Origin of the sequence: Alicyclobacillus contaminans DSM 17975, assembly GCF_000429525.1 — a bacterium.
Lineage (GTDB): Bacteria > Bacillota > Bacilli > Alicyclobacillales > Alicyclobacillaceae > Alicyclobacillus_A > Alicyclobacillus_A contaminans.
Map to the genome: position 1 here is coordinate 1 of NZ_AUCA01000021.1, position 57671 is coordinate 57671.

The following is a 57671-nucleotide window of genomic DNA, read 5'->3' on the forward strand; positions in this document are numbered from 1 at the left end:
CGTACAGACAGGGACGTGTGCGCATCCTTGTCGGCTTCCTGGACATGCACCGGGATAAAACGGGGTTGTGGCTCCGACGCCGACCGCTCCTGCGCTTCTGCCTTAAACTTGCCCACCCAATACCACAGCTGGTGCTCCTTGATCTGGTGGGCAGCACACCACGCCGCGCCAGTTTGTCCACTGGCACGGAAATCCGCCACGCGGGCACGCCAAAGCTCACGAAGCTCTGCCAACTCGGCCTTCGTCACGATGATCCCTCCATGATTGGATTCTGGGGGGATCATCTCGCAGAAGAGGGCCTGGCGCTAGGTGTGCGCTATTTGACGCTCACGTGTCTTGCAGTTACATGAAACAGCACGACTCATCAACTCCTGTCATCTGTTTATTCCCATTTTACCTTTTTTACAATTCACATACTGCTGCAATCATCTCCAGTTACGAATGCCTGAAACACGCTGATTCAACGTCGGCGGGTGGGTCAAATCCGGATCGGCGGAATGGGTCGAAACAAATCCGGCGTTGACACTCACCTCCGACAAAAGCATGATTTGACAAGCGCATTGCAGCTCGCGGTCCCCTTGAGGGGCTCCGCCCGAGGCGGAAAAACCGCCAACTCAAGAGGCCTCACACAAAGGTGAAAAACGCCGGTACCGGACCGAAGGGAGGATAGAGCGGCACGGCCCTACGCAGCCGGGGTAGATCTGGTGGTAGCCTTCGTCAGGCGGAGCAAATCCGAACGTGAGCGGAGTGTTCGTGTCAATACATCACTAAACTGTGGGCTTTAATGACTTGTACAATCTGCTCGAATGTGTACTTGTGGTTCACCATATCCACCACAAAATCTTCGGCCTGTTTTTGAGCCATCGTAAATTTGTATCCGTTGTAAGAGAGAAATTGCAGTAGTGCCAGAAAAGCTGTTCGTTTGTTGGCATTGTAGAAGATATGATTTAGTGCCAGTGACTCAAACAGTGCTGCGGCTTTCTCGAAAATCGTTGGGTACGCATCTTTACCAAACGCAGATTGTTGTGGTCGAAACGCCGCCGAATTGAGTAACTCCGGAGATCTCACACCAGACTGTTCACTCGGCGAAAACTCCTGTATCACGTACAGGTTGATGGCAATGATCTCTTCTTCGGTGAGATAGCGTATCATCTATCTTTCAAGCCTTCAATCGTTTTCCGATATCGCTGAACATTCGCCTCTAAAACCTCAAAAAAGCGCGGGTCAAGACCTTGCGGAACTTTTGGTAGCTTACGAAGCACAATTTCACCTTCATTCTCATGTACAATGATTTCCACATCATCACCGAGGTTTAAGTCAACTTTTTTTAGTGCCTCTTTCGTAAACGTCACACCCAGACTGTTCCCGATCTTCGTAATTTTCCTGTGTAAACGATCCACTTTCATCGCCCCTATCGCCACACGTCTCTCCTCCTATCTTTACGTTACTCAGTAACCGTTATACGTGTTATAACAAACATAACAGTTTAACAGTGATTCTGTAAATATTATTTTGCCCCTTCTGGACAGGCAGAGCCGATGCCAAAGCGCAACGAAATGAAACAAAGTCCACAACAACATTCGTAATCATTTGCATCAGGAACTCGGACGATTGTCCAGGCTAGTCGAATCACGGAATTAACGCATAGCATGATGATGCTGATATTGTTGGAAAGAAAAGCCCGGCTGTTTTCCAATAAAGAGGACAAGCAAAAAGACATCATTCAGGTGTTCGTTGAAAAAGTAACGGCCACTGACAACATCGATGACATTCGCATCAACATTGTAGTGACCGTTAGGTTTTTAACTGGTGTCGAGGACGGGACTTGAACCCGTACGGGAAACCCACACGCCCCTCAAACGTGCGCGTCTGCCAATTCCGCCACCCCGACATGATGGCTGACTGCCCGGCAGAGGACTTTCTATCGAGCAGTCAACGAATATGATTATACGAAGATCGACCCCATCTGTCAACCGCATAACCCCTGGTTATTTCGACCGATCCTTCCACTGCGCGTCCGCCCCGTAAATACGCTTGTACAAGTCATAGTTGTAGAACACCCTGTCTACGAAATGCCGCGTCTCTCCCACGGGAATCCGGCTGATGGAGACCAACTGCCCATCCCAGGTTCCCGACGCCAACCATTGTTTGACGCGTTTGGGCCCCGCATTGTACGCAGCCACAGCGGCAACCTGATTGCCGTGAAACTGTTCCGTCAAGTAGTGAATGTACCAAGAGCCCAAGCGGATGTTCAACTCAGGCTGCGCCAAATCCTGATTCTGACTGCCGCGTCCATATCCCAAATCGGTGCCGGACTGCTGCATTTGAACCGCAATCCACTGCGCCGTATCCGGCATCAGCTGCATCAGGCCAATGGCTCCAGCGTGAGAAACATCCTCCGACTTGTATTTGCTCTCCACATGAATAACGCTCGCGACCAGCAGCGGATCCACCGAAGCCGTGTGCGCCGCGCTCTGGATGATGGACTGATAGCTGATGGGGTACATCCAGCGCCAAAACGTGTTGGACGTGATGAGACAGATGACGCCGAGCAGCAGGATGAACGAAATCAGGGTGCGCCGATTGAAGACCAAAATCGTTAGACTTCGCCCGCCGTGCTGTTGCGGAGAGTCCGCCATATGTGCGCCACCTGCTCTCTCGTTTCTTCTAGAGTTCCCCGGTTATCCACCACATAATCCGCCAGTTTCCGTTTCTCATCAATGGGCATCTGCGCTCGTATGCGTGCTCGGGCTTCCTCCTCCGTGAGACCGTCCCGCTGCATCAGACGGGCCAACTGGAGGTTTTCGTCCACATACACCAAGATCGTTGTATCGACCAGCCGGCGGGTTTCTCCTTCGAACAGCAACGGAACGTCCCAGACCACAGGCATGTTCGGGTGTTCCCGCAGATACGCCTCCGTCTCCCGGCGCATGCCCTCGCGGACCCTCGGATGCGTGATGGCGCTCAACCGCTGCAACGCAGCTTCGTTGTGAAAAACCAGCGCTCCGAGGGCGCGGCGATTGAGCGTACCGTCCGGCAGAAGCATGTCCTTGCCGAACGTCTCCACAATCTCACGCAGGCCTTCCGTTCCCGGCTCCACCACGCGGCGCGCCCACACATCCGCGTCTACCACGTAGGCGCCGAGCCCGCGCAGCATGTTGGTGACTGTGCTCTTTCCACTGGCAATGCCGCCGGTCAATCCCACAATCACGGCACGGACACCTCACCTTTCCCCGCGCGCTCCCGGACCGCCTCGTGTCGACGGGACTTCGGCTGACACAGCGGACACACGTGGGTCCCACGTCCGGCGATGCGCAGTTTCACGATTTCCGATCCGCACGTCTGACAGGGCTGCCCCTGCCGCCCGTACACGTTCAACCGAATCTGAAATCCGCCATGCCTTCCGTATCCGTCCACGTACGTGCGAATGGAGCTTCCCCCTGCTTCTATCGCTTCCGTCAACACCTCACGAATGGCTTTGACCAATGTCTGTGCCTCCGCTCGCGTCAGCTGATGGGCAGGCCTTGCCGGGTGAATCCCCGCGCGAAACAGAGCCTCGTCGACGTAAATGTTGCCTAGACCGGCGAGCACAGCCTGGTCCAGCAGCACCGCCTTGATGGACGCTGTCCGCCGGTGCACGCGCCGATACAGTCCATCGTGATCCAGATCTTCGGAAAACGGTTCCGGTCCAAGGGCCAGCAGACCCTTGGGAAGCGGTTGACCGGGTTCTATCAAGTCCATCGTTCCAAACTGCCGGACGTCCCGATAGCGAAGTTCCGTATGGTCATCGAAGTGAAAGATCACGTGCGTGTGCGGCGCGACCGGTTCATCCGCCGCAACCCAGAGATACTGGCCTTCCATGCGCAAATGGGATACCAGTGTGTACGGCGGTACGGAAAACAACAGATATTTTCCCCGGCGCGACACCGATTGAATGGTGCATCCAGCCAATTCCGCCGCGAACCGGACGGTGTCGTCTGGCGTTCGGATAATCCGCGGCAGCCGAACATCCACCGATGCTATGGTTCGACCCACCACCATCGATTCCAGATTGCGGCGAACGTTCTCCACTTCCGGCAATTCAGGCACAACTCATCCTCCTGTAACGAATCCACGGGCGGACCTGAACCGGCGCATTACCATCGTCCACATCCGTCCACGGGCTCATATTCACTTGGCATCATACCAGGTGCCTCCCGCATGAATGTCCACCTGCAGCGGCACGCTCAGCGCCATTGCATTCTCCATGTTGTCGCGCACCAAATCGGCCAGGGACTCCCGCTCCGCTTCCGGGCACTCAAAAATCAACTCATCGTGCACCTGAAGGAGCATGCGAGCCTGGAGGTCGGAACGCCGCAGCGCTTGATCAATATGCACCATGGCCAATTTGATGATGTCGGCGGCAGAACCCTGAATCGGCGTGTTCATGGCCGTTCGTTCCGCGAAACTCCTCAGGTTGAAATTTCGGCTGTGGATATCCGGTAAGTACCGGCGCCGATTCAACAGCGTGGTGACGTATCCCTGTCTACGCGCGGTTTCCACCACTTCTTCCATGTATCGGGCCACGCCCGGAAACTTGGCGAAATAGTCGCTGATGAACTTCGCGGCCTCCGCTCGTGAGATGCCGAGATTCTGCGATAGGCCGTAGTCGCTGATGCCGTACACAATGCCAAAGTTGACCGCCTTGGCCTGACGGCGCATCAGCGGGGTCACTTCATCCAAAGGCACGCCGAACACCGTGGCGGCTGTGCTCGTATGAATGTCCTGGTTGTTGCGAAACGCGTCAATCAGCGCTTCATCCCCGGATAGATGAGCGAGAATGCGCAGTTCAATCTGCGAATAGTCCGCCGACAAGATCACCCAGTCGTCATAGGAAGGTTCGAACACGCGCCGCAGTTTCCGACCTTCCTCCATACGGATGGGGATGTTCTGCAGGTTGGGCTCCGTGCTCGACAACCTGCCGGTGGCGGTGAGCGCCTGATGGAAACGGGTGTGCACGCGCTCCGTGTCGGGACGAACCACTTTCAGCAGCCCTTCTACGTAGGTGGACTGCAGCTTGCCCAATTGCCGATACTCGAGAATCTTTTCCACAATCTCGTGGTAAGGAGCCAGTTTCTCAAGGACATCCGCGCTGGTCGAATAGCCCGTCTTCGTCTTTTTCAGCGCGGGCAGCGCCAACTTGTCAAACAGGATCTCGCCCAGCTGCTTTGGGGAGTTGATGTTGAATTCTGTCCCGGCCAGCGCGTAGATCTCTTGTGTCAATTGTTGGAGCTGCGCGGACAACTCCTGCCCATACGCTTTCAACTTGTCCGTGTTCACGCGAAATCCGAGCAATTCCATGCGCGCGAGGCAGTACTCAAGCGGAATTTCCACGCGATAACACAGGTCATCCTGCTCCTGCGCCGACAACGCGTTGCCGAGATGCGCTTTCAACTCCGGCAGACAAGTCGCGAATCGCGCCAGGGATTCGGCGTAGTCCGGATCGCCAATCCGTGGGATGGACATGTGCCGCTGCAATTCACGCTGCACAATGTCGGCCAACGAAGACTCGCCATCACTTGGATTGAGCAGGTAGCCCGCCACCATGACGTCGAACCACGTACCATCCTCCGGCAGTGTGATGCCGTGCCCGTCGAGAAGGACAATCAACTGCTTCAGGTCGAAAACGACCTTCTCCAAATCGGACGACCAGAGGTCGCGCAGGTGCGTGACTGTCAGTTCATCGCCCAGCACCACCACCGCAGCTTGCCCCTTGCAGCCAAGGGCAAATCCCAACAGGTTGGCAGTATGGTAATCCTCACTGTCGCAGATGGGCAAAACACCGATGGGATCTGCGGCCCGGCGAAGAAAGTCGGTCAAGGCGCCGGCGGTATTGATGCGCTGCACCGGCGTCCGTTCCTCCGGCGACGGCGGAGCGGCCTCTCCCCCTTCGTCCTGCGGCAAACGCTCCAGGAGAGACTTGAATCCCAATTTTTGAAACACCTTGCGAACCGGCTCAACGGGCAGTCCACGATACGTCAAGTCGTCGAGCGTCCAAACGATGGGCGCATTGCGTTCAATGGTCGCCAATCGTTTCGAGACGAGCGCCAAATCCCGATGCTCGGACAGCCGCTCACGCAGCTTGGCCCCCGAGACTTCGTCCACGTGTTGCAGGACTTCTTCGACCGTGGGATAGGCCTGCAGCAGCTTCACCGCCGTTTTTTCGCCAACACCGGGCACTCCGGGAATATTGTCCGATGTATCTCCCATCAGGCCCTTCAAATCGATGATTTGAGCGGGAGACAGCCCATACCGCTCGCGCACCGCCGCTTCGGTGTAGTAGTCCACCTCGGTAATCCCCTTGCGGGTCAGCGCCGCGTGCACGTGATCCGACACGAGTTGCAGGAGGTCTTTGTCCCCGGACACAATCAGGGTGGGGATGCCCGCTTCATCCGCGACCCTGGACAAGGTGCCGATGATGTCATCCGCCTCGAAATTCGCCAGTTCCAATGCAGGAATTCCGAACGCAGCCAGCACCTCTTTCACCAGCGGAAACTGCTCCGACAACTCTGGTGGCGTCTTCTGCCGCGTTCCCTTGTATTCTTCGAACACCTCGTGGCGAAACGTCCGTTTCCCCGCGTCAAAAGCGACGGCCACGTGGGTGGGTTTCTCGTCTTGCAACATGCGCAGCAGCATCTGCGTAAAGCCGAAAACGGCGTTGGTGTAATGCCCTTCCGCATTGGAGAGCGGAGGCAGTGCAAAGAACGCCCGATATGTGATGCTGTTGCCATCAATGAGCATCAACTTGACAGTCGACTGGTCTTGATTGGACATAGGGCACCCCATTCTGGGTGAAATTCAGCGGCACGCCGTGTGTCCGCCATACTGTCCCCATTGTAACACACCTGTGTCGTCGCCTTCCGTGACGGCTCAGACACAAAAAAGACGCTGCCTCCAGAGGAAGCAGCGCCCTATGATAAACCTTGGATTCAGTGATTCGATTTCACGACGTTGATCACATTGCGCACCGATTCCGCCGACTTGTCGAGCGCAGCCTTTTCCTCCGGCAGGAGATCGATTTCCACAATGCGTTCGATGCCGTTGCCCCCGAGGATGGTCGGAACGCCGAGGAACAAATCCTTGTAGCCAAACTCGCCTTCCAGCAGCGCAATGGCCGGCAGCAGGCGGCGCTTATCCTTCAAAATGGCTTCCGCCATCTGGGCCAGCGAAGCGCCCGGTGCATAGTACGCACTGCCGTTGCCGAGCAGGTTCACAATCTCGCCGCCGCCTTTGCGCGTCCGCTCCACGATGGCGTCGATGCGGTCTTTCGGCAGCAGCTTCTCAAGCGGAATACCGCCGACATAGGAGTACCGGATGAGCGGAACCATATCGTCGCCGTGAACGCCGAGCACGAAACCGGACACATCCTCCACGGAGACGCTCAGTTCTTCCGCGACAAAGGTGCGGAACCGCGCGGTATCGAGCACGCCGGCCTGCCCAATCACGCGGTTCTTCGGGAATCCGGACGCCTTGTACGCAACGTAGGTCATGGCGTCGACCGGATTGCTGAGGACAATCAGCACGGCGCTCGGCGAAAACTTGACCACCTGTTCCGTGACGGACTTCACAATCCCCGCGTTGGTATTCACCAGGTCATCGCGGCTCATCCCCGGCTTACGAGCCACGCCGGCAGTGATGATGACCAGATCCGAATTGGCGGTGTCCTCGTAACTGGACGTTCCAATTATATGGACGTCCGATCCGACCACCGGCATGGCCTCGAGCATATCCAGGGCCTTGCCCTTGGTCGGGTTCTCCAGCTGCGGGATGTCGAGCAGCACCACATCGCCCAGTTCCTTCAACGCCAGCATCAGTGCGGTGGTGGCACCGGTGAAGCCGGCGCCAATCACAGAAATCTTCTTCCGTTTAATCATTGTCTGTCCCTCCCCTTTCGCTGTTCAATCCATGGCGCGCGACCTGCCGGCGCGCCGCCTGGTCAGCGGCGGTACGGCAGGGGCGGTGTCCTTACCGCGACTCAGAAATTCTCAATGATGGCTGTACCAAACTCGGACGTCTTGATTTCCGTCGCACCGTCCATCAGACGAGCGAAGTCGTAGGTCACCGTCTTGTTGGCAATCGTCTTCTCCAACGCGCGCGTGATGAGGTCAGCCGCTTCCTGCCAGCCCATGTATTCAAACATCATGACGCCAGAGAGGATGACAGATCCAGGATTTACTTTGTCCAACCCGGCATATTTCGGCGCCGTCCCGTGCGTCGCTTCGAACACCGCATGGCCAGTCACATAGTTGATGTTGGCCCCAGGCGCAATCCCGATGCCTCCAACCTGCGCGGCGAGCGCATCAGATATGTAGTCCCCGTTCAGGTTCAGCGTCGCAATCACGTCATATTCTGCCGGGCGGGTCAAAATCTGCTGCAGGAACGCGTCGGCAATGACGTCTTTCACAATCAACTTGCCGTTCTGCTCCGCGTCCTTCTGGGCGGCGTCCGCAGCTGCCTGGCCCTGTTCGGCCTTAATCCTGTCGTACTGAGCCCAGGTGAACACTTTGTCCGCGTACTCGCGCTCTGCCACCTCGTAGCCCCAATTTTTGAACGCGCCCTCGGTGAACTTCATGATGTTCCCCTTGTGCACCAGCGTCACACTCTTGCGTCCGTGGCGAAGCGCGTACTCAATGGCAGCCCGAACGAGGCGTTCCGATCCCTCGCGCGACACGGGTTTGATGCCAATGCCAGAGGTCTCCGGGAACCGAATCTTCTTGACGCCCATTTCCCGCTGCAAGAACTCAATCACCTTGCGCACTTCCGGCGTGCCTTCCTGCCACTCGACTCCGGCGTAAATATCTTCCGAGTTCTCGCGGAAAATGACCATATCCACAAGTTCCGGATGCTTGACCGGAGACGGGACACCTTGGAAGTAGCGCACTGGACGCTGACATACGTAGAGGTCCAGTTCCTGGCGCAGTGCGACATTCAAGGAGCGAATTCCACCGCCCACCGGCGTGGTCAGCGGACCTTTGATACTGACGATGTACTCGGACAGCGCGGTGAGCGTGTCTTCCGGCAACCACTCACCAAATTGGTTGAATGCCTTTTCACCGGCGAACACTTCATACCAGGCGATTTTCCGGCGGCCGCCGTAGGCCTTTTCCACGGCCGCATCAAACACCCGCTGCGATGCCGCCCAAATATCCGGCCCCGTGCCATCTCCCTCAATGAAGGGGATAATCGGATTGTCCGGAACGTTCAACTTCCCATCGCGCAGCGTAATCGGTTCTCCGGCTGTCGGAGGCTGATACCGCTTGAACTGTACCATCCTGTCATCCTCCTCTGTCCCATCTGTCGACGCCTTGTCAAAACTTCAAAACACCACAAAAAATCATACCACACTTGCCCACATGGTGCGAGATTCAGCGCAGGAAACCCAACCGTTCCTTCACCTTCTGCAGCGTGACCTCCGCTTTGGCCGCCGCCTTTTCGGCGCCTTCCCGAAGAATGTTGCGCAGTTCGCTGCTTCCGACCAATTCGCGGTAACGCACCTGGATGGGTTCCAGCGCGGCAACCACCGCCTCCGCCAGGTCTTTCTTGAACGGCCCATAGCCCTGACCCTCGTAGCGCGCTTCCAGTTCTGCGATGGGCACACCGGCGCACAGGGAATATATCGTCAACAGATTGCTGATGGCCGCCTTGTTTTCTTTGTCGAACCGCACCTCACGCCCCGAGTCCGTGACGGCCCGGGAAATTTTCTTGCGAATCACGTCGGGATTATCCAGCATCGAGATGAACGCGCCCTGGCTCGCGTCGCTTTTGCTCATCTTCTTCGTGGGATCCTCCAGGCTCATGATGCGCCCGCCCACCTCCGGAATGTATACTTCCGGAATGACGAACGTTTCCCCGTATCGCTGGTTGAACCGTTCCGCAATATCCCGGGTCAACTCCAGATGCTGCTTCTGATCTTCTCCGACGGGCACGAGGTCCGCCTGGTACAACAGGATGTCCGCGGCCATCAGCGCCGGATAGGTGAACAGCCCGGCGGTGACCACATCCCGCTGCGAGGCCTTGTCCTTGAACTGCGTCATGCGGCCCAGTTCGCCGTAGTGCACCACGCACTGCAGAATCCACCCCAGTTCCGCATGCGCGGGTACATGCGACTGAACGAACAGGGTGGAGCGCGTCGGATCGATGCCTGCCGCTAGGTAGAGCGCGGCCAGGTTCAGGGTGTTCTGCCGAAGTTCCGCCGGATCTTGCGGCACGGTGATGGCGTGCAGATCCACCACGCAAAACACGCAGTCCGCCTCATCCTGCAAGGCGACGAAATGTTTCATCGCGCCGAGATAGTTGCCGAGCGTCAGGGTTCCACTCGGCTGAATTCCAGAGAGTACACGTTTTGCCATTGTCCATGACCTCCTCGTTCATGCCCAACCATGTGCAATAAAAAAACGCCTCATCCCGTAACTGGGACGGACGTTGTCCGCGGTGCCACCCAGCTTCGCATCCGTCGGTGGATGCGCGCCTCTCCGCCGTTCGGTGAGAACCGAACGCAAGCCCGATAACGGAGGCAACCCGAGTCCCCCTACACACGCGGACAGCGCTTGCTGTCGCACGGTTCAAGGCACCGGCTCAGAGGTCCATTCCGCACGGTGACCATGCCGGATTCCACCCGCCCGGCTCTCTGGGATGGCAGTGCCATGCGTACTTTTCCTCATCGCTGCCTTTGCCTGTCAACGGATGCCATCGCGACATCCCTTCAAGGGTTCAGTATAGCCCTTGGATGGCGTCTGCGCAATGCGGTACAGCTCAGTGAACGGATCTCTCACCAGGCCCCGCTGCCAGCGACCACCGCCAGCAGCCCCGAGGCGCACCTCGGGGCTGCTGGTGCCGAAGGTACTGCGATTCAGCGCAGCACGCGAGCCAGCTGCAGCATGGTTTTGATGGCCACCAGCACCGCCGCTGCGTAGTACCAGATGAGTACCAGGAAATGGGACGGGTCGAGCGTTGACAACAGCGACAACAGGATGAGCGGAAACACGTCGTACAATACCGGCTGCGTGAACGCGTTGGACAGCTGGGTGAGATCGGCAGAACCGCGCAGCGACGTGTACACCTGCACCAGGATGTTGAGGCCAATCAACGCCAGAACGACGAGCATGGTGATGTGCATGGCCATGTTTCCAGCAATGATGCCCATGAGAAAACCTCCTTGTGCTTGTCTCTATCTGCAGGATGAGTACACTGCAGACTATGACAAGTCACAGCAGGGCGTCGCGGCACTTGTCCAAGAACTCGACGGCTCGGCGGTACGCCTCCACTGCCCCATTGCCGGTTTCAGTGGTCTGGAACTGACTCAAGAAACGTGAACAGGTTCGACGGTCCGAAGATATCCACGCACGCTCGCCAGTACTCCGGATGGCGGCCGTGCAGCAGCAGCGTCATGTACCCGCCGTAGCTGCCGCCGACGAGGAACAAGTTTGGAACGATCCGCCTTCCCCTGCCGAATCAGCCACTCCACGCCTTCCATGATGTCGAGGCGCGGTCCGTGCCCCCAGTCACGCTCCACCTGCTTGACGAACGTGGCGCCATAGCCGGTGCTGCCGCGGAAGTTTGGCGCGAAGAGGTTGTAACCGCGGCTCAACAGGTATTGGAAAAACGGTCGAAACGCCCGTCGCTCCGCAGCCTGTGGTCCTCCGTGCGGCCACACGACGGTGTACCCGTGGGCGACGTCCGGCGGGTAACTGGCCCCGCCCGCGCCCTCGTACAACCGGATCTCCGTGTCGGTGGTGATGTCGTAGACGTATCCGTTCAGGAACTGGTGGTTCTCCTTGTCGGACGCGTAATACACCCGGTTTCCGTCCTCCGACAACCCGGCGTAGAAGTGGCACCGCCCTGGCGCCTTGCACAGGTCCGCCGGGGCGCCGCCGTCGGGAGGAAGCAGATACAGCTGGACGTTTTCGTCGCCATCGTGATCAAAGCCGACCAGGATGTAGCGTCCGGCCGGATCGAACGCGAGACACGCCGGCGGTTGGTTCTAGTAGCTGAGCGGATACGGATACGTGTTGGGCAAGTCCATGCCCCACACGTTGTACTTCCCGTTCAGGTTCGTTGAAAATGCCAGGCGACGCTCGTCTTGACTGACCGCGAAGGTGGTGATGGCGTACGTTCGGAAAAATTCTTCAATGTCCGGCCTCTGAAATGGTCGCAAGGGGAACCCTCCCAGTCGTAAAAAAAGTGGTTGTCGACCAGTCCCGACAACCACTTCATTCCACAATGCGCTTTACAATACCTGCGCGCGGCCGCGGTAGACCAGACCGCGCTGCGGATCGACCGTAATCAACGCTCCGTCCGCAATGGCTCGGCTCGCTCCCTCGGCCCCGACAATCACCGGTTTGCCCATGGTTACGCCGACAACCGCGGCGTGCGAGGTGAGGCCCCCTTCCTCGGTGATGACAGCGGCAGCGCGTTCCATGGCGGGCACCAGATCTTTGTCGGTCGCGTACGTGACGAGGATGTCGCCCGGCTGCACGCGCTGCAGGAGGTCAGCGTTCTGATTGGACACGACGGCCTTGCCGCTGACCGCCTGCTGACCGATGCCGGTGCCCTGGACCAGCACCTCTCCGATGGTGTGAACCTTGATGAGATTGGTGGTACCGCGTTGGCCCACCGGCACCCCGGCAATAATCAACACCATTTCCCCGTGTTTCGCGTAGCCGGCGTCCAAGGCGCCCTGCACGGCCACTTCCAATACCTCGTCCGTGGTCGCCGATTCCGGTACAACGACCGGATACACGCCCCACACGACCGCCAATCGGCGCGCGACTTCCGGTTTGGGTGTGGCCGCCACGATGAACGTGTGCGGACGATGCTTGGACACCATGCGCGCGGTATGGCCGGACGTGGTGGCGGTGACAATGGTTCCGACGCCCAGCTCGGCGGCCATGCTCTGAACCGCGTGGCCGATGACGTCGGTCACGGTCCGCTCCACATGCGTGACGTGGCGGTTGGACACCTCGTGGTTGGACAGAGCGCGCTCGGCGCGCACCGCAATCTGTGCCATGGTCTGGACCGACTCGAGCGGATACCGTCCCGCCGCCGTTTCGCCGCTGAGCATGATGGCGTCGGTGCCGTCAAAAATGGCGTTGGCGACGTCGCTTGCTTCAGCCCGGGTCGGCCGGGGATTCCGCTGCATGGAGTCGAGCATCTGCGTGGCCGTGATGACCGGTTTGCCCGCCCGGTTGCACAGGCTGATCATCCGCTTCTGCGCCAGGGGGACTTCCTCCGTCGGAATTTCCACTCCCAAATCGCCGCGCGCTACCATGATGCCGTCCGCCACCTCGATGATTTCCTCGAGGCGTTCCATGCCTTCCTGCGTTTCAATCTTGGCGATGATGTCCGCTTCATAGTTGTATTCTTCGAGGATCTTCCGAACCTCGAAAATGTCCGCGGCCTTGCGCACGAACGATGCCGCGAACAGGTCGACGCCCTGTTGGATGCCGAACCGAATGTCGGCCTTGTCTTTCTCCGTGACCCCCGGGATGCGCAGAGTAACGCCGGGTACGTTGATGCCCTTTCGGTCCTTGAGGAGACCACCGTTGGTCACTCTGCAGATGATGTCGTGCCCCTCAACCCGTTCCACCACCAGGCCTATCAGGCCATCGTCGATGCGGATGGGCGCGCCCGGATACACGTCTTCAACCAGGCCTTCGTACGAGATGGACACGCGTTCCGCCGTGCCGTACTCCACGGGGTCAATGGTCAGGGTGATTTGGGCGCCTTCCACCAGTTCCACCTGACCGCCCTCAATTTTCCCGGTGCGAATTTTCGGACCCTTGATGTCCAGCATGATGGCCACGTGCTTGCCGACTTCGGCCGCCGCTTCGCGAATGCGGCGAATCCGCGTTTCGTGTTCCTCATAGGTGCCGTGGGAAAAATTCAACCGCGCGACGTCCATGCCGGCCTGAATCAGTGCTCTCAGCATTTCCGGAGACTCACTGGCTGGTCCGATGGTACAAACGATTTTTGTCCTACGCATACATAAATCCCCTTTGAATCATTCGTTTCACCCGGTGGTCACGCCGCCAGGTGTCAAATTGACAATATATCCGCCAGGTCGTAGAGTGACATGTCCGGCTGTCTTGGCGTGGTGAAGACCGTCTCAAAATCCACCGCCACCAGCGCGTCATTCTGCGTAGCGGCCATCTTTCCGCTGAGACCGTCCCGCAGCAGTTGGACCGCGTACGCGCCGAGTCTGCTCGCCAACACCCTGTCCCTCGCCGTCGGCGCACCGCCACGCTGGATGTGGCCGAGAACAGTGACGCGCACGTCAAATCCGGTGTGCTCCTGCAGGTACTTGCCAATCTCCATCCCGTGTCCGGCCCCTTCCGCAACCAGGATGATGGAATGCTTCTTGCCCCGAGCGACACCCCGCTCCAACTTCTGAATCACGTCGTCCAGGCGATAGGGCGCTTCCGGAATCAAAATTGACTCCGCCCCTCCGGCCAGTCCCACATGCAGTGCGATATCGCCCGCGTTCCGCCCCATCACCTCGACCACGTAGGTGCGTTCGTGGGAAGTGGCCGTGTCGCGAATTTTATCAATGGCTTCGATTGCAGTATTCACCGCGGTGTCGAATCCTATCGTCGCGTCGCAACACGGAATGTCGTTGTCGATGGTGCCGGGGATGCCGATGGTGGCAATCCCGCGCTCCGCCAGCACGGCCGCGCCGTGAAACGATCCGTCGCCGCCGATGACCACCAGTCCATCTATCCCGTGCTCACGAAGGACTTCGTAGCCCTTTTGCTGCCCTTCCGGCGTCTTGAACGCCTCGCACCGAGCCGTGTAGAGGATGGTGCCTCCCCGTTGAATGACGTCCGCGACAGACCCCAGCGTCATGGGCTGCAGTTCCCCGTTGAGCAGCCCGCTGAAACCCCTGCGGATTCCGACGACCTCCATGTTGTGATAGATAGCAGTCCGCACGACGGCGCGCACCGCCGCGTTCATCCCCGGTGCGTCTCCACCGCTCGTCATCACTGCAATCTTTTTCACGCCGCTTCCCCCCAGCCAAATCTCTCACGTGGCCCAAGTTTCGCCATCATCAATCCTGTCCCTCAGGGACAAAAAAAGTCCCGCAACTCACAAATGCAGTGCCCACCCGCGGGTGGGCACTCCTACCGTTCTGTGTAGATCCCCATATCCCTGTACTTATGGTACCGCGCCTCCACCAGTTCAGCAATAGGGATCTGCATAAGTTCTGTTAAGCTTTCCAACACTTTCTCCTTGACGGTTTCCACCATCGCCTGCGGATTGTGCTGCGCACCGCCGTACGGTTCCTCCAGCAGTTCGTCGGCAATCCCCAGTTCCACCAGGTCCCTCGCGGTGATGCGCATGCTCTCCGCCGCGCGCGGTCCCTGGGAACTGTCCTTCCACAGGATGGCGGCCGCCGACTCCGGCGCGATGACGGAGTACCAGGCGTATTGCAGGACGTAGATGCGGTCGGTGACACCAATGCCGAGCGCGCCGCCACTGCCGCCTTCGCCAATCACAAACGACAGAGTTGGCACTTTCAAGCCCGCCATCACCCGAAGGTTCATCGCAATGGCCTCGCTGATCCCGCGCTCCTCCGCGGTCATCCCCGGATACGCGCCCTTGGTATCGATGAAGAACACCACGGGCCGCCCAAATTTCTCCGCCTGCTGCATCAAGCGCAGGGCTTTCCGATAGCCCTCGGGATTGGCCATGCCGAAATTGCGGTAGATGTTGTCCTTCGTATCCTTGCCTTTCTGATGCCCGATGATGGTCACCGGTTTGTCGCCAATCAAGCCGATGCCCCCGATGATGGCCGGATCGTCCCGAAAGTTCCGATCTCCGTGAAGCTCGACAAACTCCGTGCAAATGCCCCGAATGAAGTCGAGCGTCGTGGGCCGTCCCGGCTGCCGCGCCAACTGCACCTGCTGCCAGGGCGTTAGTTGAGAGTACACGGACTCCGTCAGTTCGGCCAGCCGATCCTCCAGCTTTTGCAGCTCCCCGGACAAATCCAGGCCGCTGCTGGCCATGAAGCGCCGCAGCTCGTCAATCTTTTGCTTCAGTTCCACAATCGGGCGTTCAAAATCCAGTTCATTGGCCATCGGTCCACCCCCTCGCCGCGTGCACGCGCAGAACTGTGGCCAGTGTGCTTCGCAACTCCTTGCGCGGAACCACCATATCAATCATTCCGTGTTTTAACATAAACTCCGCGGTCTGAAAGTCGTCGGGAAGCTTTTGGCGAATCGTCTGCTCAATCACGCGGCGCCCGGCAAATCCGAACAGAGCCCCCGGCTCAGCGATGATGACGTCGCCGAGACTGGCGAAGCTCGCGCTCACGCCGCCGGTGGTTGGATGGGTGATGACGGAGATGAACAGCACCCCCGCATGGTGCATCTTTTCCAACACCGCACTGGTTTTGGCCATCTGCATCAGGGAAAGGATGCCTTCCTGCATGCGCGCTCCGCCGGACGCCGTGAACAACACCAGCGGCGTCCGGTGTTCGAGCGCCCACTCCATGGCCCGCGCCAGTTTTTCACCGACTGCGGAGCCCATGCTCCCCATGATGAAACGGCTGTCCATGACGCCCACCACAACCGGCATCCCCTCAATTTTTCCGGAGCCGGTGACCGCGCCTTCGCGAAGCCCGGTTTTCTCCTGCGCCAGGCGAATTTTCTCCAGGTAGCCCGGGAACCCCAGCGGGTTCTCCGAGGAGACGGTGGCATCGAACTCCTCGAATGTCCCCTCATCCAAGGTCAGCTCAATCCGCGTGGGCGCGTCCACCGGAAAGTGGTACCCGCAGTTGGGACAGGTGTATATGTTCTTCTGCAGCTCCCGCGCAATCAGAATGGTACCGCAGGCGCTGCACTTGTTCACCAGTCCCTCCGGAATGGTGTCCTTGACGGTCTCCGCCGCTTCCGGCTGCGGACGCTGCGGTTGCTGACCGATGGTTGCGTAATGTCGTTTTTTGTAAAACAAGTCCCTTAACACCTTGTCACCTCATCGTCCACGCGTCAACCTTGACCATGTTGGTCAAAGGACGAGTGGAGCACCTCGTTCAACACTTCCTGGACCTCGTCCAATTCCGCCTCGGGCACCAGGATCTCATGCTGCTGCTTGGCCACATTGGTTTGACGAACTTTGACCAGGAACCCTTCTTCCACCAACCTGTCGCGAATTTGTTCCGCTTGTTTGGCCGACTGGGCGATATAGATCACGGTCCACATGGTCTTCTCTCCCTGTGACACATTGGTCTTCCGTGTCGCTTCTGAAATCATATCACAGTGTCCACATCGCGCCAAACAGATCCGCTAGACGTCGGTTTCGTCCACATCCGCATCCGCCGCGTACGATTTGACACCATGCTGATGGGCCAGTCGCGCGGCGGCTGAGGCCGCCACGCCCGCCACCAAATCGTCGAGAAACACGTGAATTTGCGTCTGGTGATTGTTCAATTTTCCGAGGACGCCGAGTTTGATTTTGTCCAGGTAGCCGAAATTGGTCAGTCCAATCGATCCGTACACGTTGGTGATGGCCAGCGCCAAGATTTCGTCCACGCCGTACAGCGGCTCATCCTGTTCCATGATGGACTGCAGCGGTTCCGGCAGCGCCTTTTGTTCCGCCAACATATCGAGCGCCACACCGGTGTAAATGGCGTGCTGCACCTCCCGCTTGCGCAGTACGTGCTCCACATTCTCCACACAATCTTCAAGGCGCAATTGATCATAGTAGGGGCGCTGCAGTTCGTACACAATCTCCGCGATATCGCGGACGGTCACGCCCCGCGATGCCAACCACTGAATCACTGTCGAAGCCATGCCCATCCGATCCGCCGCCGCTGCGGCGACCGGCCACCTCCCCCGCCAGGTGTCCTCTTGCATACACCGTTTGTCCTTTTCAAACTACGGAACCAAGCTTCGAAATATGCGTGGCCGCGCGGCATCCGGTTGCACCGCCGCACCCGCGAATTCACGACGGCGCGGGTGCGCGCCCCGCCTTCACGTTGCCGAGACCCACCAATTCCTCCAGCGCCGCGATGAGCTCCGGTGTCAGCGTCACGTGCCATCGCGGCTGCAGAATGCGCAATTTGCGAGTGTCTGTATCAAACAACGCCACCGGCATATCCCCGGGATGCTGCTGCAGAATTTCTCGGATCCGGCCGAGACCGGCGCGGCCGAGCGCCGCCGTGTGGCGGATGAACAGCATCTGCGCCGCGGATTCGTGCGGGCTGCCGAAATCCAGCGCCAAACCGACATTTTTCCCGAGATCTGCGGTTTGATAGGCCTCCTCCAGAATGTCCCGAGCCGCATCCGGGCCCGTTCCCTGCGGCAGCAGATCCGCAAACGCCCCCGCCAGAAGCAGGCTCTCCACCGCCTTGCGGTTGCAGGCCCTGCTGTTGACGCGGCGCAGGAAATCGGCGAGCGAGGTGAACGCGCCGTCCGCGCGCGCCGCAATGATGGCTTCCACCGCACCGCGTCCGACGTTGCGAACGCTGAGCAAACCGGATTCAATGACGTCGTCGGCGACTGCGGTGAACGTCGCCTGGCTGGTCTGAACGTTCGGCGGTGTCACCCGAATCCCGTGTTGCTTGGCAATGCGCATGTACTCCCGCGTCTTCACCGCATCTCCCATGGCCAGCGTCAGCAGGGACGCCAGAAAATCCGGTGTGTGATGGGCCCGCAGATACGCCGTCCGATAGGCCAGCACAGCGTACGCGGCCGCGTGGGAACGGTTAAATCCGTAGTCCGCGAAGCGCACAATCAGGTCGTACACGTGGTTGGCCACCTCGTGGTCGTAGCCTTTGCGCAGGCACCCTTCCACAAAGCGGGATCGCTCCGCGTCCAACACATCCCGCTTCTTTTTGCCAACCGCACGCCGCAGCAGATCCGCCTGTCCCAACGAGAAGCCGGCCATGCGCGACGCAATCTGCATGATTTGCTCTTGGTACACAATCACCCCGTACGTGTCGCGCAAAATCGGCTCCAGATCCGCATGCGGATACGTCACCGGAACGCGTCCATGCTTCGCCGCGATGAATGTTGGAATATTCTCCATGGGGCCCGGGCGATACAGGGCATTGACCGCCACCAGGTCGTCCAGGCGGCTGGGCCGCAAGTCTCTCAGCACCCGTCGCATGCCGCCGGATTCCATTTGAAAGCAGCCCTCCGTTTCCCCGCGCGACAGCATTTGAAACGTTTTTGGATCGTCCTCCGGCACGCGCCGCCAGTCAATGCTTCGGCCGGTCCGCCGCCGCACACTGTCCACACAGGCGTCTATCAAGGTCAGTGTGCGCAGGCCGAGAAAATCCATCTTCATCAACCCGAGCGCTTCTACATCGTCCATGGCGTACTGCGTCACCGGCGTCCCTTCCGCCCCCGGCTGGAGCGGCACCAAATCGGTCAGAGGTTCTGGCGCAATCACCACGCCCGCCGCATGCACCGACGTGTGTCGCGGAAACCCCTCAATGCCCCGAGCCGTCTGCCACACCTGGCGCGCCTGCGGTGAAGTTCTCAAGAATTCTGCAATCGTCGGCGCTTCCGCGTACGCCTGTTCGAGCGTCATCCCCGGATGCGACGGAATAGCGCGCGCCAACTGATCCACCACCCTGGCGTCTACCTTCAGCACCCGACCGGCGTCCCGGATGGCGGCACGCGCCGCCAACGTTCCGAAGGTGCCAATCTGCGCCACTTTGTCCGCGCCGTAGCGCTGAACCACATATTGAATCACTTCATTGCGCCGTTCAAACTCAAAATCCGTGTCAATATCCGGCCAGGACACGCGCTCCGGATTCAAAAACCGCTCGAACAGCAGATTGTGCCGAAGCGGATCGACATCGGTGATACGCAGGGCGTAGGCGACCAAACTGCCTGCGGCGGACCCACGGCCGGGTCCTGTGGAAATGCCCTGCTTATGGGCGTGGCGGATAAAGTCGGCGACCACCAGAAAGTAATCGCTGTAGCCGAGCCGCGAGATCACGGACAGCTCGTAGTCGAGTCGCTCGCGGACCTCCGGCGTCAAGCCGCCGTATCGTTTTTCCGCGCCGACTTCCGCGGCCCGCCGCAACACCGCGTCCGCAGACTCGCCCGCCGGCGTGGGATAACGCGGTAGCCGCAATTGCCCAAGCGGCAACTCCACGCGGCACATGTCGGCCACCACCCGCGTGTTCTCGACGGCCTCGGGCAGATGCGTGAACCGCCGCACCATCTCTTCGGGAGCGGCGAAATCATAGCGTTCGCCCTGCAGCAGGCGCGGGTTGGGATGCCCGTCTAGCTGTGCCAACACGCGCTGAATCGGTGCATCATCCGCCGTCAGATAATGGACGTCATTGGTGGCCACCATCGGAATTCCCGTGGATCTGGCGAAGCGAACCAAAGCGGGCAGGCCGCGCCGCTCCTCGGGAATGGCGTGGTCCTGGATGTCGACGTACACGTCGCCGCGAGGCATGGCGTCGAGCCACAGGTTCAGCCAATGTTCCGCGGCGTCCGCGTTGCCCGCAGCGAAGCGGCGGAGAATTTCCGATTCTCCGCCGCCGATGAGCGCAATGACATCCTCGCGATGAGACTGGAGTTCGGAGAATGTCACGAAGGGTTGACGCGTTCGCGATTGCGCCAAACTGACCAAACGGACCAGAGACTGATATCCGCGAAACGTTTTGGCCAGCAGCACCGCTTCATCGGCGCTAGGACTACCCACTCTCCCCTGTTCCAACGCCTCGGCATGCTCGTCCATCGCAACGGTGAGTTGGACGCCGAGAATCGGACGAATGCCGGCCGCCAGCGCCTGACGGTAGAAGGACACACTGCCGTACATGGCGTTGGTGTCCGTCACGGCCACCGCGTCCATCCCCATTTCCCGGCAGGCCTTCAACAATTCGGCCAACCGCACCGCGCCCTCCCGAAGAGAGTATTCGCTGTGCACATGCAAATGGACAAACGACGACACCCGGATCACCTCTCCAGCATCTGAGTCGTCAACAGAGCTTTGGCCATCTGTTCGGCGCCGGAGTACACTTCGACATCCACCTTTGCAAACCGACGGCCAAAGTCGAGCAGACGCGCCCGCACCTCAATGCGCGTGTCCACCGCCATGGGCTTCATGAAGTACAAGGTCACGTTGTCGACGACCATATCCACCTTGCGGTTGCGCTGCACGCAGAGCACCGCGCTGTGTTCAATCAGCGTCGTCAGAGGCCCCATGGCGAGCGTACCGACCGCTCCCGTCATCTGTGCGCTCACATCCCCAACCAGGGACAGGCTCTTGTCCTCATTCCACACTTCCTCGAATCCCGCAATCACCATTCCTTCGACGGTCTCCCCGACCTGAGGCTGGCGGTTCATCAACTGCAACGCCTTGATGACATCCTGGCGGCTGACCACGCCGACCAGCTTCCGATTGGTGACCACCGGCAACAGTTCAATGCCTTCCCACACCATCTTGTGGGCCGCCGAGGCAATCGGCGTCTTCGGGGACACCACGTGCACCTGGCGGGACATGAGCGGCTCAATGTCGTCATTCGGGTGGGCCTCCGCGACATCGCGCGCCGTGAGAATCCCGACCAGCCGCCCATCGTCGTCCACCACGGGCAGCCGCGCGTGACCTGTGCGCTCCACCATCGCCAGGTAATCTCGCACCTTCTTCCCACGCTCAATCACCGCCAACTGTTGGTTGACGAGCATGTCTTCCACAAACAGAATATCTTTCTTAATCAGCCGATCATAAATGGCGCGGTTGATCATCGCCGCGGTGGTGAATGTGTCATACGTGCAGGAGATAATCGGCAGATGTTGATCATTTGCCAACTGCTGGACTTCTTCCGACGCCTCGAACCCGCCGGTGATGAGAACGGCTGCCCCGTGTTCCAGGGACATTTTCTGGACCAACTCTCGGTTTCCGACAATCATCAGGCTGCCCGGTTCAATGTAGCGCGTGGCAGCCTCCAGCTGCATCGCGCCAATGACAAACTTGTGCAGCGTCTTGTGCAGACCATCCCGCCCGCCGAGCACGGTGCCATCCACGATGTTGACCACCTCGGCAAACGTCAGACGCTCGATGTTTTTCTTCTGCTGCCGTTCAATCCGGACCGTCCCGATACGGTCCATGGAACTCACCAGTCCCTGGGACTCCGCTTCCTTGATGGCGCGATAGGCCGTCCCTTCGCTCACATGCAGCGCTTTCGCGACTTGGCGAACGCTGATTTTGGTGCCTATCGGCAGCGACTCTATGTATTTGACGATTTGTTCATGTTTTGTACTCATGAATCGTCCTCCACGACTTGATCCGAAGCCAACAAATTCATTATACACGAGGGGGGGGCATGCCAATGGCCTGCGCCGGCTACCCTGTATTGAAGCGATGCCGCCCAAAGGCCGCCAACGCCTTTGTCGGCCCGTTCCGCGCGGCACAGTGAAAGGAGCGCACACATCGGTGGACACACGTTCCGCTCGCAGCAAACTGTCTGTTGATTACTGGATGGCCCCGACCGGTCATCCACTGTGGACATTTTTCGTCCGCATCGCAATCATTCTGATTGGTTGTTTTGTCGGCGCCGTATCCGTCAACAGTTTTCTGGTGCCCGCACATATTCTCGCCGGCGGCATCACCGGTTTTGCGCAGATGATCACTCACTTTACCCACTGGCCGCTCGGCACACTCTATTTCGCCTTCAATATTCCGCTGTTCATCCTCGGCTGGCGAGACCTCGGCAAGCGGTTCATTCTGCTCACCGGCATCGGCATCCTCGGCTTTTCTCTGTTCACCGACGTCGTGCATATTCATTTCAACCTTCCATCCGATCCGCTCTTGGTCGCGCTCTACGGCGGCGTCCTCGGCGGTGTATCGAGCGGACTCATCCTACGCGTCGGCGGCAGCGCCGGCGGTACGGACATCCTCAGCCTGGCCCTCAATCGCCGAACGGGCAAAAGCGTCGGCTCCGTCTCTTTCGCCATCAACGTGGTCATTGTCCTTCTGTCCATGACAGTGTTCGGCGTCGCCGCAGGTTTGTATACTCTGGTGTCCATGTACGCGACGTCACGCGTGATGAACGCGCTCATGCATTATCAAAACCGCAAAACCGCGATGATTGTGAGCACCAAAGCGGACGCCATCGCCGAAGCCATCGGCCGGCACCTCAACCGGGGCTGCACGTTCATCGAGGGTTCCGGTGGGTATACCCGCTCCCCGCTCGGCGTCCTGATGTGCGCCTTGACCAGCATTGAGGTCGGCGAACTGAAGGCCCTGTGCAGTGCGGTGGATCCGAAGGCATTCGTCATCATTCTCGACACGACGGAAGTGTACGGCCATTTCCGCAACCTGACATCCTAACGGCAAAGTGCGGGGAAGTGAGGGCGCATCGGTATATTTCGAGACTCTTTGGTCCATACCAAAAGCGTAGGAAGTTTGCACATCCGCAGGCGGCCATGGCGTTCATGCAGTACTGTGGATGCGCGAAATAGAACGAGGAGGATTTCCGATGCGCTATATCCCTTCCACTTTAGTGATTGCCATTTTATCGCTCATTCTCGCGTGTTGGCCCGGTGTCCAGTCGTGGGCGGAGACGGGGCCTGTCCAACACTTCTTGACCCACTGGCTGTATCTGTTGGCCGGCGCCATGGTGGGACTGCAGACAGCCCGCTGGGCTCATGGACAATTGGCGCCCCAGACCTTGGATGAAGGGGGTGTCAGTTCATGAAGCGGACTATCGGACAAGCTTCCCTGCTCTGCTATTTGGGCGCCGCACTCCTCATCATGTGCTACTTCCCCGGACTGCAGGAGAGCACGGAGTCCATTCGATTCCTGCATGCGCTCTGGCATGTCGCGCTGTTTGTCGGAGCCGCGTGCCTCGTGTACGGCATCGAAACACTGCGCAGTTACGCGCGGCGTTACCGGCGCCTCATTCAGTAAACGCACGTGCTCCGCATCACCCGCGAGCGAGGGTCCTGTGGTACACCACACGGACCCTCGCTTCACGTTTTCGGCAAAGATGACCGAATGCCGACCCTCAGATCAGCCCCGGCGCCTCCGAAACTATGAAATGGATGTTGGAGATGCAAGGGAGGAGAAGCCAGTGAAGCGACGGATTTGCGCAGCATGGATACCAGCCATGACCGGATTGATCTTGGCCACCGCCTGCGGTCACCCGGCTGCCGCGCCTACGCCAACCCCTTCGCCGGCGACAGCAACGAACGCTCCGTCGCGGTCAGGGTCACAGACGCCTCCACCTGCGCCGACGTCCATGGCACACACCCACGCACAGCATCCATCCACTGCCGCTGCCGACAGCGCACGGAAATCAGCACAGAACAACATGAATCAATTGATGAACGTCATCCAGGCGCTGCACTAGCATTCGATGGATGCATTTGCACGCGGCGTGTGCCGCAGACAGCATCAGCAAGGAGGGTACATCATGAAATCCATCACTCGTACAATCTCCGCACTCGCGTTGGGCGCAAGTCTGACCGTCCCCACAGTGTTCAGCAACGGCGTGGTGTACGCGGATGAGCTGCATGGGAACGCCCACGTGAACATCTCCGGATGCGCGACGGCAAAGGGCGCTTCGAAAGCCGATGTGGAGCAGTTTTTCCAAGCGCTTCACATGAAATTTGCCAAGGGCCACGCACCGGAAAATACTACCTCCCACCATGCGAAAGCCAGTGACACAACGAAAGGCAAACCGGCGCAAGCGCAGCAAAGCGCGGCAGTTCAGGCGGAGTGGACGCAGTTGCAGAAGGCGCTGCAGCAGTTGCATCAGGACCTGACCACTGAACAAGCGGCGAAGCAGGCGCTTGTCAAAGCCGGTCAAGCGTACGTGCAGGTCATGAAACAGGCGCTGTCGAGCGGCAACGCGGCATTGATTCAAAGCGCCAATCAGGAGATTCAGTCCGTTCTTTCGCAATTAAAGCAAGCCCTGAGCGAGCAGCGTGCAGAGGACAGCGCAGTGCAAACCTCCACAACGGAAGGTCAAAAGGGAGACCTCACCCGCGCCATCCAAGCCATCGAAGCAGCGGACGCCCGGGTCAAGCAAAAAACCGCAGCCATTCAGTCCGCCACGACAAAGCTGCAAACATTGACTCAATCGTTGGAGCATCAGTTGTCCAGTACCGGGTCCGACAGCAGCGGGAACACGAGCAGCAACACAGGCGCCACCACGTCCGTGGACAACACCGGCAATGTCACCGTCCAGGTGAGCAACGGCTGATTGCCCGGGCCATGCTGTGGACTCTCTCATCATAAAAAAGTACCGCCTGTGTGACCAGGCGGTGCGCAAACGCGCGAATTGGGGTTAGGTACAGTGTAGGTCGCTGCTACACACTCCCAGTGTAAACGGTCCATGCAGTTTTGGCATGGGCCGTTTGTCCTATCTTTTTTTAAGTTCCGATTAAAAACCCTGCACCCGTGAATTCCAGTATTAGGAGTTTGTGTTCATCGCGCAAACAAATCGGAGGACAGGTAGCGCTCGCCGGTATCCGGCGCAATGGCCAGGACGCGGGCGTCCTTGGGCAGGGACTTGGCAATCTCGACCGCAAAATGGGCAGACGCCGCACCCGACGCCCCCACCAAAATTCCCTCTTCCGCAGCCAGTCGACGGGCCATTCGCTCTGCATCCGCGTCTTCAATCAACAAGATCTTGTCGTAGATGGACCGGTTGAGCACTTTAGGAATAAACCCAGGGCCTGTTCCCGGAATTTTGTGCGGTCCCGGTTTGCCGCCGGACAACACGGGAGAACCGGCCGGTTCCACCACGTAAATTTTCAATCCGGGAATGCGTTCCTTCAACACTTCTCCCGTGCCTGTGACGGTGCCGCCGGTGCCGGCGGTGCAACACAACACATCCAGCTTGCCATCGAACGCGTCGTAGATCTCCACGGCGGTGGTGCCACGGTGCGCATCGGGGTTAGCCGGATTCTCAAACTGCATGGGAATGAATGAATCCGGAATCTCGGCCGCGATTCGGTTCGCTTCGTCAATCGCGCCCTGCATGCGCAGCGCAGCGGGCGTCAAGTGTACTTCGGCACCGTACGCTCGAAGAATTTTCACGCGTTCCTCCGTCGCGTTGTCGGGCATCGTGATGATACACCGGTATCCACGTGCCGCACAGACCATGGCCAGGCCAATCCCCGTGTTTCCGGATGTGGGCTCTATCACGGTGGTTTGTCCTGGGGTGAGCTTGCCCGCCTGTTCTGCCTGGCGAATCATTTCGTACGCCGCCCGGTCTTTCACACTGCCACCTGGATTGAACGACTCCAGTTTCATGTAAACAGCGGCCCCGTCCGGTGATGCTACCCGATTCAGGCGCACAACCGGCGTATTCCCAATCAAATCCAAAACGGAATCAACGACTTTCATACATTCACACTCCGTTTCTGTCACGCCCCATCCTCTGATATCACCGTCAAGCATGGCACACTCCGTCCGCGCCTGCAAGGTTGTCCGGAAACAAGAATTGCATCGAATTTCAGAGTTTCCCGAACATCCCTCTTGAAATTTTCAAAGAAAACACGTACATTATACCATGAAAACAGGTCGGAAAACACAGCATTGACCCGTTTGAGAAGAGGAGGCATTCACATGGCAGAATGGAATCATGACGTGCTGGTTTCCACCGATTGGGTGGCTGCACACAAGGGAGACTCCAACGTCCGGTTGGTCGAAGTAGACGTGGACACCAGCGCATACGAATCCGGGCACATTGAGGGGGCCATCGCATGGAACTGGACCACACAGTTGAATGATCAGATTCGCCGCGACATTCTCAGCAAACAACAGTTGGAACAGCTGCTGAGCCAGTCGGGCATCACGCCTGACACACTCATCATTCTGTACGGAGACAACAACAACTGGTTCGCGGCGTACGCGTACTGGCAGTTGAAGATCTACGGCCACGGTCCGGTGAAACTGATAAACGGCGGTCGCAAGAAGTGGGAAGTCGAGGGGCGCCCGTTTGTGAAGGAAGTTCCGACCGTTCAGCCCACCCAGTACGTCGCGAAGGAAGCGGACCTGTCCATCCGCGCTCGGCAGGCCGACGTCCTGGCGGCCATTGGTGCGGCGGGCACCGCCTTGGTCGACGTCCGCAGCCCGCAGGAGTACTCGGGCGAAGTGATTGCGCCGCCTGGCATGACGGAGACCGCGCAGCGCGGCGGACACATTCCGAGCGCCGTGAACGTGCCCTGGGCGAAAGCCGTGGATGAAGACGGCACCTTCAAGTCTGAGGACGAGTTGCGGCAATTGTACAACCCTCTCGGGGTCACACCGGACAAAGAGGTCATCACGTATTGCCGGATTGGGGAACGTTCCGCTCACACTTGGTTTGTCCTTCAGGAATTGCTGGGGTTCCCAAAGGTGCGCAACTACGACGGCAGCTGGACCGAGTGGGGCAGCATGGTTGGAACGCCCATTGAGCGGTGACCGGCATGGCGACATGGCAACGCGTGACGGATATCCCCATCGCCAAGCAGCTCTACAATGAAGTTGCGGACGGACGTTCCGCCGACAAGGCCCAGTTGTTCTTCACCGCCTCGGTGTTGAACAAATACCGGGAGAGCGGATCATACAAGATCATTCGCACCGACACCTCGGGCCGTTTGAGCCACCCGGGCGTATGGAGCGTGGATTTCGGCATCAGCGGGGAAGATGATACCCTCGTACACATTCCGGTGACCGCCCTGGTGCACAAAATTCCGGAGACGGAGCGGGAACATTGGCTATCACACATGATCACACTTCCGGTCAGTGAAAACTTCCTCAAAGGGTTGATTCGTCCGGGATGCTTGGACGACGGTGACATCCGGGCCTGGTGACCCGGCGGCAGACATCTATCAGCCCATGACACGAAGCGGCGGACCCCAGGGTGGTGTGCATTCCACCGAGCGGAGGTCCGCCGCGCGCTTGACCGCGGGTCCACGTTCACCGATGGGCTTCCAGCCATGCCAACGCAGCGTGAACAAACACCTCGCTGGTCACCTTCAACATCCGCTCGTCCACATCGAACGACGGGTGGTGCCAGCCATGAGGCTTGCCAGTTCCCACCCAGAAGAAACAGCCGGGCAAATGTTGCTGATACACCGCGAAGTCCTCTCCCGCGAGCGTCGGCTCAGCCTCCACCACGTTTTGCGCGCCGACCACCGCTGCGGCACTCTCGGCCATCAACTGCGCCAACCGGGCGTCGTTCACCAAGCAGGGAAGCTGTCGCTCATACTCGATATCCGCCGTGGCCCCGTAGGCCTGGACGGTGTTCAACACAAACTCCTTCAGCCGCTGCTCCACCACGTCCTGTGCGGACGGCTGCAGACAGCGCACCGTTCCCTCAACCACAGCTTCTCCCGGAATGACATTGCGCGCCGTCCCCGCATGGAACATCCCCACCGTCACCACCACCGAGTCGAGAGGAGACACCGCACGACTCACCACGTGCTGCAGCCCCGCGACCAGATTGGCCGCGACGAGGATGGGATCGACCGTGAACTGCGGAACCGCGGCGTGGCCGCCGACCCCTCGCACCACAATGCGAAACTCGTCGACGCTGCCCATCAACGGCCCTGCCTTCACGCCAATTTTTCCAAACTCCAAGAGCGGATTGTTGTGCTCGCCGAGAATGGCGCCGACCTGAAAATCGCGCAGTACGCCGGTGTCGAGGATGGCTTGCGCGCCCACCCCCAGTTCCTCCGCCGGTTGAAAGACAAACAGGATGGTCCCTGCAAAGGATGACGCACTATCCGCGACCTGTTTGGCCAGGCGCGCCGCGCCAAGCACACACGCTGTGTGAAAATCGTGGCCGCAGGCGTGCATGGTGCCCGCAATTTTCGACGCGTAGGGCAGTCCCGTCTGCTCCTCAATGGGCAGGGCGTCAATGTCCGCCCGCACCGCCACGCACGGGCCGCGATGGCGGCCGCGCACCACAGCCAAAACACCTGTGGACAACGGGTAGTCGAGCCGTTCAATGCCATGCGCGTCCAGATACGCCACGATGCGGCGCGTGGTTTCCACCTCTTCCAGCCCGACTTCCGGATACTGGTGCAACGTGCGGCGAACTTCAATTAATTCATCCACCCATGCACTGGGTAACGTGTATTGCGTTGTCACGGATGACTCCTCCTTTCGCAGGTGTGGTTTAGATTGCTGCGCGGTGATATTGGCGGCCCCGGCCGCGTTCTCGTCACACTGGATAGAACAGCGCGAGATGCGCCTCGCACACTTCCGGGCCTGGATTGTGATAGTCGTGCGTGACGTCGCCGGGAAACTGGAGGGTGTCGCCCGCGGCCAGCCGATAGGCCTGAAGGTCCACCGTCACATCCATCTGCCCGCTGAACACGGTGATGTTTTCCACAATCCCGGGTGGATGCGCCTCGGCCAGCCGGTGTGCTCCCGGCAGCAGGCGCAGCCGATACAGCTCCACCCGTCCGTCGGAGGACGTGCACGTACTGTACACCTGGTATCTGCCCTCGTCCTCCAACACGGCCATCTGATCCGCCGCCGTGGTCACGCGCGCAGGCGCAGACAGCGGTCCGAGGAAGGTGGTGAACGGCACGTTGAGACCGGCCGCGATTTTCCACAGCGTGGCGACGGTGGGATTGGACGCCCCGCGTTCAATTTGGGCCAGCATGGGCTTGCTGACATCGGTTCGCTGAGCCAGTGCATCCAGACTCAGGTTCCTGCGCTGCCGCAGTTCTCGAAGGCGCTGACCAATTCGTTGCGAAAGGATCTCCCGTTCCATCTTGTGTCCTGCCAATCGTTTAAGATATTATACATATAAATTTTATAACATACAGAACAGAAAGGAAACTGCGGCGATGAATGCGCAAACCACTTCATCCAGGTCACTGGCCGCCTCCCCACACGGGGTGCGCGATTTCGCACAGGCCTGTGCAGATGCTGTACCGCTGACGGTCAGCGTGTTCGTGTACGGTATGGCGTACGGTGCGTTGGCGCACAGCGCGAACCACCTGAGCGTGTGGCGAACCCTATCGCTGTCCTGCTTCCTGTTCGCCGGCGCGTCCCAGTTCACGGTGCTGTCCCTGCTTCAGCAGAGCGCGCCTCTCTTTGTCATCGTCAGCAGCGTCTTTCTGTTGAACGCGCGACAGATTCTGTACGGCCTCACGCTGGGCCCACACCTGCGCGACCTATCGTGGCGACAACTGGTGCCATTGGCGCACGGGCTCACCGATGAGAGCTACAGTGTGACCATCACAGCGGCGTACCGGCGACCGTTGACTGTCGCCTACTTCGCTGGCGCCGGCGCGTCCGTGTTCGTTCCGTGGCAGGTCAGCACGCTGCTCGGCTACGCGCTCGGAGGATTCATCCATCATCCGGAAACCTTTGGTCTCGATTTCGCCTACATCGGCGCGTTCATCGGCCTGTTGGTCGCGCAGTGGTATTCCCCCCGGCGCTTTGTAGCCGGCCTCCTGTCGCTGCTCGTTGCGGCTGCGGCCAGCCGCTTCGGCGGCACCACGAGCGCGGTCATTTGCGGCGCGGTCACCGCGTTCCTGTGCGGATTCACGGCGCCTGCCGCCGATGCTGGCTCCGTGGCGGCATCGGCATCGCCGACGCCAAAACACCGAAAGGAGGGGTCCTGAGTGTCCACATCGACATTCGTGTGGCTTGTGGTCCTGGTGTCCATCGCCACCTACGCCACGCGCTTCCCGTCTCTCGTCCTCAGCCGCCGCGTCCGCGTCACACCGCGGTTGCAACAGGGGCTGCAGTTTGTTCCTATCGGCGTGTTTGCGGCGATGGTGGCGCCGTCCGTGGCACAGCACGCACTGCCTGGCCACACGGACATCGCGTTCCTCGTCGCCGTCTGCGTCGCCTTTGCCGTCGCGTTCTGGACAAAAAATCCGCTCTGGCCCATGTTGGCGGGCACCGTCACCGCGGCCCTGCTGCGACTGCTCTGAAGCGCAACGGACCAGCGCGCAAAAGGCGGGCCGTCACCGACCCGCCTCCGTCACAACGCCTCTTCCCGCGCGTGCAAATCTCGCAGAAACCGCCGCGTCCGTTCCGACTGGGGCTGCTCAAACAATTGCTTCGGCGGCCCCTGTTCCACAATCTTTCCGTCTTCCATAAAGATCACCCTATCCGCCACGCGTCTCGCAAACGCCATCTCGTGCGTGACGAGCACCATCGTCATGCCATCCTGCGCCAACTGTTGAATCACCTGCAGGACCTCGCCGACCAGCTCCGGATCGAGCGCTGATGTGGGTTCGTCCAACAAGAGGACCTCCGGTTCCATCGCCAGCGCTCGGGCAATGGCGACGCGCTGCTGCTGGCCGCCTGACAGTTTGGACGGATACACGTCCGCTTTGTCTCGCAATCCAATTTTATCCAACAACGCATAGGCTCGCTCGGTGGCTTCCCGCCGCTCGATGCCCTTGACGTGAACGGGCGCCTCAATGATGTTCTGCAGAGCGGTCAGGTGCGGAAACAGATGAAACCGTTGAAACACCATGCCCAAGCGCACGCGCTGCCGAGCCAGCTCCTTCTTGCGGCGGCTGAGTGGCTCCCCAAGCAACTCGATGCTGCCTCCGGTCGCCTGCTCCAATCCATTGAAGCAGCGCAGCAATGTGGATTTGCCCGATCCGCTCGGGCCGATGATGGCAATCACTTCGCCGCGGTGCACCTCGATGTCCACGCCGCGCAGCACCTGCAGGGAGCCGAATGACTTTTCCACCCCCACGCCGCGCAGCACCACTTCCTGCGTCACCTGTGCCATCAGCTGCGCACCTCCAGCCGCCGTTCGATATAGCGAGAAATGAACACAATGACGGACGTCATGAACAAGTAGAACAGCGCCGCGGTGATATACGTCTGCATGGGCTTGAATGTGGCCGACGCAATCATCTGACCCTGGCGCAGAAGTTCCGTCAACGACATCACGGAGACCAGCGACGAGTCTTTCAGCAACGCCACGAACTCGTTCACAAGCGGAGGCAGCAAGCGCCGGTAGGCCTGTGGAAAAATGATGCGCCGCATCGCCAAGCCGTACCGCATCCCCAGCGATTCCGCCGCCTCCATCTGTCCGGGATCTATAGACTGGATACCGGCGCGCACAATTTCCGCAATATAAGCCCCCGAATTGATGCCGAGCGCCAGAATCCCGGAAACAAACGGGCTCAACTGAATCCCCACCTGCGGGAGTCCATCGTAAATGATGAGGATCTGGACGAGCAGCGGCGTGCCACGGATGACCCAGGTGTAGATCCATCCAATCCAAGACAGCACCGGCAGGCGCGAGATGTTCATCAACGCGGCAATGACGCCGAGCACCAACCCGAGGAGCAGGCCGCACACGGTCACCTCAACCGTGACGGCCATCCCCTGCAAGAAGAAAGGAAAGAACTTCTGAACGAATTGAATATAGTTCATGCGCTCGCGTCTCCGCCTTTACTTTTGACCAAACCAGTAGGTGTAAATCTTGTCGTACGTACCGTCGGCCTTCATTTGATTCAACGCGTCCTGCAAGCTCTTTTCCAAAGACTGTTCATCCTTCCGGATGCCGATGCCAACCGGGAGCGAATCCAGCGTCTGGCCGACAATCTTGTAATTGTCCGGTTGCAGATTCACGTAATAACGGGCCACCGCTTCATCAACCACGGCGGCGTCCAGGCGTCCGTTCGCCAGGTCTTGAAATGCGTCCGGGAACGTGTTGTAGCGCTTCACGGTGATGGCCTTGTCCTTGCTCAACAGATCGTCACTGGTCGTGGCAATCTGCACGCCCACCGTCTTCCCTTCGAGATCTTTCAGGGATTGAATGTTCGCAGTGCTGTTCTTTTTCACCACAATCGCCTGTCCCCAGCTGCCGTAGTCCACGAAATCAATCTGCTTGCGCCGTTCCGCAGTGTCATTCATGGAGGAAATGATGATGTCATACTTGTCTGATGTCAGCCCAGCGATAATGCCGTCCCATTGCGTCGGTTTCCAAACAATGTCCTTGTGCAGATATTTGGAGAGAGCGTCGCCGAGGTCCACGTCAAATCCAACCAGCTTGGTCGGGTCGCTCGGGTCCATGTACTCCATTGGCGGATACGTATTGTCCGTGGCGATGACAATTTTGTCCGCGCTCGGTGTTGCGTTCGGATCGACCTTCGCGGTCAATCCGATGGCGCTGGTTTTTTCAGCCGTCTGCGATCCGGTGGAGTTCGTGGCGCCCCCCGCGCCTGCGGTATTCGAGGTCGATGCGCCGCAGCCTGCGAGGGCGGTGGTCGTCAGTACCCCAAGAACCGCCATTGTCATCCATCTCTTTTTCAATTGACCCACTCCGTTTCATATGGTTCAACCATAGTTTGTATGCATCATCATGCATGAATAATCATAGCAGAAAAAACAAAAAGCAGATCAACAGACCTGCTCAAAATGAACTACTATTTTTATCCTGTTTTTCCCGTTCAAAGAGAGGCGGGGATGCGCCCCGCCTCATACCGTCTTTCGAATGTTGTTCACTGGGCGCGGGACAACCAGCGCTCCACATGCTCCGCCGCCGCATCGTCCGGCGTCACCAACAACAGGGTGTCATCTCCCGCCAGGGTGCCAAGCACTTCGCGCGGCCCCATGGCGTCGAGCATCGCGGCAATCGCGTGAGCGTTGCCAGGCAACACCTTCAGGACAATCAGATTTCCAGCGCGTGCCAATGAGACAAACACATCGGACAGCCTGCGAAGGAACGCATCCGGACTCACGGGCACCGAAGCGGCCGGTATGGCGTATTTGTAGCGACCGTTCGAGCCAACCACTTTGATCAATTGCAATTCCTTGATGTCGCGCGAAATCGTGGCCTGGGTGACGTGAAATCCCTCTTCTTCGAGCGCCTGCACCAGCTCTTCCTGGGTTTCAATGTCTCGCTGACTGATGATTTCTTTGATTTTAATGTGCCTTCTGTCTTTCAAACCAATGCCTCCCGTCAGTGAATCGGCCCGGCTTTGGAGATGGGCCAAATGACATAGTCGGCGCGGCCAATGATGCTTGAGGCCGGAACGTACTTGTGAATCCAATATCGGCTGTCCGACGAATCGTTGCGATTGTCTCCCAGCATGAAGTAGTGGCCCGCGGGCACATGGTACGACGACTGGGGTCCGCTCACGGTAGGTTGTGTAATGTACGGCTCATTCAACAGTTTCCCGTTGACGTACACTTTGCCATCTTTGAACGTGATGGTGTCTCCGGGCAGGCCGATGATGCGTTTGACGTAGATTTCGCTCGGATCGTCCGGAAAACGAAACAGGACCACCTCGCCGCGATACGGTTTCGCAAACTCGGTCTCCAGGTGATTCACGAAAATGTAGCACGGATCCGGGATGGTGGGATACATGGACGACGTGGGGACGATGGCGAAACTCACAACCCAGGTCATAATCCCCTTGGCCACCAGGCAGCCGATGGCGATGGGCCAAATCCAGCCCCAGATGCCTTTGACCCACGACTTCTTGCTCGATTCGTTCATCTCGTTCCCTCCACCCAGTTGTTTCCGTTCAGCAGGGTCACGTTACAGTATGACCGAGCCGATGGCCAAATGCTAGTCGCCGGTCGGCGCCAGCCGACGATGCAGCCGCGGCGCAATCCAGGCGCAGGCCGCCCCCAATGCCGCGCCCGCCAAGTCGTCGCACAGGTAGTGAAAACGCAAATACAGCGTGGCAAACACGATGATGGCGGCCAGCGGAATATACACCACAGCCAGCCATCGCCGGTACCGCCAGATGTACACCGCCATCAGCACAGACAACGCGGTGTGCAAACTCGGAAAGCAGTCCCTGGCAATGGTCAGCCTGTCCCAGGTGAAGTGCGGTGCGATGTCGCCCACGGGCACGGAAAACGGATATGTGTAGCCCGGACCAATCACTGGGACGACCACGTAGCACAGATACCCAATATAAAATGCCAGCAGGGACGCAAACACATACTCGGAAACGGCCGCGCGGTGGGCGGTCAACAGCAACACCAGCGTGGCAAACAACAGCCAGAACCAGCTTACGTAAGCACCTGTCATCACATGGGTCAGCCACGGGTGAATCAGTGGTGCCAACCATTCCCCGGCCTGACGCCCACCGAGCAGGGTGGCATCGGCGCGCTGGAGCAGCGCGTCGTCAATCCCCGGATGCAGTACCGGTACGTAAAAATTGACGACGCGGAAGACAATCAACAAAATGCAGTACGCGACAAACACGCGCACCACGAACAGGTACTCGGAAAGCGGACGCCGCCAACCCTGTGGGCGCAGCCACCGCCAGGCCAGCACCGCCCCCGCGCCGACCATCAGCGCCCATGGTACAAAGCGCAGGTATATTCCACTCACCATCCACAGCACATGCCAGTGATACTGCGGTTGACCGACCAACTTGTCCAATGCCCGGCCGTCGCCAAAAAAGACGCCCGTCGCGAGCGCCGAGGCCATCAGACCAAGCCATTCGAAAGGCAACAGGTGCGGCCTGGCAAAGGAGTGCCGTCGCGCCGTTCCTGCGGCGGGCCGTAATGCCCCTGATTTCACTGTTCACCGCTCCTGTCCAGTTTCACTTCGATTCTTGATAGTAACACACCATCCGAAACGTGAACAGTCACCGAACCGCGGCGCGTGCCGAAGCGTGATACAATGATGCTATGGGAAGGAGTGTGAACGTCCGATGGACGCCCGGATTCTGCATATTGATATGAACGCGTTTTACTGCTCATGTCACGCCGCAGCCAATCCAGAGGCGTATCGGGGACGTCCCACGGCCGTCGCGGGCAGTCCGGAAACCCGCCACGGCGTGGTCGTGACCGCCAGCTACGAAGCGCGGCGCATGGGGGTCCGCGCCACCATGACCACGGCGGAGGCGCTTCGACACTGTCCGTCACTGATACTCATCCACCCGGACTTCCACCTGTATCGATCTTACGCGCGGCGCGTGTTTCGCTTGATTCGCGAGTACACGCCGCTCGTGCAGGTGTACAGCATTGACGAGTGCTTCGCCGACGTGACCGGCAGCCGCCAATTCGGTACGCCGAGGGAGATTGCGGAGACCATTCAGAGACGGATTCTGCAAGAATTGGACCTTCCGTGTTCCATCGGGATTGGCTGGAACAAATTCATCGCCAAAATGGCCAGCGACTTAAAAAAGCCGCTGGGAATTACGGAAATCCAACGCGAAGCGCTCGCGGAGGTGATCTGGCCGCTGCCGATTGGTCAAATGTTCGGGGTCGGCCGCAAGACCGCCCAGTTGCTCGAACGGCTGCGAGTTCACACCATCGGCGACCTGGCCCGCGCCGATGCGGAGACCTTGCACCGCCATCTGGGCCGCCGCGGCCTGGAACTGCTTCGGCGGGCGCGGGGGGAGGATGACTCGCCGGTTTCGCCGGAGCCAGAGCCGCTCAAAAGCATTGGCCATTCCATCACGTTGGCGCACGACGTGGTGGACACGGACGAGCTGTGCACCGTCCTGCTCAACCTGGCGGACCAAGTGGGGCGACGCGTGCGCCGCCACCGGCTGGTTGGACGCACCGTCCAACTCACCATCCGCTACGCGAATCGCGAGACCATTACACGCGCCCGCACACTGGAGACGACCACCTGCGTCACCGAGAAGATCTACGAAACCGCTCGGGATCTCCTGCTCCAGCACCGTACGCCGGGCCGGGCCGTGCGGTTGCTCGGTGTCAGCCTCGGGCAGCTGACCTCTGCCGACGAGTCTCGACGTTCTGTGCAGCTTTCCCTGTTCCCCAATCCGGCGGAGTCGGTGGATGCGCAGCGAGACATCAAGTTGCAGCGATTGGATGAAGTGACAGATCATCTGAGAAACAAGTTCGGAGAAGACATCGTGCTGCGGGGAAGGATGTTGGTGAACCACGAGAGCAATCAACTTCGGAACCGACAAATTCGGGGAACTTCCTTGCAAAAGGACAATCTGCGGACGGACTGAGAGGAGGTGTTGGCGATGACTGGTCATGGAGAATTGATGAACGGCGCGCTCGATCCGATTGTCACCATCATCCTCTGCGTGATCTGCGCCATCGGACTGGTCGCTTGGACGGCGCGGCGGTCCCCGTGATGATGGGACGCTGCCCTGCGCACGTTCGGAAGGATATCGCCGTCCCGCACGCAGGGATTCGTTCGATGACTTCCGTCACAGGGCGCGCCGCCGGAGCCCGCGCTCCCGACCCGGTACCGCCGGACGCTGCGCGGGACGCAGTTCGCCCTCGGCCAACTGATGTCCGCGTTCGCGGTCGGCGCCAACCAAAAAGTACAGATTGGACGCAATGGCGAGCGCCGCAAACAGGATCCAGACCATGGAGAACGTACCGGCCACGCCCGGCGCGAGTGCGGGAATTCGGGGAATTCCGTACACCGCGAGCGCCAGCGCCGCGGCCGCGTAAACCAAAGCCCGGCGCCGCGGAGCAGGTACATACCGCATTTTCCGCCTCATGTCCCAATCCCCTTTCCTGATGACAGTTCACTGTATGCACGCCCCGCGTCAGGTATGTCCACCCGATGCATAGCCAGCCAGGCGGCGCGGCATGTTAAATAGCGCAGTGATCAGTCGCACAAGGGGGGACGAACATGGATACGCTCGACAACTTCGAACGGTGGAAAGAATTCCTCGGCAGCCAGGTGGATAAGGCTCAGGCGATGGGCATTTCCAACGAGAGGATTACGGAAGTCGCCGCAAAACTGGGCGATTATTTGGCGAAGAAGGTCGATCCGCGCAACGAACAGGAGCGTCTGCTCAAGCAGTTGTGGGACAGCGCCAACGATGACGAACAACGGACGCTGGCATCCCTGATGGTGAAGATGACGGATAAAGCCCACTGATTGGGAACACAAGCAACAGAGGGCCCACACCCCTGTCAGGGGCCGGTGACGGCCCCTTTTGCGCAGGATGATTCTCACACTTCCAGCGATTCTCCGGGTCTCAGAACGGTTCCACGAATCCCTTTCTCCGACAATGCCGCGACGAACGCGTCCGGATCTTGGCGGATGAGGTCGAACGTATTGTAATGCATGGGCACCACGTGTTTGGCGCGCGTCCACTCCGCCGCGAGCAGCGCATCCTCCGGACCCATGGTGAAGTTGTCGCCAATCGGCAGCAGCGCGAGATCGATGGAATGAAGCTCGCCAATCAACTTCATATCGCCGAACAGCGCCGTATCTCCCGCATGATAGAGCGTCTTGCCATCCATCGTGAGCAGGATGCCCGCCGGATTGCCGGCATTGGCAATGGTCCCGTCCGGCAGGTCGAGTCCAGAGCCGTGGAACGCCAGCGTGAGTTTGACGGTGCCGAACGGAAACGACCATTTGCCCCCCAAGTGCATGGGGTGCACCTGGCAACCGCGACTGCCGAAATACATCGCCAATTCGTTCGGTGCCACCACCGTCGCGCCGTTCGCCTTAGCAATCGCTTCCGCGTCCGCGATGTGATCCCCATGCCCGTGTGTGAGCAATACAGCCTCAACCCGGATGTCTTCGGGCTTCGCCACCGCCAGGGGGTTCCCGCTGAGGAACGGATCCATCACCACGCGATGGCTCCCGCTCTCGACCACAAAACAGGATTGGCCATGGTACGTCACCTTCATCCCATATCCCATCCTTTCTGAATTGGACATCTACCCTTTTCTATTATAGAGAGTTTTCCTAAATCCGAAGCCTCGGGGCCTGAATCCTTTGTCGCAATTCCAGCGGATTCGCTATACTTAGTCCTGACATCCATCCGTGAACGCGCGTGTGTTCGCACATACCGAGCATCGAGGGGGTATCACCATTGAGCCTTGGGGAAACAATTGCCTCACTGCGGAAGGCGCATGGCTGGACGCAGGCTCGACTGGCGGCGTTGACCGGTATATCGTCCAGCGCCATCGCCATGTACGAAACCAACCGGCGTCATCCGGACGCACAGGCATTGGCAAAATTGGCGGAAGTGTTCGGCGTCAGCACGGCTGATCTGCTGACATCCTCCTCTGCCAACCAACCACAGCCAAAGCCTCAGCCGCAGCCCAAAACGTCGGCCACCGCGCCCCCGGCATCTGACCATGCAGGCCCCATCACGGCCACGGCAGGCAGCACCACGTTTCAACTCAGTCGCGAAGAGGCGCGCGTCATCCTGTTCTTACGGATGAATCCGCGCGCCCGGGCCTTTTTTGAATCCTACATGCTATCCGATGACAACAGGCGTGCGCAGTTGGAGCGCACATGGAAGATCATCAACGACTTTCAACCGTAGTCCGGATCACTGCTGCCCCGGCCCCCCGGTTGTGTTGCCGGCGTTTCCACCGGGTGTGACGGGATTGATGGTGTTGCCAGTTCCCGTCCCCTGATTCGTGCCTCCGGCACCTCCGGCACCTCCGGCATCTCCGGTTCCTCCGGAACCCCCTGTGGTGGGTTGACCACCCGTCCCGGTCCCTCCAGTACCGCCGGTGGGACCACCGATCCCAGGCGAAGTTCCGCCGGGGCCGGGAGAATTCACCGTGCCGCCGCCGACTGTGCCCGAAACGTTACCCGTGGTGTTGCCGACGGTATTTCCCGTGTTTCCCAAACCGCCCGCTCCCTCGGTCTGTCCCGGGAGCGTCTGGGTGTCATTCTGCAGGGTCACCGTCTTCGAGACCGACGGCGTCAACACGTTCCCCGAACTGTCCACCGCCTCCACCACGTACGTGTAGGTCATGCCCGGCTGGACCGATCCGTCCGTGAGCGTCAACTGGTTAGTCTCTCCAATCACCGTGTAGTTTGGATCATTCGGTCCCGTGGGCGCCGGCGGCGTGCTTCCCGGCGGGTAGCCGGCGGACCGCTTGACGATAAAGTTCACCTGTCCTTGCATGGTCGACGTCCAGGCCAGCTCGAGGGCGTGAATCGTCGCGTCCCACTGGAGGGTCAGGCCGCTGACCGGCGTCTGCGTTGGCTGGGTGGACGTGGTCGTATCTCCGCCAAAGTTGAAGTGCTGCGGCGTCTCTCCCGCCGTGGCCAGTCGCGCAATGTCTCCGAAAATCTTCGCGCACTGCGCCGATGGCGTTCCGGTCAAGTGATGTTCCGCGTCCGGGTTGTCGTACGCGATGTAGATGGAGCCTACCATATTCGGCGTATAACCGTCGAACCAGGCGTTCTTGATCCACTCCTGGTGCGCACCGTTCAACGTCGCATCGTACTGAATGGTCCCTGTCTTCCCGGCAACATCCCATCCAGGCACCTGAGCGTTGGTCCCGGTGCCGTATTGCACAACGCCTTCCAACATCTGCGTCATGGTGGCCGCAGTCTGAGCGGACACCACGCGCTTGGCGGCCGGTTGATAGCTGTAGATGGTCTCGCCGGCGGCGTTCACCACTTTGTTGATCAGGTGAACCTGTTCCTGCACCCCGCCGTCCGCGTACACCTCGTACGCCGCCGCCATCTCCATCGGGCTCACCGCCACCGTCCCGAGCGCATTGGCCAACCCATTTTGTCTGTCAGCGTCCGTGAACGTCAGCCCGAACCGCTCGGCGTACGAAATGGCGTTGTCCAGCCCCACCTGCTTCAGCAGCCAGACCGCCGCCACGTTCTGCGACGTCGCCAGGGCGTACTTCATGGTCGGGTGCGCCGGCGCACTCGCTCCGTCATCGTTTCTCGGCGTATACGGGTTGCTGCTCGTTCCGAAGTTCTGCGGCGTATTGTCGAGGATGGAATCCGGTCCCCACTTGCCGCTGTCCACCGCAGCGCCGTATTCCAAAATCGGCTTGATGGAGCTGCCCGCCTGTTGCTTCGCATAGATTCGGTCATAGCCGCGATACGTGAAACCCTGTTTGCGGCTGCCCGCCCCGCCGAGAATTCCTCCGGTCGTCGGATCCACAAACAGCGCCGCGCCCTGCACCACGGTGCCGCTGGTGGGGCCGGGGAAGTCACCGTTGTAGTTGGTGCTCCAGAAGACCTGGTCGATGGCCGACTGGACCTTCGGGTCCAAGGTCGTGTAGATCTTCAAGCCACCCTGCAGCAGCTCTTCCGTACTCACGCCGATGTTGCTGTTATCGGCGTAATCAAACAGGAAATTCGTGAACAGCGGATGCGTGTCCCACGGATCTCCCGGCTCCGAGTGATACGTCAACTTCCCAATCGGCTGCTGTTCCGCTTCTTTCGCCGCCGCCTCCGTGATGTACCCGTATTTCGCCATTGCCTCCAGCACCTCGTTGCGGCGCTTGAGCGCGGCCTGCGGATGCTTGATGGGATCATACGCCGACGGTGCCTGCGGCAGCCCCGCCAGCAGCGCGGCTTGAGCCAGCGTCAATTGGTCGGGGTTCTTGGCGATGTCAATGCCGAAGTAGTGATACGCGGCCTGCTTGACCCCGACGCTGTTCTCGCCGAGGAAGACGCGATTGAGGTACATCGCGAGAATCTCTTCCTTGGTGAAGTACCGGTCAATCTGCACGCCGAGCACAATTTGTTGAAACTTGCGGGAGAACGTCTTCTTGTCGGTCAGATAGACAATCTTCGCAAGCTGTTCCTGAATGGTGCTGCCCCCCTGCGCGTAGCTGCCCGACCACAGGTCCACGAACGCCGAGCGCAGCAGCCCTTTGATATCGATGCTCGATCCGTCCCAATAGTTGTGGTCCTCAATTGCCACCACTGCGTTGCGAAGGTTGGCGGGGATTTGGTTGTACGACAGGTCATCCGCCCCCTGCGACGCGATGGTCATATACACGTTGCCGTTGCGGTCGTACACTTCCGTCGGCTGACTGGTCCTCGTCAGCTTCGAGGCGTCAAACGGCGTCAATTCGACCGCGGCCACGAACACCACGACGAATAGCACAATCGCCGCCACAATCAGTAGAAACGAACGAAGAAACAACTTCCGCCAAATGGTCTTGGTCATGTAATGTCACCTCATGTACAGACATCCCACCCGGACCGCCGTCAGGCGGTAACAGCGGCCACTATGGACATAGTACGTGTTCTGCGGACAGAAATGTAGGGGTGTTTTCCGAACGTTTGCTGACGATTTTTCCGTGACATCGTAGCAAATGGCTGGAAAACTTGAGCTTGACGCCGGTTTTTGCTACACTGTCAGGCAGATCCGAATTGACGTGAAAACCTTGGAAAAGGTCGAGTAACAGCCAAACGCGCTGGTCCAGAGAGTGGGGGATGGTGGAAACCCATCCAGCCGAGGCTGCGAAAATCCCCTTGGAGGTGCCTGTACAACCTTCGTCGATGGCGAAGCAGTAATGCAGGTCGGGACTCTCCCGTTACAGAGAGGCGGACGACGGCAAGTCGGAATGCGGCATGCACTTCGTCCGGCAGATGGAGTGCAACCTTTGTTGCGCTAAGTTGGGTGGTACAGCGGGATGACACTCGCCCCTTCGCGGAGGGGCGGGTTTTTCTTTTGAGCGAACGGCGCGCAACGCCTCGCGCTCCCGACAATCCGCAAACATGTCCAGTATCAGGAGGAGAGACAGGATGGCGCTCAAACGCGTGGACGCCAAAGAATCCGCACGAGAACGCGAACAGCGGGTTCTGTCGTTCTGGAAGGAACACAACGTCTTTCAACGGAGCGAGCAACAGCGAGAAGGCAATCCGGAATGGGTGTTTTATGAAGGGCCGCCGACCGCCAACGGCAAGCCCCACCCCGGCCACGTGCTGACACGGGTCATCAAGGATGTGTATCCGCGTTACCGGACCATGAAGGGATATCACGTGCAGCGCAAGGCCGGATGGGACACCCACGGTCTGCCAGTGGAAATCGAGATTGAAAAGAAATTCGGCATCAGCGGGAAGAAGCAGATTCAGGCGTTCGGCGTGGAGCGGTTCATTCAGGAGTGCCGCAACAGCGTGTTCACTTATGAAGAGATGTGGCGCAACATGTCCGAACGGCTCGGCTACTGGGTAGACCTCGACAACCCGTACATGACGCTCTCCGACGATTACATTGAATCGGTGTGGCACCTGTTGAAACAAATCTTTGACAAAGGCTACCTGTACAAAGGACACCGTGTGAGCCCGTACTGCCCGCACTGCGAGACCACACTCTCCAGCCACGAGGTGGCGCAGGGCTACAAGGACGTCAAAGACCTTTCCGTCACGGCGAAATTCCGTGTGCTGAACGGAAATGTGGATGGCCGGACCACGTATATCCTGGCCTGGACCACAACGCCCTGGACGCTGCCGTCCAACGTGGCGCTGGCCGTCCATCCCGACTTGGAATACGTGCTCATCCACAGCACCGCGCACAACGAGAACTACTGGGTGGCCAAAGACCTGCAGCACAAGTTCCTGCAGGAAGGCGACGCCATCCTGGAGACCAAGCGGGGACGGGACCTGGCGGGCATCTCGTACGAACCCGTGTTCCCGTACGTCAACTCGCTGCCCGGCAAGAAACACGTGGTGATTCTGTCCGGCCACGTCACGGCGGAGTCTGGCACGGGCATTGTCCACATGGCTCCCGCGTTCGGTGAGGACGACTACCGCGTATGCCGCGAGAACGACATGGTTTTCTGCAACTTTGTCGACCTCACGGGCCACTTCACCGAGGACGTGACGGAGTTCGCCGGCCGCTTCGTGAAAGACGATGCGACCAACGTGGATATCGTCAAGTACCTGGCAAGCCACGGGACGCTGTACGACAAACACCGCCACGAACACGCGTATCCGCATTGCTGGCGCTGTGACACGCCGTTGCTGTACTACGCGATTGACAGCTGGTTTATTCAGACCACCGCGGTCAAACAACAGATGATTGAGAATTCCCGGGGCGTCCATTGGATTCCGGAACACATCCGGGACGGACGCATGGGCAACTTCCTGGAAAACATGATTGACTGGAACCTGTCGCGCAGCCGCTACTGGGGAACACCGCTGCCCGTCTGGGTGTGTAATCAGTGCGGGCACCAGCACTGCGTCGGATCGAAAGCGGAACTCCAATCGTTGGCCGGCAAGCTTCCGCCGGAACTGCACAAACCGTACATTGATGAACTCACCTGGTCGTGCGCGTGCGGCGGCACCATGCAGCGGGTGCCGGAGGTGATTGATGCGTGGTTTGATTCCGGCAGCATGCCGTTCGCGCAGCTGCACTATCCGTTCGAGAATCAGGACGAGTTCAAGCGGCGCTTCCCGGCGGATTACATCTCTGAAGCCATCGATCAGACGCGCGGTTGGTTCTACAGTCTGCTCGCCGTCTCGACGCTCGTCACGGGTCAGGCGCCGTACAAGAACGTGGTCGTCATGGGACACGTGCTGGACGAGGACGGAAAGAAGATGTCGAAGTCGAAGGGGAACGTGATTGATCCGTTCGAAGCCCTGGACATGCACGGCGCGGACGCGCTGCGTTTCTACTTCCTGTCGAACACGCAGCCGTGGAATTCACAGCGCTTCTACCACAAGGCGGTTGCGGAGAGCAAAGGCAAGTACATCGACCTGCTGCAGAACGTGCACGCGTTTTACGCGCTGTACGCGGATATCGACGGGTTCAATCCGAGTCAGCATCAGGTGCCGGTCGCGGAACGGCCGCTGATGGACCGCTGGATGCTGTCCCGCCTGCATGAGACGATTGCGCGCGTGGACGCCTGCATCGAACAGTACGACGCCACCACCGCTGCGCGGACACTCCAGGATTTGGTCACGGACCTCTCAACCTGGTACGTGCGCCGCAACAGAGATCGATTCTGGGCGAGCGGCATGGACAAGGACAAGACGGCGGCCTTCCTGACGCTGTACGAATGCCTGTCCACCATTGCCCTGCTGACGGCGCCGCTGACGCCGTTCATCGCGGAAGAACTGTACCAGAATATCGTGCGGTCGGCTTTCCCTGAATCGCCCGTGAGCGTACACCTGTGTGACTTCCCGAAAGCCAATCCGGCGTACGTGGACAAGGACCTGTTGGCGGAAATGGCGGATGTGCTGAGCGTGGTCGAGGCGGGGCGGCACCTGCGAAACGAAGCGAAGATCAAGACGCGCCAGCCTTTGTCCAAACTGTACGTTCCAGTGGACAAACAGGCCGTGCTGGAAAAGTTCCGCGACGTGATTGAGGACGAACTGAACGTGAAGGCCATCGCCTTCGTGCATCTGCACGAGGTTGCGACACCAGAGCTGTATCTGAACCTGAAAGCGGTCGGACAGGCGTATGGAAAACTGGTGCCCGTGCTCAATCAGGCGGCCAAACGGGCGACGCCGGAACAGATTCAGGCGTTCATGGAACACGGTGAAGTGGAACTGGAAGGGAAGCCCATCACGCGGGAGCACGCGGAACTCCGTTATCACCCGAGTTTCCCCGGCGTGATTGAGGTATCCGGCCGCCTATTCGTGGGACTGAACACGGAACTGACGAACGAGTTGGTGGAAGAAGGGTACGTTCGTGAATTGATTTCCAAGATGCAAATGATGCGCAAAGAAGTCAATTACAACGTGACCGACCATGTCACGTTCGCCGTATCCGGAGACCCTCTGGTGCTGGACATCCTCCGCCGCAACGCGTCTCACATTCAGAATGTGGTGTTGGTCCGCGAGTTCATTTACGGCGAGAGCACCGGCGACCTCACCAAGGACTGGGATGTGAACGGCAAGTCGGTGACGATGACGGTGAAGCGGTAATGTGAGAAGCCCGGTGTCCGCGGACCCCGCCGGGTCCCGAACACCGGGTTTTTTGTGCGCCCAGGCATCAGTAGCCCGCTGCGCCGTAGGGCACAGCACGAAGATGATGAGGAACACGACCGCCCAACGCGTGTACCCACCGAACGCTCCGTACATGACATCACCCCCTCCGTTGGTCATGGAACAGCCTATGCGTTCTCATGTCCGATGGAAGGGGTGTTTGTCTTCGCCACGGAATGGCGCCGTACCGAAGCATCTCCCAGAACGAGCCGCCTCAGCCCCGCAGCACTCGCGCCAAGTTCGCCATCTCAATCGCCGTGGTGGCCGCTTCCCAGCCTTTGTTGCCCGCTTTCGTACCGGCCCGTTCAATCGCCTGCTCGATGGTGTCCGTGGTCAGCACTCCGAAAATGGTCGGCGTGTCGGTGGTCAAGGACAGGGTCGCCACTCCTTTTGCCACCTCGCTCGCCACATAATCAAAGTGCGGGGTCGATCCGCGAATCACCGCCCCCAGCGCAATCACAGCGTCATACTGCCCGGAGACGGCCATCTGTTTGGCCGCAAACGGAATCTCAAACGCGCCCGGAACCCAGGCGACCGTCACATCCTCCTCCGCTGCACCATGCCGCTTCAACGCGTCCAGCGCGCCGGACAGCAGCCGGGACGTGATGAATTCGTTAAACCGCCCCACCACAATGCCTATCTTCAATCCCTGCGCAATCAGATGCCCTTCCAATGTACGTACGCCCATTACAGCCACTCCTTTCGCGCGAAGCGCGTTGTTGATTGAATTCACGCCGCGTGCGTCCCGCCCCCAGTGACCACCGGTGACGGCGGCTCACACAGCGCTCTGCCGTGGTCACAGATGCAACAGATGCCCCATCTTCTCTTTCTTCGTCAATAAATATCGCTCGTTGTGCGGATTTCTCTCCACTTCCAACGGCACGCGTTCCACCACCGTCAGACCGTGCCCCTCAATGCCTCGGACTTTCCTCGGGTTGTTGGTCAACAAACGCATGCTGCGCACGCCAAGGTCGTACAAAATTTGCGCGCCAATCCCGTAGTCGCGAAGGTCCGGCGGAAATCCCAGCTGCCGGTTGGCTTCCACCGTGTCCGCCCCCTGCTCCTGGAGCGCATAGGCGCGAATTTTGTTCAGCAAGCCAATGCCGCGGCCCTCCTGCCGCAGGTAAAGCAGCACGCCTTTCCCCGCGGCCTCAATCTGCCGAAGCGCCGCGTGCAGCTGCGGTCCGCAGTCGCAGCGCAGACTGCCGAAGGCGTCGCCGGTCAGGCATTCGGAGTGAACCCGAACCAGCGTTGGCGCACCGTCCATCTCTCCCTTGACGAGCGCGATGTGCTCCTTGTCGTCCAACTGGTTGGTGTAGACCACCGCGCGAAACGTTCCGAACGCGGTCGGCAATTCCGCCTCCGCCGCCCGCTCCACCAAGACCTCCGTCCGCTTGCGATACGCAATCAAATCCGCGATGGAGATGATTTTCAAACCATGCGTGCGCGCAATGTGCTCCAACTGCGGCAAACGCGCCATCGTACCGTCCTCGTTAAGCACTTCGCAGATCACCCCCACCTCCGGTGCTCCGCACAGCCGAGCGAGATCCACCGCGGCTTCGGTGTGACCGGCTCGGCGCAGAACGCCGCCCGGTTTTGCAATCAACGGGAAAATGTGCCCCGGTTTGCGGAAGTGCTCCGGCCGGCTATCCTCCGCCACGATGGCTGCCACCGTCTGTGCACGCTCAATGGCGGAAATCCCGGTGTGGGTTGCCGCGTGATCAATCGACACGGTGAACGCTGTGCCGTAGCTGTCGGTGTTATGCTCGACCATGGCTGAAAGCCCCAGACGCTCCGCCCGTTCGGCCGTGATGGGCACGCACAGCAGGCCGCGGCCGTGAGTAATCATAAAGTTGATGACCGACGCATCTGTCCGGCTGCCAAGGGCGACAAAGTCTCCTTCATTTTCGCGGTCCTCGTCGTCCACGACGATGACCACCTTGCCCTGCCGCAGATCCGCGAGCGCCTCTTCTATCTTGTTCAACACGTCCATCCCTCCCTGTTCACGCCTCCCGTGCTCGGTCGTCCCCTCCGTTAGGCGAATCCGTACTTGCGCAGGGTCTCCAGCGAGAGGCCTCCATCGCCGACCGAGTCACCTTCGTTCACGGGCGTCCTTGTGGAAAGAAGTTTCTCCACATACTTTGCGACCATATCGCATTCCAGGTTCACACGCTGGCCTTCCCGCGCAGCGGCCAGTGTGGTGTGCACGCCGGTGTGCGGAATGATGGAGAGACGAAAACTGGTGTCCGCCACGTCCATCACGGTCAGGCTGACGCCATCCACGCAGATGGCCCCTTTTTCCACCACATAGCGCATCAAGGGTCTCGGGGCCGAAACCGTCAGGATGGTCGCCAGCCCTTCGGGGCGCACGGCGCGAATGGTGCCCACGCCGTCCACGTGGCCCGACACCAGGTGGCCGCCCAGTCGGTCTCCGACCCTGAGGGCCCGCTCCAAGTTGACGGGCGCGCCCATCGCCAGACTCCCCAAATTGGTTCGGCGCATCGTTTCCGGCACGGCATCCACCACAAAGTCGGACTCAGAGAACGTCACCACCGTCAAGCAGACACCGTTCACCGCAATGCTGTCGCCGACCTGAACATCGGTCAAGATTTTTTGGGCAGCGATGCGGAGATGCGCGCTTCGCTGTTCCCAGACCACCGCACTGAGTGTTCCCACTTCTTCTACGAGTCCTGTGAACACGCCGTTTCCTCCTCCCGCTCCCACGGGTGGCGCAGCCATCCGGTCACGCGCAGATCCTCTCCAACAACGCCCCATTCGACATCCTTGAGTTGCATCGCTTCGCCCATGGACGCGGGCACGGGGCCGGATAACGCGGAAATGCCCTGTCCCAACAGTTTGGGCGCCACGTAGTACACGACCTTGTCCACCATTCCCTGCGCCAACAGCGACGAGACCAAAGCCTGCCCGCCTTCGACCAACAGGCTGGTCAGCCCCCGTCGCCCGAGGTCCGCGAGCGCGTCTTCCACCCGCACGCGTCCCGCCTCGTCTGCGGCCACCGGCACCAGTTCCGCGCCGGCGGCTTCGAGGGCGGCCGCCCGCTGCGGATAGGTGTCCCGCGCCGCGGCCGTACAGTACACCAGCACCTCTCCCGGTTGCCGCAGGAGGACGGCGTCGGCGGGCATTCGCAGCGTCGAGTCGAACACCACGCGGCACGGTTGATGTGCGGGCACTTCCGAATCGCTGCGGACGGTCAGTCGCGGGTTGTCCGCGAGCACAGTGCCAATGCCCACAGCGATGGCCGCAACTTGCCGACGCAATGATTGCACCTCCGCGCGCGCCGCCGGTCCGGTGACGTATTGGCTGTGCCCGGTTGGCGCGGCAATCCGCCCGTCCAACGTCGCCGCGCACTTCCAGATGACCAATGGCCGGCTCCATCTCCGCCACGTCAGATAGGCTGCATTTTGCCGGGCGGCCTCCGCTGCCAGTACACCCACGTCCACCGTGATTCCGGCTTCCCGAAGCCGTTGAATGCCCGCGCCGGACACTGCCGGATTTGGATCTGTGAGAGCAACCACCACGCGGCTGACCCCCGCCTCAATCAGGGCGTCGCAACACGGCGGAGTTCGTCCATGGTGACTGCACGGTTCCAGCGTCACATAGACGGTGGCGTGAGCTGCCCGATGTCCCGCCATCCGCAGGGCATGCACCTCGGCATGCGGGGTCCCCGCCTTCAGGTGTGCGCCGAATCCAACCACTTCTCCCTGCTGTACCACCACAGCTCCCACCACCGGATTGGGTGCGGTCTGCCCCTGCCCGGCTTCGGCAAGCCGCAGCGCCATTCGCATCCATTGTTCGTCGTTCATGGCACACCCCCGCTGTACAGCAAAGCCCCGAAGCAGATGCTCCGGGGCACAGCAATCCGAAATTGACACGTGCGTCTTTTCGCGTATGGACCGTGGAGCGCCACCCGTACAAAGATACGCCCAACCGTCGGCTCCACACTCGCCAAGCCGGTGTCGCATTCCATCCTTCTTTCATCCGGACTATACCGTCGGCACTGGATTCTCACCAGTTCGTGCCGCATCGCTGCGGCTCGTGGGCTTCGCATCGCACAGGCGTGCGTCACCACCGATCGGGAATTGGCACTAGGCCTCACCCTGCCCCGAAGGAATTATCGATTCAATTGGATTCATCATATACAATGCGCGAGGCACAAGCAAGCAAACGTCCCTGTCAACGCCTGCGACGCCGCCCACTGGTCAGGACATCCTGTCATACTCCGGAACCCCGGGCCAGAGCGCGAGCGCCTCCGTGCCATATCCCCCATTCCAGTACGACGGCGTGTAGATGACAATCCCGACCTCCAACCACAGGGATTCCCGGTGTTCCCAGTAGTACGACACCGTGCCAATCACTCGGTCTTCCGGGGTTGCGTTGGCCCAGCGAGCGCAACCAAGCAACCGATGTCTCCGCGCTTTGCCAAGACGTTTCACATTCATGACAAGACTACCACATCCCGGCATATTTCTGAACGTTTGCGCGAGAGGTTCCGTGCGGTCAGCCCGCATAGGTCGCCCGGATTGCATCGCGCATCGGGATGTCGCGGAATTTTGGGTATAATTCTGACCCTGGCTGCACACACTTTACACTGAAAAAAGGCATCCTCGTACCTCGAAGACGCCAATCGGCATGCGCAGGTGCGAGGAGGGCCTTTTACTTGTTTACCAGCAGAGAAAAGCCACGCTTGAGCAAGCTACGCGGATTGCTGTTATGATTCAGCGCCGCCGCTGCGAATACAGGCTGGAATTCCACGCGAATGGTCATTGCGCGGCAAAAAACGCCATTGCAGGTCACCTTCTGTGTAAGCTACAGTTTTTCCGTTATCCATACCAGAGAACGGGTGGCGGTTTATTTCGAAAAGCCGCTGGACCCGACAATGTTGCGAGGACTGGAGACTGAGAAACCGTGCACACCCTGAAACGTTGGATTTTGGGCCGACCCTTGAAGACGAGGGAAAACCAGCATGTGAAGATTGGCGTGTTACGGGGCATGGCCATCATGACACCGGATGCGTTGTCCAGTGTCGCGTACGCCACGGATCAGATGGAAATGATTCTCGCCATCCTCATCGGGGCAGCCAGTGCGAAAGCGTACATCAGCAACGTTCTGGGCTATTCTCTGCTGGGGACGTTGCTCATCATCGGGCTGGCCTTTTTGCTGTTTTTCGCATATCGGAATATTATTCAGTATTACCCGATGGGCGGCGGCGCCTACTCCATCGGCATGAATTCTCTGGGAAAAATATGGGGGCTGTCCGCGGCGGCCACGTTGATTGTGGGGTACACCCTGACCGTCGCCGTCTCCATTGCCGCCGGCGTGGACGCTGTGGGCCCCGTGCTTCCCTTCGTGGGTCATCACAAGCTTTTGTTCAACGTGCTGCTGACGCTGGCGATTATGATTGTCAACTTGCGTGGAACCGGGGAGTCAGCCAATGTCTTCGTCCCCTTCACGTACCTGTTTGTCGCCAGCATCGTCCTGATTGGCATCACGGCCATCGTGAAAGGCCTGATGGACCCAGCGTCCATTCACGTTCCAAGCGCTGCGGGCATGCAGGCAGTGCAGGGCATGTCGCTGTTCCTGTTTCTGAAAATGTTCGCCAATGGATGCAGTGCGCTGACCGGCGTGGAGGCTGTCTCCAACTCGGTTCCGGTGTTCAAGGAACCATCGGCCAAGCGGGCCCAGTACACACTGCTGGTGCTGGTATGCACGCTGTCCGTCCTGTTTCTCGTGGTATCCGGTGTCGCGCTGGTGCATGGGTTAACCTACAATCCGGAAGTGCCGCTCATCAACCAGGAGGCCATGCAGCTGTTTGGCACGCACGGCGTGGGCTACGCGCTGACGGTCGTGGTGTCGCTGGCCACCATGTGCATCCTCATCATCGCGGCCAACACGGCGTTCACCGGTTGTCCCGCCCTGTGGTCGACCATGGCTCGGGACGGCTACATGCCGCGATGGATGCTGCAGAAGGGCGATCGGCTCGTGTACAGCAACGGCATCGTCTTTCTGACGGTGATTTCCCTGTTGTTGACCATCGCTTTTGACGCGAAAGTGAACCGGCTGATTCCGCTGTATTCCGTCAGCGTGTTTTACACATTCTCCATTTCGCAGATGGGAATGTTCGTACGCATTATCCGTGAGCGGAGAAAAAACTGGCCCGTCAAATCGCTGTTCACGCTGTTCGGCGTGCTGATGACCATGGCCGCTTGCCTGACGTTCCTCATCACGCGTTTCTTCGACGGCGCATGGCTGGTGTTGGTGTGCATTCCGCTGATGGTTGTGATGTTCGTGAAGGTGCACCAACACTACGAGGAAGTTCGCGCACAGTTGAAATACGATTTCTCTGAACCGCTGTGCACCGAGGAACCGGGGATTACCATCGTCCCCATTGCGTCTGTGAACAAAGCGTCGGTCAACGCGCTGCGGTACGCTGCGAGCAACTTCAAGAACGTCATCGCAGTGACGGTCGTCACCAGCGATTCGGAAGCAGAAATGCGGCGCATGACCGATAAGATTGAGCAGGATTGGGCTCGTCTGCAGACGGATATTCGCCTGATTGTCATCCACTCGCAGTACCGTGCCGTCGCGAAGCGGTTGCAGCGATTTGTTCAATACGAATTGAACCGATACCGACCGGAAAACATCACCATCGTCATACCGCAGTTCATCACGCACAAATGGTGGCACAAACTCCTCCACAACAAGACGGGCGGCCTGTTGATGGCCTGGCTCGTGTTGAACCAATCGGTCAAAGTGGTGGCCGTGCCGTACCGACTGAGCAAGTGAACATTTCTGTAACCGAGACCTGCCGACAAACGGCAGGTCTCGGTGTATTTCTGGCGCACCAAGTGCTCCATCACCGAGAGAATGGAAGAAACACGACGGAGACCACGGCCAACATCTGCCGCAGTCTCCGCCGTGAATTGAGCGCCATCGGACGAGTGGCAACGCCTCGCCCGGGCACACTCTGCACAGCCAGCCAAGGTCGAGGGTTCAGCCTCAGCGACTCCGCTTGGTGGTGACCACGCTTTCCGTCTGATAAATCACCTTGGAATGCGGTGGCACGCTCTCCGTCACCCAGGCATTGCTGCCGATGACGCTGTCGTGCCCTATCACCGTATCCCCACCCAGCACCGTGGCGTTTGAGTAGAGAATGACGTTGTCTTCCACCGTCGGGTGACGCTTGGTCTTGCGCACCATGAAGCCGGCTTCGTCGCGCGGAAAGAACAGCGCGCCGAGCGTAACCCCTTGATAGATCTTCACATTGTTCCCGACCACTGCCGTCTCGCCAATGACAATACCGGTTCCGTGGTCAATCATAATGCCTCGGCCGAGCGTGGCGCCCGGATGAATTTCAATCCCCGTCAATCGATGCGCGTATTCCGTCATCATCCGCGGCAGCAGCGGTACGTCCAACTGATGCACAACGTGGGCAATCCGGTACACCATCAGCGCAATCAGCCCCGGATACGTAAGGATGATCTCATCGTAACCGGTCGCGGCCGGATCTCCGTTGTAGGTGGCCACAATGTCTTCGTACATCAACTGTTGCAGCGTCGGAAACCACTGAATCACCTCATCCGCCTTTTCCTCGGCGAAGCGGGCGGAGTCAGGGGTGGAGTCCTTCTCAAAGCAGGCCTGATAGACTGCGCGGTGAATCTGACTGGCCAGCACGGCGTGCAGTTTATCAATGCACTCCGAGACTGTCGCCGTCTCGCTGGGCTTGAAATAATTTGGAAACAACACCCAGCGAATGGCTTCAATCATGCGTTCAATCTGACTGGTCTCCGGATGGCAGGAACGCCCGGGAAACCAATCGCGACTCTGTTCCTGCAATTTGCGGGCAATCAAGTCCCGGTTCGGCACCGCTCATTCTCCTCCCTTGGAGCCTGCTGCGACGCACCATTTGACACGCCGCGTTCCAGGAGTGTAGATTGCAGATGAGGTCTCTGACTGTACAAGGAGGGGTGACGATGGACAAACAGACCATTGTGAAGCTGCTGCATCAGCAGAACTTCCGGCTCACCAGAGAGCGAGAAGCCCTGCTGGATCTGTTTGTTCAAAGCGACAAGATGTACACCCCGGCGCAGTGGCATGCGCTCGCCCAACAGGCGAACGTGCAAATTGGGCTAACCACAGTATACCGACTGCTTGAAGTGCTGACAAAGGTCGGCTTGGCGACCCCTTTTCTTGTTGAGGGTAGCATCTACTACGCGTTTTGTGAAGGCCACCATCATCACCATTTTGTGTGCTTGCAATGTCATGCGGTGGAGGATCTGTACGAGTGTCCAAACATCCCGTCTCCCCCGCAAGGGTGCCGCATTGAACAGCACAAGTTGGACCTGTTCGGCACCTGCGAACAGTGTCAGCAAAAAAAATCCCCGTATTCCCACCACTGATCCGGAACACGGAGAATTATGACCAAATCCACACACGTCACCCCATCGCGGACGCATCCTGCGCCGTCCACAGAGGCGGGTTTCACACGCTCATCCACAGATACACGCCATTGAGCGCCAGGATGCAGCACGCAATCACCAACGCCAGCGCGGTCATCCACCGCGCGTTGACCAATCGGCCCATCACGGACCGGCGGCTGGTGAAATAAATCAGCGTGATGACCGGCGCCGGCAGTGCCAGACTGAGGACCACCTGGCTCAATACCAACGTTTGCGTGGGATTGATCCCCATGGCCACCACAATGACCGTCGGCAGCATGGTGACCACCCGCCGCACCCAGACGGGAATCTGAAAGCCCACGAAGCCCTGCATGATGAGCTGCCCCGCCATCGTGCCAACGGCCGAACTCGACAAGCCGGACGCCAGCAGGGAGATCAAGAACACGGCGGACGCGGCGCCTCCGAGGAGCGGCGTCAACGTATGGTACGCCACGGTAATGTCGGCAATGTCCGTCTGACCGTGATGGTGAAACACCGATGCCGACATGTACATGATGGCCATATTCACCAGCCCTGCGCCGACCATGGCCAGCACCACATCCAACCTCTGATACCGGTAAATCCGGACCGTTTCGTCGGCTGTCCTCGACGGAACCCGGTTTTGCGTCAGTCCGGAATGCAGGTAAATGGCATGGGGCATCACGGTTGCGCCAATGATGCCGACTACGAGCATCACGCTGTCGTGATTGCCAATCCACGGAGTGACCGCGTGAATGGCTACCTCCGACCAATCCGGTCCCGAAAATATCGTCTCCAGCAGATAGCAGAGCGCAATCACCCCGAGCAGTGCTCCGATGAACATCTCAATCGGCCGAAACCCGAGCCGATCCATCGCCAAGATGGCCATCGTCGCCAGCGCCGTCACCAGAGTCGCCATCAGCAGCGGGATGTGACACAGTAAATTCAGGGCCAAACTGGCGCCGAGAAACTCCGCCAAATCGGTGGCCATGGCGGCAACCTCTGAAATGATCCAGAGGATGACGTTGACCCAGACCGGGAAGTGCTCTCTGCACAGTTCCGGCAGGTTCCGCCCCGTGGCGATGCCCAATTTGGCCGACAGATTCTGCAGCACCATCGCCATCAGATTGGCAAGCACCACCACCCACAACAACTGATATCCAAATTCCGATCCGCTCTGGATGTTGGTGGCGAAATTGCCCGGATCGACATACGCTATCGCCGCAATCAGCGCTGGCCCGAGAAACGGCAGAACCGACTTCAGCCCCCGCTGCCTGCCGTCGAGCACGCGCTGCGCCTGGGCCACCGCACGCAGATCCGCCCGGCGTGGACGCGGCGTTGTCGTTGCTTGGCTCATCCGCTCCCCCCTCCCTTCACGCAAAGATTATCCATAGGCAACATTTTTTCGTTCGAGACAATTTGTTTCCCCAGGGAAACTTTTCTGCATTCATTATATGACACGGACGCGCAAAAGTGAATGGAAAGTGCAGGGCGGACGATGGGCGTCAAGGTGTATAATGAGTTGATAACGTGACGAAGGAGGTCCGAACATGGCCGATTACGACCAGTACCTGCGCGAACATCGCAATCAACACCTGGAAACTCTCTTCACTTTTCTCCGTTTTCCCAGTATCAGCACCTTGCCTGAACACGCGGACGACGTTCGCCGGTGCGCTGAATTTTTGGCAGATCAACTGCGCCAGCTCGGATTTGAGCACGTGTCATTGATGGAAACTCCGGGTCACCCGGTGGTATACGCCGACTGGTTGCACGCTCCTGGAAAACCGACCGTTCTGGTGTACGGACACTACGATGTACAGCCGGTCGATCCGCTCGAACTCTGGGACACACCGCCCTTCGAACCGACGGTACGCGGGAATCAGTTGTACGCGCGCGGATCGAGCGACGATAAGGGCCAGGTGTTCATGCATCTGAAAGCGTTCGAAGCGTTGTGGAAAACCACTGGATCTTTGCCGGTCAACGTGAAGTTCTGCCTGGAAGGCGAAGAGGAAATCGGAAGCCGACACCTGCCGGCCCTGTTGGAACAGCACAAGGACAAGTTTGCCGCAGATATTGTGGTCATCTCCGACACCACCATGCTGGGACCCAACCAACCGAGCGTCTGCTACGGTCTGCGCGGATTGACCAGCCTGCAAATTGATGTGAAAGGTGCCAACACGGACCTTCACTCCGGACTCTACGGCGGCGGTGTCCAAAATGCCGTACACGCGCTCGTGCAACTGTTGGCTTCGCTGCACGATCCGGACGGCCGCGTGCTGGTGGAGGGCTTTTACGATGAGGTTGTTCCCCTGACTGCGGATGAACGCGAGGCGTTCCGCGCATTGTCGTTTGACGAGGACAGACTGGCGAAGGAATTGGGCGTCCCCGAACTGTTCGGAGAAGCGGGCTTCAGCTATCTGGAACGGACATGGGCGCGGCCCACACTGGAAATCAACGGGGTGTACGGTGGATTTCAGGGCGCCGGCACGAAGACGGTCATCCCCAACGAGGCCCACGCCAAAATCACCTGCCGCCTCGTCCCCAACCAAGATCCGGTGCGGATTCAGTCCCTCATCGAACAGCATGTCCTCGCCAACTGTCCGCCGGGTGTCACGGTCGCGGTGCAGCGGTTTGACGCGGGTCGGCCCTACGTTACACCCTTCCACCACCCGGCCATCCAATGGGCGGCCAAAGCGTACGAGCAGGCGTACGGCGTGCCCGCGGCCTTCACGCGGATGGGCGGATCGATTGGCGTGGTAGAAACGTTCGACCGTGTGCTCAAGGCGCCGGTGGTCCTGATGGGATTTGGACTCAGCGACGAAAACTTCCACGCGCCCAACGAGCACTTTTCCCTGGACAACTTCGACAAGGGCCTGCGCGTTCTCTGCAACTACTGGCTGGGATTGGACGCGGCGCTGCAGCAGGGATGAACCCAGCGAATCCGCAGCGCCAATGCGTAAAGGGTGCGGAACTGCCTGTTCTGCACCCTTATTCTGTAGGTATGCATGTCAGCGAAAACGGGCGGTTGCGGGCCGTTTCTGGCAACCCGTCGGCGGCGTATCAGCGCTCGAACTGACGCTGAATTTCTTCCTCCACAAACGGGTTCAGTACGCGCAAATGCGTTCCTTTCATGCCCAATGAACGGCTCTCAATCGTACCCGCGCTCTCCAGCTTGCGAATACTGTTCACGATGACCGAGCGGGTCACGCCGTGTTCATCGGCAATCTGACTGCTCACGACAATTCCGTCCGGCGAGTCCTTCACCGCGTCCATCAGATACTTCGCCGCCTGCAACTCGGAAAAACTGAGCGAATCCACCGCGAGGTGGGCCAGCGCACGCAACCGGCTCTCTTCTTCCTTATGTTGTTGGCGCGAATGAACGATTTCCAACGCGACAATCGTCGCACTGTACTCGGCGAGCACGAGGTCTTCTTCATCAAAAGGACCTTTGGTTCGCGCAAAGACGAGCGTTCCCTGCCGCTCACGCCCTGCAATCACAGGGACAATCGTGATGTTCTTGGAGCGGAACGACTCGTTCTCTTCAGGAGAAAAGACGTAGAACGCCTCTTTGTCCTCCAAATTCGCCACCGTCTGCTCAATGCGCAGCAGATGCTTGTTGAAATCCCCCGGGAAGCGTTCTTCCACCGTCAGAATGTTGACCCATTCCTCGGTCAGCGCGTGCT

56 protein-coding genes, 1 tRNA gene, 2 pseudogenes, 1 riboswitch and 2 other annotated features (1 of these 62 running past the window's edge) are annotated in these 57671 nt (G+C 59.3%); of the genes and pseudogenes, 17 read left to right on the plus strand and 42 right to left on the minus strand.

Going from position 1 to position 57671, the window contains the following annotated elements; genetic code table 11:
• The 3 genes from tnpA to G463_RS0109130 form a co-directional block, all read right to left on the minus strand.
• Positions 1-248: IS66 family insertion sequence element accessory protein TnpA (tnpA, locus tag G463_RS0109120; RefSeq protein WP_026974975.1), on the minus strand; the 248-nt coding region annotated here is incomplete at its 3' end.
• 508 nt (positions 249-756) lie between these two features.
• Positions 757-1152 carry a type II toxin-antitoxin system death-on-curing family toxin gene (locus tag G463_RS0109125; RefSeq protein ID WP_035486535.1) on the minus strand — a complete coding sequence of 132 codons (396 nt, stop codon included), beginning with the start codon at positions 1150-1152 and terminating at the stop codon, positions 757-759.
• Entirely contained in the window at positions 1149-1421 is a 273-nt protein-coding gene (locus G463_RS0109130) for an AbrB/MazE/SpoVT family DNA-binding domain-containing protein (RefSeq protein WP_245575787.1), read from the minus strand. Before G463_RS0109130 ends, G463_RS0109125 begins: the two co-directional genes overlap by 4 nt.
• 246 nt (positions 1422-1667) lie before the next feature.
• Here G463_RS0109130 and G463_RS22280 point away from each other — a divergent pair, with 246 nt between their 5' ends.
• Positions 1668-1829, plus strand: coding sequence for a hypothetical protein (locus G463_RS22280; protein ID WP_156900153.1), 162 nt, complete (start codon positions 1668-1670; stop codon positions 1827-1829).
• On the opposite strand, the gene G463_RS0109140 is transcribed toward G463_RS22280, so the two are convergent.
• From G463_RS0109140 to G463_RS0109235, 19 genes and pseudogenes are all read right to left on the minus strand, one after another.
• Positions 1808-1891, minus strand: a tRNA-Leu gene (locus G463_RS0109140). The genes G463_RS22280 and G463_RS0109140 overlap by 22 nt on opposite strands.
• A gap of 97 nt (positions 1892-1988) precedes the next feature.
• A complete protein-coding gene (locus G463_RS0109145; protein WP_051322134.1) occupies positions 1989-2639 on the minus strand; it encodes a lytic transglycosylase domain-containing protein in 651 nt (216 codons plus the stop codon).
• Positions 2600-3211, minus strand: coding sequence for a dephospho-CoA kinase (coaE, locus tag G463_RS0109150; protein ID WP_026974927.1), 612 nt, complete (start codon positions 3209-3211; stop codon positions 2600-2602). The genes G463_RS0109145 and coaE overlap by 40 nt, the downstream gene beginning before the upstream one ends.
• Positions 3208-4089 carry a DNA-formamidopyrimidine glycosylase gene (mutM, locus tag G463_RS19640; protein WP_035486537.1) on the minus strand — a complete coding sequence of 294 codons (882 nt, stop codon included), beginning with the start codon at positions 4087-4089 and terminating at the stop codon, positions 3208-3210. The genes coaE and mutM overlap by 4 nt, the downstream gene beginning before the upstream one ends.
• Before the next feature lie 81 nt (positions 4090-4170).
• Positions 4171-6813, minus strand: a complete 2643-nt coding sequence (gene polA / locus G463_RS19645) for a DNA polymerase I (protein ID WP_035486540.1) — start codon at positions 6811-6813, stop codon at positions 4171-4173.
• Positions 6814-6968: 155 nt separating this feature from the next.
• Complete coding sequence (gene mdh, locus G463_RS0109170; protein ID WP_026974928.1) at positions 6969-7913, minus strand: malate dehydrogenase; 945 nt, start codon at positions 7911-7913, stop codon at positions 6969-6971.
• A 101-nt stretch (positions 7914-8014) separates the two neighbouring features.
• Entirely contained in the window at positions 8015-9310 is a 1296-nt protein-coding gene (gene icd / locus G463_RS0109175; protein WP_026974929.1) for an NADP-dependent isocitrate dehydrogenase, read from the minus strand.
• A gap of 94 nt (positions 9311-9404) precedes the next feature.
• Entirely contained in the window at positions 9405-10388 is a 984-nt protein-coding gene (gene trpS / locus G463_RS0109180; protein ID WP_026974930.1) for a tryptophan--tRNA ligase, read from the minus strand.
• A gap of 59 nt (positions 10389-10447) precedes the next feature.
• Positions 10448-10712, minus strand: a binding site (T-box leader).
• Positions 10713-10888: 176 nt separating this feature from the next.
• A complete protein-coding gene (locus tag G463_RS0109185; protein WP_026974931.1) occupies positions 10889-11182 on the minus strand; it encodes a hypothetical protein in 294 nt (97 codons plus the stop codon).
• A gap of 117 nt (positions 11183-11299) precedes the next feature.
• Positions 11300-11716: pseudogene (locus G463_RS23520) on the minus strand (alpha/beta hydrolase family protein); the annotation flags it as partial.
• Between the two features lie 303 nt (positions 11717-12019).
• Positions 12020-12193 (minus strand): hypothetical protein, encoded by a 174-nt coding sequence (locus G463_RS23525; RefSeq protein WP_245575789.1) that lies wholly within the window; start codon positions 12191-12193, stop codon positions 12020-12022.
• 72 nt (positions 12194-12265) lie between these two features.
• A complete protein-coding gene (gene pyk, locus G463_RS0109200; protein WP_026974933.1) occupies positions 12266-14020 on the minus strand; it encodes a pyruvate kinase in 1755 nt (584 codons plus the stop codon).
• 53 nt (positions 14021-14073) lie between these two features.
• A complete protein-coding gene (pfkA, locus tag G463_RS0109205; RefSeq protein WP_026974934.1) occupies positions 14074-15033 on the minus strand; it encodes a 6-phosphofructokinase in 960 nt (319 codons plus the stop codon).
• A gap of 122 nt (positions 15034-15155) precedes the next feature.
• On the minus strand, positions 15156-16112 hold the full coding sequence (locus G463_RS0109210; RefSeq protein ID WP_026974935.1) for an acetyl-CoA carboxylase carboxyltransferase subunit alpha: 957 nt from the start codon (positions 16110-16112) through the stop codon (positions 15156-15158).
• Positions 16102-16998, minus strand: coding sequence for an acetyl-CoA carboxylase, carboxyltransferase subunit beta (gene accD / locus G463_RS0109215; RefSeq protein ID WP_026974936.1), 897 nt, complete (start codon positions 16996-16998; stop codon positions 16102-16104). The genes G463_RS0109210 and accD overlap by 11 nt, the downstream gene beginning before the upstream one ends.
• A gap of 23 nt (positions 16999-17021) precedes the next feature.
• The gene (locus tag G463_RS0109220; protein ID WP_026974937.1) at positions 17022-17234 is read right to left on the minus strand and encodes a hypothetical protein; all 213 of its coding nucleotides are present in this window, start codon (positions 17232-17234) and stop codon (positions 17022-17024) included.
• An 84-nt stretch (positions 17235-17318) separates the two neighbouring features.
• Positions 17319-17825, minus strand: coding sequence for a phosphatidylglycerophosphatase A family protein (locus tag G463_RS0109225; RefSeq protein WP_026974938.1), 507 nt, complete (start codon positions 17823-17825; stop codon positions 17319-17321).
• Positions 17826-17976: 151 nt separating this feature from the next.
• Complete coding sequence (dnaE, locus tag G463_RS0109230) at positions 17977-20949, minus strand: DNA polymerase III subunit alpha (RefSeq protein WP_026974939.1); 2973 nt, start codon at positions 20947-20949, stop codon at positions 17977-17979.
• Between the two features lie 5 nt (positions 20950-20954).
• Positions 20955-22262 (minus strand): DRTGG domain-containing protein, encoded by a 1308-nt coding sequence (locus G463_RS0109235; protein WP_026974940.1) that lies wholly within the window; start codon positions 22260-22262, stop codon positions 20955-20957.
• A gap of 169 nt (positions 22263-22431) precedes the next feature.
• Between G463_RS0109235 and G463_RS19650 the strand changes: the two genes are divergently transcribed.
• From G463_RS19650 to G463_RS0109260, 5 genes are all read left to right on the plus strand, one after another.
• Positions 22432-23328: a YitT family protein gene (locus G463_RS19650; protein ID WP_245575790.1), complete on the plus strand. Its 897-nt coding sequence runs from the start codon at positions 22432-22434 to the stop codon at positions 23326-23328.
• Positions 23329-23476: 148 nt separating this feature from the next.
• Positions 23477-23695 (plus strand): hypothetical protein, encoded by a 219-nt coding sequence (locus tag G463_RS0109245; RefSeq protein ID WP_026974941.1) that lies wholly within the window; start codon positions 23477-23479, stop codon positions 23693-23695.
• Positions 23692-23907, plus strand: a complete 216-nt coding sequence (locus G463_RS0109250; RefSeq protein ID WP_026974942.1) for a hypothetical protein — start codon at positions 23692-23694, stop codon at positions 23905-23907. Before G463_RS0109245 ends, G463_RS0109250 begins: the two co-directional genes overlap by 4 nt.
• A gap of 163 nt (positions 23908-24070) precedes the next feature.
• A complete protein-coding gene (locus tag G463_RS22815; RefSeq protein WP_156900154.1) occupies positions 24071-24349 on the plus strand; it encodes a hypothetical protein in 279 nt (92 codons plus the stop codon).
• Between the two features lie 63 nt (positions 24350-24412).
• A complete protein-coding gene (locus tag G463_RS0109260) occupies positions 24413-25204 on the plus strand; it encodes a hypothetical protein (protein ID WP_026974943.1) in 792 nt (263 codons plus the stop codon).
• 224 nt (positions 25205-25428) lie between these two features.
• Here G463_RS0109260 and cysK read toward each other — a convergent pair whose 3' ends face one another.
• A complete protein-coding gene (cysK, locus tag G463_RS0109265; protein ID WP_026974944.1) occupies positions 25429-26352 on the minus strand; it encodes a cysteine synthase A in 924 nt (307 codons plus the stop codon).
• A gap of 222 nt (positions 26353-26574) precedes the next feature.
• Here cysK and G463_RS0109270 point away from each other — a divergent pair, with 222 nt between their 5' ends.
• Together G463_RS0109270 and G463_RS0109275 are read left to right on the plus strand one after the other, a co-directional pair.
• Positions 26575-27411, plus strand: coding sequence for a sulfurtransferase (locus G463_RS0109270; RefSeq protein ID WP_026974945.1), 837 nt, complete (start codon positions 26575-26577; stop codon positions 27409-27411).
• Positions 27412-27416: 5 nt separating this feature from the next.
• On the plus strand, positions 27417-27803 hold the full coding sequence (locus G463_RS0109275) for a hypothetical protein (protein ID WP_156900155.1): 387 nt from the start codon (positions 27417-27419) through the stop codon (positions 27801-27803).
• Positions 27804-27909: 106 nt separating this feature from the next.
• Here G463_RS0109275 and G463_RS0109280 read toward each other — a convergent pair whose 3' ends face one another.
• On the minus strand, positions 27910-29085 hold the full coding sequence (locus tag G463_RS0109280) for a M20 metallopeptidase family protein (protein ID WP_051322135.1): 1176 nt from the start codon (positions 29083-29085) through the stop codon (positions 27910-27912).
• A gap of 73 nt (positions 29086-29158) precedes the next feature.
• Positions 29159-29716, minus strand: a complete 558-nt coding sequence (locus G463_RS0109285; RefSeq protein WP_026974948.1) for a helix-turn-helix domain-containing protein — start codon at positions 29714-29716, stop codon at positions 29159-29161.
• Between the two features lie 76 nt (positions 29717-29792).
• Between G463_RS0109285 and G463_RS19655 the strand changes: the two genes are divergently transcribed.
• The gene (locus G463_RS19655) at positions 29793-30575 is read left to right on the plus strand and encodes an AzlC family ABC transporter permease (RefSeq protein WP_051322136.1); all 783 of its coding nucleotides are present in this window, start codon (positions 29793-29795) and stop codon (positions 30573-30575) included.
• Entirely contained in the window at positions 30576-30890 is a 315-nt protein-coding gene (locus G463_RS0109295; RefSeq protein ID WP_026974949.1) for an AzlD domain-containing protein, read from the plus strand. It abuts the gene before it with no gap.
• 50 nt (positions 30891-30940) lie between these two features.
• Here the strand turns inward: G463_RS0109295 and G463_RS0109300 are convergent, their stop codons facing one another.
• The 6 genes from G463_RS0109300 to G463_RS21720 all read right to left on the minus strand — a co-directional run bounded on the left by G463_RS0109300 (position 30941) and on the right by G463_RS21720 (position 35470).
• A complete protein-coding gene (locus G463_RS0109300) occupies positions 30941-31705 on the minus strand; it encodes an amino acid ABC transporter ATP-binding protein (RefSeq protein ID WP_026974950.1) in 765 nt (254 codons plus the stop codon).
• On the minus strand, positions 31705-32358 hold the full coding sequence (locus G463_RS0109305) for an amino acid ABC transporter permease (protein WP_026974951.1): 654 nt from the start codon (positions 32356-32358) through the stop codon (positions 31705-31707). Before G463_RS0109305 ends, G463_RS0109300 begins: the two co-directional genes overlap by 1 nt.
• An 18-nt stretch (positions 32359-32376) precedes the next feature.
• Positions 32377-33219 (minus strand): basic amino acid ABC transporter substrate-binding protein, encoded by an 843-nt coding sequence (locus tag G463_RS0109310; RefSeq protein ID WP_051322137.1) that lies wholly within the window; start codon positions 33217-33219, stop codon positions 32377-32379.
• A 209-nt stretch (positions 33220-33428) separates the two neighbouring features.
• Positions 33429-33875: an arginine repressor gene (argR, locus tag G463_RS0109315; protein ID WP_026974953.1), complete on the minus strand. Its 447-nt coding sequence runs from the start codon at positions 33873-33875 to the stop codon at positions 33429-33431.
• 14 nt (positions 33876-33889) lie between these two features.
• Positions 33890-34429 carry a signal peptidase I gene (gene lepB, locus G463_RS0109320; RefSeq protein ID WP_026974954.1) on the minus strand — a complete coding sequence of 180 codons (540 nt, stop codon included), beginning with the start codon at positions 34427-34429 and terminating at the stop codon, positions 33890-33892.
• Positions 34430-34501: 72 nt separating this feature from the next.
• A complete protein-coding gene (locus G463_RS21720) occupies positions 34502-35470 on the minus strand; it encodes a phosphatase PAP2 family protein (protein WP_051322138.1) in 969 nt (322 codons plus the stop codon).
• A gap of 133 nt (positions 35471-35603) precedes the next feature.
• Between G463_RS21720 and G463_RS0109330 the strand changes: the two genes are divergently transcribed.
• A complete protein-coding gene (locus G463_RS0109330; protein WP_026974955.1) occupies positions 35604-36878 on the plus strand; it encodes a DNA polymerase IV in 1275 nt (424 codons plus the stop codon).
• Between the two features lie 204 nt (positions 36879-37082).
• On the opposite strand, the gene G463_RS0109340 is transcribed toward G463_RS0109330, so the two are convergent.
• Positions 37083-37382, minus strand: a complete 300-nt coding sequence (locus tag G463_RS0109340; protein ID WP_026974956.1) for a hypothetical protein — start codon at positions 37380-37382, stop codon at positions 37083-37085.
• 134 nt (positions 37383-37516) lie between these two features.
• Between G463_RS0109340 and G463_RS0109345 the strand changes: the two genes are divergently transcribed.
• Positions 37517-37768: a DUF3243 domain-containing protein gene (locus tag G463_RS0109345; protein WP_026974957.1), complete on the plus strand. Its 252-nt coding sequence runs from the start codon at positions 37517-37519 to the stop codon at positions 37766-37768.
• A gap of 74 nt (positions 37769-37842) precedes the next feature.
• Here G463_RS0109345 and G463_RS0109350 read toward each other — a convergent pair whose 3' ends face one another.
• Positions 37843-38529: a metal-dependent hydrolase gene (locus G463_RS0109350; protein WP_026974958.1), complete on the minus strand. Its 687-nt coding sequence runs from the start codon at positions 38527-38529 to the stop codon at positions 37843-37845.
• 185 nt (positions 38530-38714) lie between these two features.
• Here G463_RS0109350 and G463_RS0109355 point away from each other — a divergent pair, with 185 nt between their 5' ends.
• A complete protein-coding gene (locus G463_RS0109355; RefSeq protein ID WP_026974959.1) occupies positions 38715-39173 on the plus strand; it encodes a helix-turn-helix domain-containing protein in 459 nt (152 codons plus the stop codon).
• 6 nt (positions 39174-39179) lie between these two features.
• Here G463_RS0109355 and G463_RS23815 read toward each other — a convergent pair whose 3' ends face one another.
• On the minus strand, positions 39180-41786 hold the full coding sequence (locus G463_RS23815; RefSeq protein ID WP_051322139.1) for a transglycosylase domain-containing protein: 2607 nt from the start codon (positions 41784-41786) through the stop codon (positions 39180-39182).
• A 212-nt stretch (positions 41787-41998) separates the two neighbouring features.
• Positions 41999-42273: a binding site (T-box leader), on the plus strand.
• 94 nt (positions 42274-42367) lie between these two features.
• Here G463_RS23815 and ileS point away from each other — a divergent pair.
• A complete protein-coding gene (ileS, locus tag G463_RS0109365) occupies positions 42368-45493 on the plus strand; it encodes an isoleucine--tRNA ligase (RefSeq protein WP_035486549.1) in 3126 nt (1041 codons plus the stop codon).
• Positions 45494-45767: 274 nt separating this feature from the next.
• On the opposite strand, the gene ribH is transcribed toward ileS, so the two are convergent.
• The 5 genes and pseudogenes from ribH to G463_RS24025 form a co-directional block, all read right to left on the minus strand.
• Positions 45768-46241, minus strand: coding sequence for a 6,7-dimethyl-8-ribityllumazine synthase (gene ribH / locus G463_RS0109370; RefSeq protein ID WP_026974961.1), 474 nt, complete (start codon positions 46239-46241; stop codon positions 45768-45770).
• A gap of 108 nt (positions 46242-46349) precedes the next feature.
• Positions 46350-47540: a bifunctional 3,4-dihydroxy-2-butanone-4-phosphate synthase/GTP cyclohydrolase II gene (locus tag G463_RS0109375; protein WP_026974962.1), complete on the minus strand. Its 1191-nt coding sequence runs from the start codon at positions 47538-47540 to the stop codon at positions 46350-46352.
• Positions 47541-47587: 47 nt separating this feature from the next.
• Entirely contained in the window at positions 47588-48253 is a 666-nt protein-coding gene (locus G463_RS0109380) for a riboflavin synthase (RefSeq protein ID WP_026974963.1), read from the minus strand.
• Positions 48235-49377: a bifunctional diaminohydroxyphosphoribosylaminopyrimidine deaminase/5-amino-6-(5-phosphoribosylamino)uracil reductase RibD gene (ribD, locus tag G463_RS0109385; RefSeq protein WP_026974964.1), complete on the minus strand. Its 1143-nt coding sequence runs from the start codon at positions 49375-49377 to the stop codon at positions 48235-48237. Before ribD ends, G463_RS0109380 begins: the two co-directional genes overlap by 19 nt.
• A 159-nt stretch (positions 49378-49536) precedes the next feature.
• Positions 49537-49688, minus strand: a riboswitch (FMN riboswitch).
• 118 nt (positions 49689-49806) lie between these two features.
• Positions 49807-49986: pseudogene (locus G463_RS24025) on the minus strand (GNAT family N-acetyltransferase); the annotation flags it as partial.
• A 493-nt stretch (positions 49987-50479) separates the two neighbouring features.
• Between G463_RS24025 and G463_RS0109400 the strand changes: the two are divergent.
• A complete protein-coding gene (locus G463_RS0109400; protein ID WP_026974966.1) occupies positions 50480-52357 on the plus strand; it encodes an APC family permease in 1878 nt (625 codons plus the stop codon).
• A gap of 213 nt (positions 52358-52570) precedes the next feature.
• Here the strand turns inward: G463_RS0109400 and epsC are convergent, their stop codons facing one another.
• Positions 52571-53437, minus strand: coding sequence for a serine O-acetyltransferase EpsC (epsC, locus tag G463_RS0109405; RefSeq protein WP_026974967.1), 867 nt, complete (start codon positions 53435-53437; stop codon positions 52571-52573).
• A gap of 107 nt (positions 53438-53544) precedes the next feature.
• Here epsC and G463_RS0109410 point away from each other — a divergent pair, with 107 nt between their 5' ends.
• The gene (locus G463_RS0109410) at positions 53545-53970 is read left to right on the plus strand and encodes a Fur family transcriptional regulator (RefSeq protein ID WP_026974968.1); all 426 of its coding nucleotides are present in this window, start codon (positions 53545-53547) and stop codon (positions 53968-53970) included.
• An 82-nt stretch (positions 53971-54052) separates the two neighbouring features.
• Here G463_RS0109410 and G463_RS0109415 read toward each other — a convergent pair whose 3' ends face one another.
• Complete coding sequence (locus G463_RS0109415; RefSeq protein WP_026974969.1) at positions 54053-55345, minus strand: Nramp family divalent metal transporter; 1293 nt, start codon at positions 55343-55345, stop codon at positions 54053-54055.
• 193 nt (positions 55346-55538) lie between these two features.
• Here G463_RS0109415 and G463_RS0109420 point away from each other — a divergent pair, with 193 nt between their 5' ends.
• Positions 55539-56918 carry a dipeptidase gene (locus G463_RS0109420; protein ID WP_026974970.1) on the plus strand — a complete coding sequence of 460 codons (1380 nt, stop codon included), beginning with the start codon at positions 55539-55541 and terminating at the stop codon, positions 56916-56918.
• Between the two features lie 130 nt (positions 56919-57048).
• Here G463_RS0109420 and codY read toward each other — a convergent pair whose 3' ends face one another.
• Positions 57049-57671 carry the 3' portion of a GTP-sensing pleiotropic transcriptional regulator CodY gene (gene codY, locus G463_RS0109425; protein ID WP_026974971.1) on the minus strand. It continues 160 nt past the right edge of the window, so 623 of the gene's 783 nt are visible here — the last part of the coding sequence; its start codon lies beyond the right edge, outside the window; its stop codon occupies positions 57049-57051.

Bases quoted from the DNA above. Each gene is read 5' to 3' on its own strand.
- G463_RS0109415 (WP_026974969.1), bottom strand. From the start codon at position 55,345: ATGAGCCAAGCAACGACAACGCCGCGTCCACGCCGGGCGGATCTGCGT.
- G463_RS0109350 (WP_026974958.1), bottom strand. From the start codon at position 38,529: ATGAAGGTGACGTACCATGGCCAATCCTGTTTTGTGGTCGAGAGCGGG.
- G463_RS0109285 (WP_026974948.1), bottom strand. From the start codon at position 29,716: ATGGAACGGGAGATCCTTTCGCAACGAATTGGTCAGCGCCTTCGAGAA.
- G463_RS0109145 (WP_051322134.1), bottom strand. From the start codon at position 2,639: ATGGCGGACTCTCCGCAACAGCACGGCGGGCGAAGTCTAACGATTTTG.
- G463_RS0109260 (WP_026974943.1), top strand. From the start codon at position 24,413: ATGAAATCCATCACTCGTACAATCTCCGCACTCGCGTTGGGCGCAAGT.
- cysK (WP_026974944.1), bottom strand. From the start codon at position 26,352: ATGAAAGTCGTTGATTCCGTTTTGGATTTGATTGGGAATACGCCGGTT.
- G463_RS0109125 (WP_035486535.1), bottom strand. From the start codon at position 1,152: ATGATACGCTATCTCACCGAAGAAGAGATCATTGCCATCAACCTGTAC.
- G463_RS0109410 (WP_026974968.1), top strand. From the start codon at position 53,545: ATGGACAAACAGACCATTGTGAAGCTGCTGCATCAGCAGAACTTCCGG.
- icd (WP_026974929.1), bottom strand. From the start codon at position 9,310: ATGGTACAGTTCAAGCGGTATCAGCCTCCGACAGCCGGAGAACCGATT.
- G463_RS0109235 (WP_026974940.1), bottom strand. From the start codon at position 22,262: ATGAGTACAAAACATGAACAAATCGTCAAATACATAGAGTCGCTGCCG.
- G463_RS0109340 (WP_026974956.1), bottom strand. From the start codon at position 37,382: ATGAGGCGGAAAATGCGGTATGTACCTGCTCCGCGGCGCCGGGCTTTG.
- G463_RS0109250 (WP_026974942.1), top strand. From the start codon at position 23,692: ATGAAGCGGACTATCGGACAAGCTTCCCTGCTCTGCTATTTGGGCGCC.
- polA (WP_035486540.1), bottom strand. From the start codon at position 6,813: ATGTCCAATCAAGACCAGTCGACTGTCAAGTTGATGCTCATTGATGGC.
- trpS (WP_026974930.1), bottom strand. From the start codon at position 10,388: ATGGCAAAACGTGTACTCTCTGGAATTCAGCCGAGTGGAACCCTGACG.
- G463_RS0109345 (WP_026974957.1), top strand. From the start codon at position 37,517: ATGGATACGCTCGACAACTTCGAACGGTGGAAAGAATTCCTCGGCAGC.
- G463_RS0109305 (WP_026974951.1), bottom strand. From the start codon at position 32,358: ATGAACTATATTCAATTCGTTCAGAAGTTCTTTCCTTTCTTCTTGCAG.
- G463_RS0109245 (WP_026974941.1), top strand. From the start codon at position 23,477: ATGCGCTATATCCCTTCCACTTTAGTGATTGCCATTTTATCGCTCATT.
- G463_RS0109310 (WP_051322137.1), bottom strand. From the start codon at position 33,219: ATGGCGGTTCTTGGGGTACTGACGACCACCGCCCTCGCAGGCTGCGGC.
- G463_RS0109275 (WP_156900155.1), top strand. From the start codon at position 27,417: ATGGCGACATGGCAACGCGTGACGGATATCCCCATCGCCAAGCAGCTC.
- G463_RS23815 (WP_051322139.1), bottom strand. From the start codon at position 41,786: ATGACCAAGACCATTTGGCGGAAGTTGTTTCTTCGTTCGTTTCTACTG.
- G463_RS0109185 (WP_026974931.1), bottom strand. From the start codon at position 11,182: ATGGGCATCATTGCTGGAAACATGGCCATGCACATCACCATGCTCGTC.
- ribD (WP_026974964.1), bottom strand. From the start codon at position 49,377: ATGAACGACGAACAATGGATGCGAATGGCGCTGCGGCTTGCCGAAGCC.
- G463_RS0109300 (WP_026974950.1), bottom strand. From the start codon at position 31,705: ATGGCACAGGTGACGCAGGAAGTGGTGCTGCGCGGCGTGGGGGTGGAA.
- G463_RS0109210 (WP_026974935.1), bottom strand. From the start codon at position 16,112: ATGGCCAATGAACTGGATTTTGAACGCCCGATTGTGGAACTGAAGCAA.
- G463_RS0109270 (WP_026974945.1), top strand. From the start codon at position 26,575: ATGGCAGAATGGAATCATGACGTGCTGGTTTCCACCGATTGGGTGGCT.
- pyk (WP_026974933.1), bottom strand. From the start codon at position 14,020: ATGCGTAGGACAAAAATCGTTTGTACCATCGGACCAGCCAGTGAGTCT.
- G463_RS0109330 (WP_026974955.1), top strand. From the start codon at position 35,604: ATGGACGCCCGGATTCTGCATATTGATATGAACGCGTTTTACTGCTCA.
- ribH (WP_026974961.1), bottom strand. From the start codon at position 46,241: ATGGGCGTACGTACATTGGAAGGGCATCTGATTGCGCAGGGATTGAAG.
- lepB (WP_026974954.1), bottom strand. From the start codon at position 34,429: ATGAACGAATCGAGCAAGAAGTCGTGGGTCAAAGGCATCTGGGGCTGG.
- G463_RS0109220 (WP_026974937.1), bottom strand. From the start codon at position 17,234: ATGTGGACCGTGATCTATATCGCCCAGTCGGCCAAACAAGCGGAACAA.
- ileS (WP_035486549.1), top strand. From the start codon at position 42,368: ATGGCGCTCAAACGCGTGGACGCCAAAGAATCCGCACGAGAACGCGAA.
- mdh (WP_026974928.1), bottom strand. From the start codon at position 7,913: ATGATTAAACGGAAGAAGATTTCTGTGATTGGCGCCGGCTTCACCGGT.
- G463_RS0109420 (WP_026974970.1), top strand. From the start codon at position 55,539: ATGGCCGATTACGACCAGTACCTGCGCGAACATCGCAATCAACACCTG.
- G463_RS0109225 (WP_026974938.1), bottom strand. From the start codon at position 17,825: ATGGCTTCGACAGTGATTCAGTGGTTGGCATCGCGGGGCGTGACCGTC.
- G463_RS19655 (WP_051322136.1), top strand. From the start codon at position 29,793: ATGAATGCGCAAACCACTTCATCCAGGTCACTGGCCGCCTCCCCACAC.